Origin of the sequence: Rhizobium sp. CRRU65, assembly GCF_048551595.1 — a bacterium.
In the GTDB taxonomy this organism is placed as follows: domain Bacteria; phylum Pseudomonadota; class Alphaproteobacteria; order Rhizobiales; family Rhizobiaceae; genus Rhizobium; species Rhizobium leguminosarum_J.
The window spans coordinates 165,773-219,651 of record NZ_JBLYZH010000007.1; the positions used below are offsets into that span (position 1 = coordinate 165,773).

The following is a 53,879-nucleotide window of genomic DNA, read 5'->3' on the forward strand; positions in this document are numbered from 1 at the left end:
GTTACCACCCGGTTGAGACTTGTGAACAAACGACTGCGTGACACTCGCGTTTGCGCTGATCGTTCACACGCCACGGCAACAGGAGACATGTGAATGCGTCTGGGCGGCCGCCTCGAAGGGGCGATTTCTGTGCTCGCGGACATCGATGCCCGCAAGCGGCCTGTCGCCGACGCGCTGAAGGACTGGGGCCTTGCGCACCGCTTCGCCGGCTCCGGCGATCGTGCTGCGATCGGCAACATCGTCTATGACGCACTGCGCATGCGGCTTTCCCATGCATGGCTGATGGATGACGACAGTCCTGCTGCCATTGCCCATGCCGTCATGTTCCGCCAATGGGGTTTCACACCTGACCGTCTTGCCACTGAGCTGGCGGATGACAAATTTGCGCCGGCGCCGCTTTCAGCCGACGCTGTTGCGGCCTTTCAAAGCCGCTCGCTCGACGATGCGCCGCCGCATATCCGCGGCGATATTCCCGAATGGGTCCAACCCTCCTTCGAACAGGCCTTCGGCGCCGGATGGCTCGCCGAGGCACAGGCGCTCGCCGCCCGCCCGACGCTCGATCTGCGCGCCAACAGCCTCAAGGCGTCCCGCGACAAGGTCGTCAAGGCGCTCGAAAGAGCCAACGCGCATGCTGCGAAGATCGCCCGCTACGGCATCCGGATTGCCGCTGGCGAAGGCGCCTCGCGTCTTCCCAACGTGACAGCCGAGCTTTCGTTCCAGAAAGGCTGGTTCGAAGTTCAGGACGAGGGATCACAGATCGTCGCTGACCTGGTGCTCGCCCATGATGGCGAACAGGTTCTCGACTATTGCGCCGGCGGCGGCGGCAAGACGCTCGCCATGGCCGCGGCCATGCAGAACAAGGGACAGGTTCACGCCTATGACGCCGACCGCAAACGGCTGGCGCCGATCATCGAGCGGCTGAAGCGGGCGGGCACACGCAATGTCCAGGTGCATGACGATGCCAGGGCGCTCGCCGCCCTTGCCGGACGCTGCGACAAGGTGTTAGTCGACGCGCCCTGCACCGGCACCGGCACATGGCGCCGCCGCCCCGATACGAAATGGCGGCTGACGGCGAAGAACCTCGACGAACGCACCGCCCAGCAACAGGACGCGCTGGCGCAGGCGAGCAGCTTCGTCAAATCAGGCGGCGAACTGATCTATGTGACCTGCTCGGTCCTGCCCCAAGAGAACGAGGAACAGGCGCGCCGCTTCACGGCTGACAATCCTGATTTTCAGATCGTCAGTGCCCTGCCTGCCTGGGATCAGCTCTTCGGAAAGGACGCCCCGCGTCCGCACTCTTCCGACGGCCTGTCGGTGACTTTGACCCCCGCTTCCACCGATACAGACGGCTTCTTCTTCTGCCGCATGCAGCGGAAGGGCTGACGCGACTTAGCGGAGGCCTCAGCAACTGCCGGTTTTTCAAGCAAATGCCGTTCAAAAATGACCGGTTAGCCACGCCTGTCCGTTCTTAAAATCATTCCAAACTAGAGTGTTTGACACCAGTTTGCTTTTGCGCGAAGAGACGGAGCCCGATTACAGCGCCGCGCGTCTTATCAGACGCGCAAAGGACGCTGTAACACTTTGAATCGACGCATCGTGCTTTCCGAAAATCGATTCCGATTTTCGGGCCGATGCGGTAGACGGAAAATCCCGTCACAGGAGAGGATCATGAAGCTCAACACATTCCGCGCAGCCGTGCTGGCGATTGCCCCCGCCGCCCTGCTCGCCCTTCCTGCGCATGCCGCGACCGATGCTGCTAGCGTGGTGAAACACTATGCCGACGTGGCGCATGCAAAATACGAAGACTCGCTGACGACGGCCAAGGCGCTCGACGCCGCGATCGACGCCTTCCTGAAGGCGCCGACTGATGCGACGCTCAAGGCCGCCAGGGAGGCCTGGATCAAGGCGCGCGTCCCCTACCAGCAGACGGAAGTCTATCGCTTCGGCAATCCGATCGTCGACGACTGGGAAGGCAAGGTCAATGCGTGGCCGCTCGATGAAGGCCTGATCGACTATGTCGATGCTTCCTACGGCACCGAGAGCGACGAAAATTCTCTCTATGTGGCAAATGTCATCGCCAACAAGACGATCAAGATCGACGGCAAGGATGTCGACGCCTCCAAGCTGACGCCGGAATTCCTCTCCGGCACGCTGGCTGAGGCCGGCGGCATCGAAGCCAATGTCGCGACCGGCTATCACGCCATCGAATTCCTGCTCTGGGGTCAGGATCTGAACGGCACGGGTCCCGGCGCCGGCGACCGTCCGGCAACCGATTACGACCTCAAGAACTGCACGCACGGCAATTGCGACCGCCGCGCCGAATATCTGAAGTCCGCCTCCACGCTGCTCGTTTCCGACCTGCAGGAAATGACCGACAACTGGACGCCGGACGGCGCTGCGACGAAGAACGTCGAAGCCGATCCGAAGGCCGGCCTCGTCGCGATCCTGACGGGCATGGGTTCGCTTTCCTACGGCGAGCTTGCCGGCGAGCGCATGAAGCTCGGCCTGCTGCTGCACGATCCCGAGGAAGAGCATGATTGCTTCTCGGACAATACCTACAACTCGCATCTCAACGACGCGATCGGGATCGCTGCTGCCTATACCGGCAACTATACCCGCGTCGACGGCACCAAGCTCAGCGGCCCGTCGCTGCATGATCTGGTGGCCGCCAAGGACAAGGCGCTCGATGCCGAAGTGGAAGGCAAGCTCAACAAGACGCTCGATGCGATGAATGCCATGGCAAAGCGCGGCGAGACCGTCGAGAAGTACGACCAGATGATCGGCGAAGGCAACAAGGAAGGCAATGCCGTCGTTCAGGCCGCCATTGACGGCCTGATCGATCAGACGAAATCGGTGCAGCGCGTTATTGCCGCACTCGATCTCGGTACGGTTCAGCTTGAAGGTTCCGACAGCTTGGATAATCCTAACGCCGTCTTCAAATAAGCAAAAAGGCGGGCCGCTTCGAAAGCCGGAGCGGCCCGGACCCTGAAATGTCGCATGCCCCGGCCCGCCGATTTTTCGCCAGCGTAGCGCTCTGCGCCACGATTGCCGGTTTTTCCGTCAGCATCGCCGCCGGTTTCGATCTGCCGCGGAAACGCACCGACCTCTCCGAGGCCGATCTGAAACGCGTCGCCGCCGTCACCCGGCCGACAGCGGATTTTTCCAAGGCCGAACAATACGAAGCCATGCAGGCAGGGGCTACGACCTCGATAGACCCTGTCACCGAAGACAGCTTCTCGCATATTTCGGCCAATATCCCCTTCGAGGAAGAGCAGAATTTCAAGCTCGGCAACGCGCTCTTCCGCAAGCTCTGGGTGTCCGCTCCCTCCTCGACGCAGGCTTCCGATGGTCTCGGGCCGCTGTTCAACGCCCGCTCCTGCATGAGCTGCCATGTCAATGACGGCCGCGGCAAACCACCGGAGGGAGGCCCGAGCGCCACCTCGATGTTCCTGCGGCTTTCCCGCGCCGCCACGACGCCGGAGGAAGAAAAGGCGGTCGCAAGTGCCGATGTCGTCAATTTTCCCGATCCGGTCTACGGCCATCAGCTGCAGGACCTTGCCGTTCCCGGCCTTGCTGCAGAAGGAAAGATGGCGATCAGCTACCAGGAAGAGAGGGTGACGCTCGGCGACGGCGAGACCGTATCGCTGCGCCTGCCGAGTTATGCGGTGACGAACCTCGGTTATGGACCACTCCACCCCGCGACGACGATTTCGCCGCGTGTCGCCTCGGCGATGATCGGCCTCGGACTGATCGAGGCCATTCCCGAGGCCGATATCCTGGCCCATGCCGATCCTGATGATGCCGACGGCGACGGCATCTCCGGCAAGGCAGCAATCGTGCGCGACCACCGCAGCGGCAAGATCGCGCTCGGACGATTCGGCTGGAAGGCACAGAACGCCACGGTGCGCGACCAGAGTGCCGATGCCTTCGCCAACGATATCGGCATCTCGACGCCCGATCACCCGGATGCGCAGGGCGATTGCACCCGGGCCGAAGAGAAATGCCGTGATATGCCAACCGGCGTGCAGAAGCGGCTGGGCGCCGAAGAAGCGCCGGGGCCCATTCTCGACCTCGTCACCTTCTATTCCGGAAATCTTGCCGTTCCGGCGCGGCGCAAGGCGAGTTTCCCCGAGACGCTGCAGGGCAAGCGGATCTTCTACGAAAGCGGCTGTATTTCCTGCCATCTGCCGAAATTCGTCACCCGCCGGGATACGCCGGACAAGGCACAGTCCTTCCAGCTGATCTGGCCCTATTCCGACTTTCTTCTGCACGACATGGGCGACGGGCTTGCCGACGGGCAGCAGGTCGGCCTTGCAAGCGGACGTGAATGGCGCACGCCGCCGCTATGGGGTATAGGACTGACCCGAACTGTCAGCGGACACAGCTTTTTCCTGCATGACGGCCGTGCGCGTGATCTCACCGAAGCGATCCTCTGGCATGGCGGCGAAGCTGAAAAGGCCCGCAACGCTTTCTCCTCCCTGCCGAAAGACGACAGGGCGGCCCTGATTACATTCCTGGAGTCACTTTGATGCGCCTTTGGCACCCCCTGCTCTGCCTTACTCTGATCGGCCTCGCGACATCAGCGGTCGCCCAGACGGCCACTCCCCCGGCAGGGCTGAACGAGGATGCCGTTCCCGCCGTCATGCAGCGCGCCGTCGACGAGGTGATCCGTCCCGGCTATCGCAACATGCAACAATCGGCCGCTCGGCTGACTACGGCGATGAAGGATCTTTGCGCCGACGGCACGCAGCAGACGCTCGACAAGGCGAAGTCCACCTTCGACGACACGATCCGCTATTGGTCGATCATCGAGATCGTGCAGACCGGCCCTGTTATCCAGGACAATCTCTTCGAGCACATCCTGTTTTATCCCGACCGCAAGGGCGTCGGCCTCAAGCAGGTGCAGGCGCTGATCGCCAAGGCCGACCCGAAGGATGCGACGGTCGATGCGATCGCCGGCAAGAGTGTTGCGTTGCAAGGCCTGACGGCGCTGGAATACGTCCTTTATGGCAATGGCTCCGACGATCTCGTCGGGCAGAAGGGCAGTTTCCGCTGCCTTTACGGCGAGGCGGTCGCCGGCAATATCCAGCGTGAGGCCGGCGAAGTCGTCGCCGCCTGGGAAAAGCCCGATGGCGTGCAGGCGAGCTGGAAACATCCGGGCCCGCAGAGCAACGATTTCATGGACAACAAGGAAGCGGTGACCGCGCTGCTCGGCATTCTGGTCCATGGCGCCGAGAATGTCCGCGACCAGCGGCTGGAGCAATTCTACAAGGGCAAGGACACCGCGCCACGGCCGCGCATGGCGATCTACTGGCGCTCCAAAAATACCTGGAAATCGATGGCCGCCAATCTGGAGGGCCTGCGCACGCTCTGGCAGAAGGCCGGCATGGCCGAACTTCTGCCACCGGACAAACAGCCGATCGCCGCCGCGATCGACGAGGACTTCAAATCGCTGCTCGACAGCGTGCCGAAGCTCAATCCCGACATCGACGTCGCCACAAGCGATGCGGAGAAGGCCAAGCTCGATACGCTGCTTGCCGAAAGCCGCGACCTGATCACCCGGATCAGCGACGAATATGGCGCGGCGATTGGCCTTTCGGCCGGCTTTTCCTTTTCGGACGGAGACTGAGACGATGATGCAAAGTGCCGCGATCGACCGACGCAGCTTCGTCAAGGCGGCGGGGCTCAGCTTCCTTGCCACCTTGACGCCAAGGTCGCTGATGGCGCTGGAGAGGACCGATGCGGTCTATGCCTCGGGCATCCGGGCAGCCGACGGCTCCTTTGCCATTGCGACCGTGACCGAGCGCGGCGAGATCGTCGATCAGGTGGCGCTTCCCGCCCGCGCCCACGGCATGGCCTTCAGCGCCAGTACCGGCAAGACGGTCGCCTTCGCGCGCCGGCCCGGCACCTATGCGATGATCTTCGATCCCTGGAACAAAAGCGAGCCGATCGTCATCAACTCCAGGGAGGACCGGCATTTTTACGGTCACGGCGCCTTCTCTCCTGACGGCCGTTTGCTCTACGCCAGCGAGAACGACTTCGACGGCAATTGCGGCATGATCGGCCTCTACGACGCCACCGACCGCTTCACCCGCATCGGCGAATTCGAAACCTACGGCATCGGTCCGCACGACATGACGGTTTCCGACGACGGACGCCTGCTCATCGTTGCCAATGGCGGCATCGAGACGCATCCGGATTTCGGCCGCGCCAAGCTCAATCTCGGAGAGATGCAGCCGTCGCTTGCGCTGATCGATGCGGCAACAGGTGCGCTGGTCGAAAAACATGTGCTGCCGGCGGAATGGGCAGAACTCTCCACCCGCCATGTCGATCTCGACGGCGCGGGCCGCATCTGGTTCGCCTGCCAGTATGAAGGCCACCGCAAGGATTTGCCGCCGCTTGTCGGCCACTTCGCCAAGGGGGAGGATCTTACCTTCATCGACCTGCCGGAGGAGACCACGCGCAGGCTTGCCAATTACGTCGGGGCGATCGCCGTCAATCGCAGCGAAGGTCTCGTCGGCATCGCCTCGCCGAAGGGCGGCGCCTCGGTGACCATCGATGCAAGGACGGGCAAGATGCTGGCCGAGACTTCCGTTCCCGATGCAGCAGGCATCGCCCCGGCAAGAAGCGGCTTTGCCGTCTCCTCCTATGACGGCGATTTCCTGTCGACCCGCAGTGACGTCGCCTGGGATCAGCACATCGTGCGGATCTAATCACGGAAGCAGAGTTTTAGCTGGCACGCGAATAGGCTTTCTGCTCGGCGCTGACGCTCGATGCCGCGGCCCTTGCCGCCTCATGCAGCCATTCGTTTCCCCGCGCCGCCAAATCCTTCAGGATCGCCGCAACGGCCGCCGCATCGTCGGAATGGCAATTGGCGATCTCGAAGCCCATCAGTTCGAGCATCGTCGGCGAAAGCAGGATCTCGGGATGCCGGTCGACTTCGACCTTGCAGCTGTTCGGTGAGAGCCGGCGCACGAGGATGCGGCCGGAGACCCGGTAGTGCGGATCGGCTGAGCGCGCCCGCCCGTTGGCGATCTCTTCCGCATGGATCGCCATGTCCTGCGGGTTGTGGCGAAGCGACCAGGCGGACGGCAGCAGCGCCTTCGCCTCGCGCAGCACCGGCCCACCCTGCCATTCGGCATAGGCGACGAAACGCAGCCGACCGAGACTGCCGGTGCCGCCGCTGCGCGGCTTCGGCACGAAGGGTCCTGCCCCGGACGGCAGCGCGTCTGCGAGCGCCTTGGTGTAGGCTGATGGTGGCGGCTTGCTGCCGGGAAGCAACATCTCGTATTTCTCCCAGAATTCTCGGCGTTCGGAATTCGGCAGCAGCAGCGCCTTGCGCAGCCATTTGTGGTCGCGCTCGAGGATGACGGGCAACGGATTTTCAAGGCCCCGGCGATAGCCGCTCAAGATCAATTCGCCGATCATGCGAACCGAGGGACCGTCGTCGCCGCGGGCCAGGACAGCGCTTGCCGCAAGGCGAACGAGATCAAATGCATAGGGCATCACCGCCGCGTCGTCGAAATCATTGACACCCCAGACGAGCCGGCCCTCGATATCGCGCCAGGTACCGAAATTCTCCAGATGCGTATCGCCGATCGCCAATATCTCAGGCGCGCCTTTAAGTTCCGGGCAGATATCGAGGATGATCTCGCACCAGCGCCAGTAGGTGGCGCGCAGGAAGACGAAATCGCCACTTCGCATCTTCTCGTGCTTTTCCCGGAGATCGTCCTTGACGAGATCGTCGCCGAGTTCGACGGCCAGCCAGGTCTCGAAATTCCGGACCGATTGCGATATCGTCGTCATGCCGGCACTCCATCATTTCGCGACGCGTGCGGAGAATACGCGCGCCGCGCGAAGCTGCAATCGTCTTCGCATCGGATCGCCACGATCCAGCGGTATTGGCCAGCGGTACTGACCAGCTGTATCGGCTTGCACGGCGACGGAAAGGTGAAAGGTTGCCTCGGCGACACGGTCCCGGGTTTCCATCGCCGCCCGGACCGATTTCAGCAATGTCCAGCTTGTCGAATGCGGCGCGCCATGCCAATTTCGCGGCTGCAAGAGGGGCAGACATGAGCGAGACTGACAGGGGCGATTTCCGCGCGCGAATCCGCCGTAATTTTGCGCGGCAGGCGGCGATGGAAACGATCGGCGCGGAGCTGACGCGCGTCGAGCACGGCGTCGTGGAGATCGAGCTACCCTTCGACGTCAAACTGACACAGCAGCACGGCATCCTGCATGCGGGCATCATTTCCGCAGCGCTCGATTCGGCCTGCGGTTTTGCCGCCTATAGCGTCATCGACCCGGAAGCCTCGATCCTGACGATCGAGTTCAAGGTCAATCTCATGTCGCCGGGGCGTGGCGATCGCTTCCTGTTTCGTGGGGAAATCACCAAACCCGGCTCCACCATCATCGTCGCCGACGGGCGAGGCTATGCGATCAGCGACGGGCCGGCGAAACTCATCGCCTCCATGACCGGTACGATGATGGTGATCCGCGGTAGAGAGGGCATTACGGGATGAAGTTCGAACTGAAATCGGTCGCGGGGAAATCCATCCTTTTCGTCATGGCGGCGGAGGCCGAATACGGTCCCTTCCTGCGTTCGCGCATCGAACCTCTGATGACCGGCGTCGGCCCGGTCGAGGCGGCCATCGCGCTGAGCAAGACATTGGCGCGGCTGGATGCTGTCGACGACCTGCCCGATCTCGTCGTGTCCCTCGGCTCGGCCGGCTCCGCGAAACTGGAGCAGACCGAAATCTATCAGGTGACCTCGGTTTCCTACCGCGACATGGACGCCTCGCCGCTCGGCTTCGAAAAGGGCAAGACACCCTTTCTCGACCTGCCCGCAACGCTCGATCTGCCGCTGCGCATTCCCGGCATTGCCGAAGCAAGTCTTTCTACCGGCGGCAACATCATCTCGGGCGCCGCCTATACCGGCATCGACGCCGACATGGTCGATATGGAGACCTATGCGGTGCTGCGGGCCTGCCAGGGCTACAAGCTGCCGCTGATCGGCCTTCGCGGCATTTCCGACGGCGCCGTCGAGCTGCAGCATATTTCGGGCTGGACCGAATATCTGCACATCGTCGACCGCAAGCTCTCCTACGGCGTCGACAGCCTGTTCACGGCGCTGGAGGATGGGGTTTTCTGGTTCTGAGCCTCTGAATACGGGACAATTGGAACAATAAAAACCCGATGCCGCCGATTTCCCGGATTGCCAGGCGAGGCGCTTTTCATTAAAGCCTCGCCATGACCCAGACAGCACATCCCGACTCCGTTCTCATCGTCGATTTCGGCAGCCAGGTGACCCAGCTCATCGCACGACGAGTGCGCGAGGCCGGTGTCTATTGCGAGATCGTTCCCTTCCAATCGGCCGAAGAGGGCTTCCACCGCCTGCAGCCGAAGGCCGTGATCCTGTCCGGCAGCCCGGCTTCCACGGTGGACGAGGGATCGCCGCGAGCGCCTGACATCATCTTCGAGAGCGGCCTGCCGGTGTTCGGCATCTGCTACGGCCAGCAGACGATGTGCATGCAGCTCGGCGGCAAGGTCGAGAGCGGCCATCACCGCGAATTCGGCCGCGCCTTCCTCGAGGTCGACAGGGACTGCCAGCTGTTCGAGGGCCTCTGGTCCTCCGGCTCGCGCCACCAAGTCTGGATGAGCCATGGCGACCGCGTCACCGCGCTGCCGGATGGTTTCGAGGTGGTCGCCACCTCCTCCAACGCACCCTATGCCTTCATCGCCGACGAGAAGCGCAAATATTACGGCGTGCAGTTCCACCCCGAGGTCGTGCATACGCCTGATGGCGCCAAGCTGATCGGCAACTTCATTCACAATATTGCCGGCCTCAAGGGCGACTGGTCGATGTCAGCCTATCGCCAGAAGGCGGTCGAGCAGATCCGCGAACAGGTGGGCGACAAGCGCGTCATCTGCGCGCTTTCGGGCGGCGTCGACAGTTCCGTCGCAGCGCTGTTGATCCACGAGGCCGTCGGCGACCAGCTGACCTGCATCCTCGTCGACCACGGGCTGATGCGCAAGGACGAGGCGGCCGGCGTCGTCGCCATGTTCCGCGAGCACTACAATCTGCACCTGTTGCACGTCGATGCGGCCGATCGCTTCATCGGCGAACTCGAGGGTGTCAGCGACCCGGAAACCAAGCGCAAGATCATCGGCCGGCTGTTCATCGAGACCTTCGAGGAAGAGGCAAAGAAGCTCGGCGGCGCCGACTTCCTCGGCCAGGGCACGCTTTATCCCGACGTGATCGAGAGCGTTTCCTTCACCGGCGGCCCGTCGGTGACGATCAAGTCGCACCACAATGTCGGCGGTCTGCCGGAGCGCATGAAGATGCAGCTCGTCGAGCCGCTGCGCGAGCTCTTCAAGGACGAGGTGCGCGCACTCGGCCGCGAACTCGGCTTGCCCGACAGCTTCATCGGCCGTCACCCCTTCCCAGGCCCGGGCCTGGCGATCCGTTGCCCCGGCGGCATCACCCGCGAAAAGCTGGAGATCCTGCGCGAGGCCGATGCGATCTATCTCGACGAAATCCGTAAGGCCGGCCTCTACGACGCCATCTGGCAGGCCTTCGCCGTGCTGCTCCCCGTCCAGACCGTCGGCGTCATGGGCGATGGGCGCACCTACGAATTCGTCTGTGCGCTGCGCGCCGTCACCTCCGTCGACGGCATGACGGCGGACTTCTACCACTACGACATGGAATTCCTCGGCCGCGCCGCCACCCGCATCATCAACGAAGTGCGCGGCATCAACCGCGTGGTTTATGATGTGACGAGCAAGCCGCCCGGCACGATCGAGTGGGAGTGAGGGGAGTACCGCCGTCGGGCCCACCCCAACCTTCACGACTTTGTGGCCTTCAAATATTCGGTCGCGCGCTGCTCGAAGATGTTAGAGCGCCGTGAGTCCTTTCGGACGCACGAAGGACGCTCTAACACTTTGAATCTACGCATCGTGCTAGCGCGCGCGACCAGTTCTCGGCGTCGATCACACGATCATAGATCGATTACTGCTCCTTCTTGAACAAATCCTGGAAGATGAGCTGGCCCCAAGTGCGGCCGCGTGCGTGCACCAGCGCGCCACCCTCGTTGAGCTTTCCCAGCTCGACGGGTGCGAACCCCAGTTGTTTGGCCAAATCCGCCACGGGAGCGATCGCGTCCTCGTCGTCGCTCGACAGAAAGACGACCCGGTGCCCGCCCTCGACGATCGGATCGGCAGCCAGGGTGGCCGCAATCAGGTGATTGAACCCTTTCACGAACTTGGCGCCGGTGAACGATTTCGCGACGAAGGCGGAGGACGGGAGGCCGTCCAGCTCTTCGGGGACGGGAAATGCGTTCGTCGCATCGATGACCGTCTTGCCTTTCCAGCTCGGCAGGGCCTTCGCAACCTCGCGATGCTCGCCGAACGGGACTGCCAGGATGATCGTGTCGGCCTCGAGTGCATCCCGCAGCGACCTGGCGACGACCGTGGGTCCAATCGCCCGAGCCTGCGGCGCCAACACCTCGGACGGCCGGCGGCTCGCGACGGTCACGGCGATGTTTTTACGGGCGAAGGCGTGGGCGAGGGCCTGGCCTATCTTGCCGAATCCTACAATTGCGTAGCTCATAATGCTTCTCCGATATTGTGTTGATATTGATTTCCCGACCCTTAGCGGCGCTGGGTTATCTACCGAGCCCTACGGAGCTCCGAAAAAATCGAATGGAGCGCCTGGCCAGGTGCAGCGCGTCAGAGTTGCGCAAGGCCGCCGTCGACGGCGACCTCGCTGGCGGTCATGAAGCTGCTGTCCGACGACGCGAGAAAGGCAGCCGCCGCCCCGATCTCCGCCGGATCGGCCATACGCTGGAGCGGCGTCATCGCCCCGTAGGCCTTCTGGCCTTCCTCGCCCAGCGCCTCCTTCGCAAGTTCGGTCGCCGTCGCCCCGGGTGACAGCACGTTTACCCGGATGCCGGTGCCCTTCAGGTCCTCCGCCCAGGTCCGCGCGAGGTTGCGCACTGCCGCCTTGCTTGCGCTGTAGGCCGTAAATCCCGGTGCGCCCGTGGTGCCGGCGCTCGATCCGGTCAGGATGATCGAACCGCCCTGGCCCATCAGCGGCAGCGCCTTCTGGACCGTGAAGATCGTACCTTTCACATTGGTGTCGAAGGTTTCGTCAATGTGCTCGGCGGTGATCTTGCCGAGCGCAAGCTGGCTTCCCGCCCCGGCATTGGCGAAGACGATATCCAGGGTTCCACGCTCGGCCTTCACCGCCCCGTAAAGCCGGTCGAGGTCGGCCAGATCGGAGACCGAGCCCTTCACCGCGCGAGCATTGGGCCCGAGGTCGGCCACAGCGGCGTCGAGCGCTTCCTGCCGGCGGCCGAAGATGAAGACGAAGGCGCCCTCCTCGATGAACCGCTTTGCTGCGGCGCGGCCGATGCCGGTAGCGCCACCGGTGATCACGGCGGTCTTTCCATTCAGTCTGTTCATGTCATGCATCCTTTGATCATTCGGGGACGCCCCCGAGACCGTCGAAATGGGTCCGCCGGCATCAGTTGTTGAGTGCGGAAGTGCGCACATCGGTGGTGCAAAATCGATCCGGCTGGACGACCGACGCCAGTCGCGACGATCGGTGTCCGCCGTTCGGAATTTGGCCGCTATCGTCGACGCAAGCTGGGATGACCGCCCGTACTGCTGTACGATGCGTTCGATACGAGCTTTGGAAGACGCACCGCGCGGTGCAGGATTGCACCATGATCGACTGGGATGACATTCGCTACTTTCTTGCCGTGGCGCGCGGAGGCTCAGTGCGGGCTGCCGCCGAGGGCCTCGGGGTGTATCACTCGACCGTGCTGCGACGCATCGCACAGCTCGAGGAACGCCTCGGGGCGCAGATGTTCGAAAAGCTGCCTTCGGGCTACCGCCTGACGGCTGCGGGCGAGGAGGTCCTTGAGCTCGCGAACCAGATGGAAGCGTCGTCGCACCAGCTGGAGACGCGCGTCTTCGGGCGCGACCAGAGCGTGCGCGGGCTTCTGCGGGTGACGTTGGCTCCGACCCTCGCGACACACCTGCTCATGCCGGATTTCGCCGATTTCGCGCGTCTGCATCCTGATATCGAGATGGAAATCGTGTCGTCCGGCGAGCTGGCAAATCTGACCAACCGAGAGGCCGAGGTGGCGATCCGCGTCGTCTACGACCGTAAAACTCTGCCGCTCAATCTTCACGGCCTGAAGGGACCGGAGGTGTTCGGCGGCGTCTACATGTCCTGCGATCGACTAGCCGCTTGGCGTGCGGGTGCGCCTGATCCGATCCGGTGGATCGTCATAAGCATTCATGGAATTCCGGATTGGGCCAGCGAGGGTGAGATTCGCACCACGGGGGTTCCATTCAGGACCACGGACGGCGAGGCGCAGATCGTTGCTGTACGGCAAGGGCTCGGGATCACGACACTGCCCTGCTTCGTCGGAGATGCCGACCCCCTATTGGTGAGGGTGCCGGGCACCGACCTGCACATGTACGGAACGCTCTGGCTTCTCACACAAGGGGAGACACGCAAGACGAAGCGCGTGCGGCTCTTCACGGAGTTCGTATCCCGCAGGCTCTCCGCATACGCTCCGCTTCTCGCGGGGCTGCCCATATCCCGCGACTGACGCCCGGCAGGTCGCCGGCGACGCTTGCCGTCATCCGGTCGGAAGCCGAGCTGCGATTTCCATCTAGCGAGTCCCGAGATCAAGCCGGAACGTAGGTCAACCTGATCACATCCTCGCCAATCCGGTCATGAGCCATCAGGTGGAGCGGCGGCCGGGGTCCGGCGAAATATGGCTTGCCGTGACCGAGCACGACTGGGTGCAGGTAGATTCGATACTCATCGATCAGGCCAAGTTCGGTCAGGCTTTGCGCCAAATTGGGGCCGGCAACTTCGATCTCGCCGTCGCGTTCCGCCTTCAGTTCGCGGATCGCGGCCTCAAGATCTTCCCCAACAAGCGTGGCCTTGGGACCGACCGACGCCAATGAGCGCGAGACGACCCATTTCGGTTGGCTCCGCCACGCCGTCGCGAAAGCCTGTCGCTCTGCATCCCATTCAGGATGTTCGTCGTCCCAGTAGCGCATGACCTCATACATCTGACGACCGTACACACTACCCGCCTGCCGCTGAGCCTCTTCGATGAAGTGGCGGAAGAGTGTCGGGCTTGGCGCAAACGCCATATGATCGACGTAGCCGTCCAGGGACTGGTTCATTCCGAACACAAGCTTAGCCATCTTCACTTCCTTTCCTAAAACGGCATATCCGCGCGCAGACCTGCTTGCATTATGCAATCGGTTGGAAGTTAGCTCAACTGGTTTTATTTCGTAATTGGTTTTTGAAGTGCACAGCGATCCGCGATCCGATGGCCGCCAACCGGCCGGCCTGAGGTGGACAACGACCTGCCCACCTCAGGCTATCAGCATAGACAAGCCGCCGTCAGAGGACGCTATTTCAGCGGCAGAAACAGCTCCGCCACCGCCTCATGCTCCGCCACCTCCGGGAAGAAGCTCAGCCGTTGGCAATAGATCGGGAAGTTGCGTGCTTCCTCGCCGCTGGCCGGAAGCCATTCGCGATAAAGGTAGAGGGCGGCGGGCTCCAGATTGTCGGTGTTGCCGACGACACGCAGCACCGCGCAGCGCCCGCCGGGGATCTCGCCGGCTTTGATCTCTTCGCCGTTCGCCTCGATTGGTTGGCTGATCCCGACACAAAGGTCGACGCTATAATCGGCAGGCGACTGAGGACGCCGCTCGGAGCGCCAGACGTTGAAGGTCGGACTTGTCCTGGGGTGCAGGCCAGCGGCCTTGCGCCAGGCGATGAACCGCTGGATGGTGGCGCCGAGCGACGCAGGGTCGCCCCGATGCTCCATGATCGCCACCGGCGTGGCAGGCACATTGCGAATTATCACGTCTTCAGCGATGAAAGTCTTCTGCATGAGCTTGCTCCTTGCATTGTCGAGAGGCCCGAAGGCGGCAAGCCACGGCTCCCATTCGGGAGATTTCCGGAACGACGAAGGCGATTGCCCGAACCGTTGCCGAAAGGCGCGGGCAAAGGCATCCGGTGCGTCGTAACCGGCATCCATCGCTATATCGGTGACGCGTTCTTCGTCCCTGTAAGCCAGCCGGTATGAAGCGCGCTTCATGCGGGCAAGCTGGATATAGCGATACACTGACAATCCGAAGGTCGCCGTGAACTGCCGGTGGAAATGAAATTTCGAGAAGGCTGCGACACTGCTCAAAACGTCAAGATCGAGATCGTCATCGAGGTGCCGGTCGACATAATCCAGCACTCGCTGCATCCGCTCATGATAGTTCCGAAGCGCTGCGGTCATTCGTCTTGGTCTCCGTGGCAGCTCAAACTAGATCCCTCAGGCAACGCAGCGCTCGACCGATCTTGCGGTTAGCCGGTGCCGCCCGATCGGAGCATCTTGCGATCCTCGCCTGGCACTGTTATTCGCATTTCCGTCTTAGAGGAGAATGCCTTTGTTTGCCGTCGCAACGATCCAGAACTCACCGGCTGCGGCGGTAGGGATAGAGGCGCTCGGCATCGTGACCGAGAGCTGATCCTCGCTCTATCGCTCGGCCTTTCGCGCGCCAATGCCGGCGCATGTCTAATGTCGAGAAGACTATGATTATCGAACTAACATCTCATGATTTTGACGCGCTGCTGAAGGGCATCGCCCCTGCTCATCTGCGCCTTGTCCAAGACAGCGCCATTGCACCTCCTGAAGTCCTGGCGATGTTGAGCCGCCTCGCCGCTGACATCGGCGCGGAATTTTCACCGTCGGCCTGGATGATCGTGGAGGATGACGAGATCGTCGGCCTTTGCTCTGTCATCAAGGTTCCGCGGGATGGCAATATCCATATCGGCTATGGGGTTGCGCCTTCCCGCCAAAGCCGTGGATGCGCCACGCGGGCGATAGGGCAGTTGCTTCAGTGGGCGCGGAACGACCATCGCGTGGCCTTAGTCTCTGCGGAGACCGGGGTCGACAACATCACGTCCCGGCGCGTTCTTGGACGCAATGGCTTTATCCGTATCGGCGAGCGTGTCGATGCCGAAGACGGTCCGTTGATCTGCTGGGAAGCAATGACCGTCTAGGTTTGCAGACCAGGGAAGCCCCAGACCGGAAACGACCGGCCAAGGTTCAATTACCTCGGCCGGCCGTTGTCATGAGGGGAATGACGACTGCGGATCCGAAGCCGGCTTCAGCGGCCGTAGGTCACCTCGACGGAGGCCTTGGCGAGCGTATTGGCCCTGACATAGAAGCCAACCATGGCAGCCGGGGCGGTCTCAGGAAGCGGGAGCTTGTCCACCGAGAGCGCATAGACGGTGAACTTGTAGTGGTGCGGCTGATCGCCGGCCGGCGGGCATGCGCCGCCATATCCGGACATGCCAAAATCCGTGTGACCTTCGACGGCGCCTGCCGGAAGCTTTTTGTCACCGCTGGCGCCGGTGGCAATCTCCGAGGCATTTGCGGGAATGTTGAACACCGACCAATGCCACCAGCCCGAGCCTGTGGGAGCATCCGGATCGTAAGCCATGATGGCGAAGCTCTTGGTCGCCTCAGGCGCACCCGACCAGGTCAGCTCCGGCGAGATGTTCTTGCCGGCGCAGCCGAAGCCGTTGAAGATCTGCGCGTCGGCCATGGACTTGCTGGCGACCAGATCCTTCGAGGTGAGCTTCATTTCGGCCTGTGCGGCCGTCGCGCCGAAGACGGACGTAGCGAGAAGTACTGCTGTGATGAAACGCATGCTGTTTTCCTGCGGTTGATAATGCCGGAAAACTATCGTCACCGCGCAAGCGCATCTGCCCCGCTACGCTCAACTTCTGCCCCGATCCGCTCAAAACGCTCAGAGCCACCCCGGACATGGCGCGGATTGACGCCGAACCGCTCTTTGAAACGCGCCGCGAATTGAGAAGGAGAGTCGTAACCGACCTCAAGCGCAATCTGCGCCATCGGCAGGGTTGTGGTTTGAATGAGGCCCAAGGCGCGGTTCATTCTTGTATCGCTCAAGATCTCAGTAAAGCCGGTACTTTCGGCGGCGAGCTTCCGCCTCAGCGTCGCTTCACTCATGTTGAACGAGCGCGCCGCGTGCCCCAGCGTCCAATCAAAGGCCGTATCGCTTTCAATCATCTGCCGCAGCCGGTCCTCGAGCCGAGGACTTTGGCATTGGCCCAGCACCGCTCCGCCGAGCGCAAACCAAGTGATGAGTTCGAGCAACCGCGCCTTGGCAATGGCGCCGGGAAGCCTCGTCAGATTGCCGGGCTGACAGCAATAGTCAAACAATGCCGCAGCTTCTTCCGGCAGGTCCGAGGTGACTGCCGGGACAGGCCTTGATGGGACGGCAATCGACCCCATCCTGCTGTAGGCTTCCTCGAACAGCTGTCGCGGAACGGGAAGCGCCAGGGTCTGATACTTCTGCGGCGCCTTGGGAATGTTCTCCATCGTCAACGGTCGATAGTCGGGCAGCAAGCCATAAGCGCCGGCTTCGAGGCGCAAAGCCTTATCATCGGCCATGACGATCTTGGTTCCCGACTGCACCTGTATCAACAAGGGGCTCGTATTGACGAGACGATAAAAACAGGCCCGCCCACCCTGACGGATCAAAGCCCTGGCCGGAACAGGAAAGACGTCGTCGAGCATATGTTCTCCGCAAAAGGATGGAAGCGCGGCGAGCGGTGGCGTCTATAGAGCGCGCGCCGCCTCGCTGGCCTCTATCATCGGGAATATCAAAGCCGGATGCCAGCGGCAACATCAGCCCAAGCCGCAGGATTTGAGCCCGTGCGACTGGCCTGAAATCGCCGTCGAGACTTACCAGCGGCGGCTTAAGCCCAGACCGCATTACCGCCGGTCGGAGCTGCGGACATAATCGACCAATGCGCGCAACTTCAGCGGCTGCCTCTGGCGCCTGGGGTAGTAGAGATAGAAGCCCGGAAAGGGTGGACAGAAATCCTCCAGCAGCGGCACGAGTTCGCCGCGGTCGATATAGGACTGGAAGGTTTCCGCCATGCCGAAGGTGATGCCTGCCCCCGCGCAGGCCATACGGATCATCATTCCCATGTCGTTGGTCGTAACAGTGGGATCGACGGAGACGTCGAAGTCGCGGTCGTTTTCGGTGAACTCCCAGCGATAGGGCGCCGTATCCGGGCGTGGGCGCCATCCGATGCAGGCGTGGTTCTGCAACTCGCGGGGATGGCGGGGATGGCCGCGGCGGTCGAGATAGCTGCGGGATGCCGCCGCGCATTGTCGCTGCTCTTCGGAGACGGAGATCGCGATCATGTCCTGCTCGATCACCTCGCCCAGCCGGACGCCCGCGTCGAACCCGGCCTCGACGATATCGAATTCGTCATCGGTGATGGTGATATCGAGTTTGATGTCAGGGCAGGCTTCCATGAAGCCGGCCAGCAAGGTGCCGGACAGGAAGTTCTCGGCGATCGAGGAAACGGTGATCCTCAGCAGGCCGCTCGGGCGCGCCTGCATTTCCCGGACCGTCTGCATCGCATCATTGACCTGCCGGACCGATGGACGAACCGCCTCGAAGAACACTTCGCCGGCTTCGGTCAGGCTGACGCTGCGCGTCGTGCGCTGGACCAGGGCGACTCCGACCCGATCCTCGAGGCGCTGCAGGGCCTGGCTGACGGCGGAACGGGTGACGCCAAGCCGCTCGCCGGCAAGCCGGAAGTTCCGCGCCTCCGCCACCGCAAGAAAGACTGAAATGCCTTCGAGATCGTCGACCATTGGTTAGCACTTCTAACCAAGGCATCATGGATTGGCAACTTAATCGCCGCGGATCGGCGCGCTATCTTTCAGGTCGAGGTCAACGCCAAGACCCACTCATCGGCAAATCTTCTTCGAAAGGCAAGGCAATGCGAAAGTTTTTCAAAAGCTCGGTCCTGCCGTTTTTCACGGCGATCACCCTGGCTGGCACGGCGATCAGTTCGTCAGCCGCCGATGCCATGAACCGCCAATCTCACCAGCAACAAACAAGCGAGAACGCTATGCAGCAACATTCCTATGTCGGCATGTGGGTTACGGATGATGGCCGCGTCCGCCACGAGCTTCTGCCGAATGGCCGTTACGACGAAGCCCGTGGCAGCAGAGAAAGCGCCTATCGAGGACGCTACGACGTCACCGGAAACCACATCGAATATTGGGATGACACGGGCTTCACAGCCGACGGCGATTTCGTCGACGGCAATACCCTCCATCACGGTGGCATGGTGCTTCGGCGCAAATGACGTGCCGCCCGAAAGGCAACACCACACAAGAAGGCCGCATTTGCCGGCCGGAAAGGATGACGATCATGTCTTCCCCAACACCCATCTGGTTCATCACCGGCGCATCGTCCGGCCTCGGCCGGGCGCTCGCCGAAGCCGTGCTGGCCCGTGGCTGGCGCGCCGCTGTTACAGCGCGCAGACCCGAGACCCTGGCAGATCTCACGGCGCAACACGGCGACCCCGCGCTTGCCCTTGCACTCGATGTGACGGACAGCCGCTCCATCGCCGGCGCGGTTCGTGACGCCGAAACGCATTTCGGTGCGATCGACGTCCTCGTCAACAATGCCGGTTACGGCTACTTCTCGGCGATCGAAGAGGGCGATGATGCCGAGATACGCGCCCAGTTCGAGACCAATGTCTTCGGACTGATCGCCGTCACCAAGCAGGTTCTGCCGGGCATGCGCCGACGCCGGCAAGGGCATATCTTCAACGTCTCTTCGCTCGGCGGGCTCGTCGCTTTTGCCGCAACCGGCTATTACCATGCCACCAAGTTCGCGGTCGAAGGCTTGTCGGAATCGCTTTCGCATGAGGTCAGGCCGCTTGGCATCGATGTGACGATCCTTGAACCGGGCGCCTTCCGCACGGATTGGGCCGGCCGGTCGATGGTCGAATCCAGCACGATCATCGAAGACTACGCCGAAACGTCAGGCAAGCGGCGCCAGGCCACCCGCTCGATCTCCGGCAACCAGCCGGGCGATCCCGCGCGCGCGGCAACCGCGATCATATCGGCGTTCGAAGCGGACGTGCCGCCGCTGCGCCTGCTGCTCGGTGCACCCGCCCTGAAGATCGCCCGCGAACGGCTCGATGCGCTGCGCACAAATTTCGACGCCTGGGCGGAGACGACGCTCAGCGCCGATTTTCCAAGCTAACCGTAACGAAAATCTCACCTGCAAAAATGGAGCTTGAAATGTCTGATATCAAAGGGAAAGTCATTGCCATCACCGGCGCCAGCAGCGGCATCGGAGAGGCCGCGGCAAAGGTGCTGGCTGCCGCAGGCGCCCATATCGTCATCGGCGCCCGCCGCACCGAGCGCCTGGAGGAACTCGCCGGCGAAATCGCCGCAAAGGGCGGGTCGGTGCGCCGGCGACAGCTTGACGTCACCGACCGTTCCCAGGTGGAAGCCTTTGCAGGCTTCGCCCGCTCCGAATTCGGACGGCTGGACGTTATCGTCAACAATGCCGGCGTCATGCCGCTGTCGCTACTCGACGCCCTCAAGGTCGACGAATGGGACCGGATGGTCGACGTCAATATCAAGGGTGTTCTCTATGGCGTTGCGGCGGCGCTTCCGATCATGAAGGCGCAGGGATCAGGGCAGATCATCAACCTGTCTTCGATCGGCGGCCACAGCGTCTCTCCGACGGCGGTTGTCTATTGCGCGACGAAATTCGCGGTACGGGCGATCTCGGACGGACTGCGGCAGGAGTCCGATCGTATCCGCGTCACCGTCATCTCTCCGGGCACGACGACATCGGAACTCGCCGACACCATCACCGATCCGACGGCGCGTGATGCCATGAAGGCTTTCAGGGCGATCACCATCAGCCCCGAGGCCGTCGCCAATTCGATCCTCTACGCCGTCAGCCAGCCTGATGATGTCGATGTCAGCGAGATCATCATCCGACCGACAGCCAGCCCCTATTGATCCGCTGAGATTGCTGCCAAAGTAATTCCAGCAAAAGTGTAGAGCGGTTTTGCCAGGCAAAGCGCGAAGCGATTTTGCCGGGAATTGCGGAAAACGAAAGAGCCTCCGCCGCCTAAAAACCCAGCGACTGCTGGGCGGGCGGCGGCGGTGCAAGGTTGACGCCTTCGAGCTCCAGCATGCGGGCCTTCGATGACGAACCGCCGGGCGCGGAGAAGCCCCCGATCTTGCCGCCGGCCGCAAGCACCCGGTGGCAGGGGATGATCAGGGCGACAGGGTTCTTCGCCATCGCCTGGCCGACGTCGCGGGCGGCTTCCGGCCCGACGCCGAGCTCCTTGGCCAGCGCGCCGTAAGTGGTGGTGCGGCCCCAGCCGACACGCCTTGCCGCCGCATAAATATCCCGGAAGAAGGCATCCTGGCCGGCAAGATCGAGTTCGACGCCGGAAAAATCCGTCTCCTCGCCCTGGAAGTAGCGTTTCACGGCGGCGACCGTCTCGAGCACGCCAGGCGTCGGCGCGCCGGCTTCGGCATCCGGCAGGCGGCGCAACAGCAACCGTTCCGTCGCTTCCGCTGACTTGGTCGGCAGTTGGAAACGGATGATGCCGGCGTCGCTCCAGGCAATACCGCAGAAACCGCCCGCGGTTTCGAAGATGAGATAGTGGTGCGTTGTCTCAGCCATGACACAGCCTCCGCGTTTTCGATGACCTTCAAAATCGTATGGGACGGCCGCTGTTTCAACCCGTTTCTTGCGCGCGCCAGGCTTCCAGGAAATATTGCGATGCGCCCCTGCATTGTCGACCGACTAGCCACTTCACCCGGTCCTGAGCGACGTTTCGGATAAGTGTGGCCCCGAGCATGTCGGGAAATTATGTTCTCTTTTTGTTCTTGATGTTGTTTCCTTGCAGAGTATCTTCGTCGCGTTTTGAAAACGACGAGGCGGGTCATGACGACCTGAAACTCCATGAACCAGATGCCCTTCGACTTCGGAGACGACAAAAATGATCGCGGACGGCGGAACGAAAGCTACGTCAGCGGACACCGACTTTTCTTTGCGCTCTGCCCTCCTGATGCCGTCGAGCAGCAGGCGGCCGCAATCGCCGATGACTATCGTCGAGCCTTCTCCCTTTCCGGGATGCCGCGCCTGACGACATTGCATGTGTCGATCATCTGGGTCGGCGACTATCCGAGGCTGCCGGAGGATGTGGTCTTCGCGGCACGACAGGCCGGCGCCACAGTCGAGAGTGCCCCGATCGCAATAAGCTTCGACCGGATCATGCGATTCCCGCAGGCGCGTTCGCTTGTGCTTTGCGGCGAAGGCGGACGGAAACCACTGACACGGCTGCACGTCCAACTGGGCGTCGGCATGTACAATGCCGGCTTGCGGCACAATGTCGGCCGCGACTACAAGCCGCACATGACACTTCTCTATGACCGCAAAGCCGTGCCGCCGACGACCCTCGACACACCCGTTTCATGGACCGCGTCCGAATTCCTGCTCATCCACAGTGTTCTCGGAAAAACCGAACATCGGATCATCGATCGCTGGCCGCTGCTCGGCTGAGGCAATGATGTCTTCGGACCACGCTTGCGCTTGCCCCATTTCCGCTCATATAGCTCGGAATGCCTAACCGCGCGCTGGTTGTAAACGGGAACGAAGACAGCATGGACGTTTCAGAGATCATCATCCCTGGAGATACGCCGGGAACGGAGTGGCGGTTGCCGGTGCTGCGCTTTAAAGGCCACGATCCGAAGGCGCCGAGGGCCTATATCCAGGCGGCACTGCATGCCGGCGAGCTGCCGGGAACGGTGCTGCTGCATTTCCTCTGCGAAAGGCTGCGGCAGGCGGAAAGCCAAGGTGGGATCGCCGGCGACATCACCATCGTGCCGCAGGCCAATCCGATCGGTGCGGCGCAATCGCATTTCGGCGAGCTGCAGGGCCGTTTCGACCTGGGCTCACGCACCAATTTCAACCGGGATTTTCCGCTGATCTCGATTGTCGATCGCGCCACGCTGACCGAAGATCTCGATGATTACCCGGCTACCGACAGATTGAAGAGGCAGCTGCTGCATATGGCGCTTGGCGCCGATCTCGTGCTCGACCTGCATTGCGACGACGAATCCCTGCAATATGCCTATATCGACGAGGCCTTCTGGCCGGAGGCCGCCGATCTTGCCGCTTCACTCGGCATGGAGGCCGTGCTGCTTTCGGATGGCGAAAGCTCGGCCTTCGAGGAGGCCGTCGGCTTTGCATGGAAATATGAGGTTCCCGGCGAACGCCGGCCCCGTCTGCCCGGCAAACTCTCCGTCACCGTCGAGCTGCGCGGCAAACGCGACGTCGATCCGGTGCTGGCGAAAAAGGATGCGGATGGGCTCTGGCACTTCCTCGCGGCACGGGGGACCGTTGGCGACGAAAAGCCCGCGGCAATGCCATTTTCCGGTCCGGCCGTGCCGCTCGACAATGTCGAGATCATCCGCACGCCAGAAGGCGGAGCCGTGCTCTTCCATCGCGACATCGGCGAGAGGGTTGCCGAAGGCGACCGCCTAGTGACTATCGTCACTAGGCCGGGGCAGCCGGGCGGCAGCATCGAGCTCACCGCGCCGCAGGACGGGCTGATCCTGACCCGAACCTCCGACAGGCTGGTGCGGCGGCGCGGCGACCTGATGAAGATCGCCTGTGACGAACCCAGCAAGGCTTCCCGCAAGGCCGGCACGCTGGAGAATTGAACGGGGCCGGTTTTGTCCGGCTGCGATTGTCGACGCGCTCGGGGATAAAACGTCGGACGGCGTTTGCGCCGGCCTTCGTGCATGTTATCTCGCTGCTATCACAGGGAGATCGATCGGGCATGGCCGTCACCATCTATGGCATCAAGAATTGCGACACGATGAAAAAGGCGCGCAGCTGGCTGGAAGAACATAGCGTCGCCTATGAGTTTCACGATTACAAGGCGCTCGCTATCGACCGCGCCCATCTCGAAGCCTGGATCGACCAGGCCGGCCTCGATACTGTGCTCAACCGCGCCGGCACTACCTTCCGCAAATTGCCCGACGCCGAGCGCGAGAACCTCACCCGGGAGAAGGCAATCGCCCTGATGCTCGACCAGCCGTCGATGATCAAGCGGCCGGTGCTGGAAGTGAAGGGCAAGCTGCTGGTCGGCTTCAAGCCGGAGATTTACGCCGGTACGTTCGGAGGCTGACAGGCGGCCCGCTGAACTCACGAGGGAAAGAGATGTCCAAGACTACGCGCGCGACACAGCTTCTTTCGCAGGCAGGCGTCGCCTTCACCGTTCATGCCTATGACTACGACCCCAATGCCGAGCGCGTCGGGCTGCAGGCGGCCGAAGCGCTCGGCGAGGCGCCGCATCGGGTGCTGAAGACGCTGATGGCGGAGGTGGACGGCAATCCGGTCTGCGTCGTCGTGCCGTCGGACCGCGAGGTCAGCATGAAGAAGCTTGCCAGCGCCTTTCACGGCAAATCGGCCAATATGATGAGGCCTGCCGATGCCGAGCGACTGACGGGTTATCATGTCGGCGGCATCAGCCCGTTCGGCCAGAAAAAGACCGTGCCGACGGCGATCGAGGAAGCCGCACTTGGCGAACCGCTGGTCTATATCAATGGCGGGCAGCGCGGGCTGCAGGTGCGGCTCGATCCGAAGCATGCGTTGAAGGCACTGAAGGCTGTCGCCGCGCCGCTGATTGCCTGATCGGAGCATGATGCCGAAAAGTGTGAGCGGGTTTCGGACGACATCATGCTCTCACTATTGAATCTAGAGGAAGCGGTCGAGCAGGCCGGCGATCGCCTTCGCCTCGTTTTCGGCAAGCTTGCAGCCGATATGGGTCTCGATCGATTTGGCATAGACGATCCACATGCGCTCGCGAAGCTTTCGGCCGGCATCTGACATCACCACCCAGCGGCCGCGTCCATCCTCGGCGAAGACCTCGCGCCGGACCAAGCCCTCTCTTTCCAGCCGGTCGAGCAGGCGAGAGAGATTATACTGGGCCAGCAATGTCCGCTCTTCGATCTCGTAGGGGCGCAGTTTGCCGTCTTGCGAGCGCGCTAATTCCCACAGCACGTCATACCAGGCAAGCGGCGGCATGCCGGCCGTTTTCAGGTCGGCTTCGATGGCGCCAAGCAACCGCTCGCGGGCGCGCATGATGCTCGTCCAGGCAGAGGTAACCGCTTCGCTTGGATTCGACGGCTTTTCAGACATAAATGCAGTTACATCTATCTTGAATTCCGCCGCAAGCGTTATTAGATGCATTTACATCTATCATTGCCAAGGAGGCCCCCATGAGCAAACTTACCCTCGTCAGCCATCATCTCTGCCCCTATGTGCAGCGCGCCGCGATCGCTCTGCTCGAAAAGGGCGTGCCCTTCGAGCGCATCAACATCGATCTTGCCGACAAGCCCGACTGGTTCCTGCAGATCTCGCCGCTGGGCAAAGTGCCACTGCTGCGGATCGAGGAGGAGGACGGCAGCGAGGCGGTGCTGTTCGAAAGCAGCGTCATCTGCGAATATCTGGAGGAAACGCAGCCGGGCATCGCGCTGCATCCGAAAGACGCGCTGACGCGTGCCCGCCATCGCGGCTGGATGGAATTCGGTTCCTCCGTGCTTTCCGATCTCTGGGGTTACGAGACCGCCGAGGATGCCGCGCAGTTGGAGGCCAAGCGCAAGGCGCTCATCGCCAAATTCGCAACTGTCGAGAAGGTGTTGACGGACGGGCCGTATTTCGCCGGCAACGACTTCAGCCTCGTCGACGCCGTCTTCGCGCCGGTCTTTCGGTATTTCGATCTCTTCGAGACGCTCGGCGACAGCGGCATCTTCGAAGGGCTTGAGCGGGTGAAGCGCTGGCGCAAGGCTCTCTCCGAGCGGGCAAGCGTCAAGGCCGCCGTTGGCGAAGACTACCCGCAGCGGCTGATGGAATTCCTCGACAAGCATAACTCGATCCTGCTCAGGCAACCTGCCGCCGCCTGAAGCACGGCCGGCGGCCGGACATATATCCGGCCGCTTGCAATTCGGCGGCGATACGCTTCATTTTCGCCGCAAACGGGTCTAAGTCTTCCAGCCTCGCACCGTCGATGACAGAAGGCAGGTTGAACCATGACTTTCATGCCCCAGAGCCAGAACACAATTGATCCCGTCAAGCTGGAAAAACTTGCGGAAGTCGCCGTCAAGGTCGGGCTGCAGCTGCAAAAAGGTCAGGATCTGGTGATCACCGCGCCTGTCGTGGCGCTGCCGCTGGTTCGCCTGATCACCAAGCATGCCTATCTGGCCGGCGCCGGACTGGTCTCCGCCTTCTATTCCGACGAGGAAACGACGCTGGCGCGCTATCAATATGGCAGCGACGAGAGCTTCGACCGCGCCTCCGGCTGGCTCTACGAGGGCATGGCCAAGGCCTATGCCAACGGGGCGGCCCGTCTTGCGGTCGCCGGCGACAATCCGATGCTGCTGTCCGAGCAGGATGCCGGCAAGGTCGGCCGCGCCAATCGCGCCAACTCCACCGCCTACAAGCCGGCGCTGGAGAAGATCTCGAATTTCGACATCAACTGGAACATCGTCTCCTACCCGAACCCATCCTGGGCCAAGGTGGTCTTCCCCGACGATCCGGAACCGATTGCGATTGCCAAGCTCGCCAAGGCGATCTTTGCCGCCTCGCGCGTCGATGTCAGCGATCCCGTCGCCGCCTGGACCGAACACAATGCCAATCTTGGCAAGCGCTCCGCCTGGCTGAACGGCGAGCGTTTCGCCTCGCTGCATTTCCAGGGACCGGGCACCGACCTGACGATCGGCCTTGCCGACGGGCATGAATGGCATGGCGGCGCTTCCACCGCCAAGAACGGCATCACCTGCAATCCGAACATCCCGACCGAGGAAGTCTTCACCACGCCGCATGCGCTGCGCGTCGAAGGCCATGTGTCGAGCACCAAGCCGCTCTCGCACCAGGGCACGCTGATCGACAATATCCAGGTACGTTTCGAGGGCGGACGTATCGTCGAAGCCAAGGCCTCGCGCGGCGAAGAGGTCTTGAACAAGGTGCTCGATACCGACGAGGGCGCGCGCCGGCTCGGTGAAGTGGCGCTGGTGCCGCATTCCTCGCCGATCTCGGCCAGCGGCATCCTGTTCTACAACACGCTGTTCGACGAAAACGCCTCGTGCCACATCGCGCTCGGCCAGTGCTATTCCAAGTGCTTCCTCGATGGTGCGACACTGAGCCAGGAGCAGATCAAGGCGCAGGGCGGCAATTCCAGCCTGATCCATATCGACTGGATGATCGGCTCCGACAAGGTCGATATCGACGGCCTCAAGCCGGATGGTTCACGGGTTCCGGTGATGCGGCAGGGCGAATGGGCCTGAGCGGCATCATCGTGCGCTGACTGAGCCACACGCTGGCGCACCACAACTAGCCCTCATCCACAGGTGCGAAGGCCAAAGGCCGTAGCCTCGAAGGACGAGGGCGGGTGGCGAGGCGCTCGGCAACATCCGCGTTGCTGGAGGCGCGGCGGCCAGCCCCGTCCTTCGAGGCCCTTGCGGGGCACCTCAGGATGAGGCCGGAGAGAGGGCGTGCTAAAGGACAGCGGAAAGCTCATCAGCCTGGGATGCCTGGAGCCTTGATCAGTCCACCAGCCTCACGGCACCACGACCAGCCCTCATCCTGAGGTGCGCAGACCAGAGGCCGGAGCCTCGAAGGACGGGGGCGGGTGGTCCCGCGCCCACCGCAGCGCCGGCATTGTTGGATGAGACGGCCAGGGCCAGCTCCGTCCTCGAGGCCCCTGCGGGCACCTCAGGATAGGGCTGGAGAGAGGGCGTGCCGGCCCCACGGCATCGCGACTAGCTCTCATCCTATCTGTTTTTTCACGCAATTTCGAAACGCAAACCCGCTGCGCACTTTTGCTGGAATTGCTTTAGCGGATTGCCGATAGCAGCTTGCGCACGCGATCGAGATGCGCCCTGCGTTTTGCATCGGTGACCCGGTCCATATCGTGCAGGTTGAGCATGCGGAAACTCAATCCCTTCGAGCAGAAGGCGGCGATGCCGCGCTTCAGGAGCCGGCGCACCGGATCGCCCATATAGACACGCACCAGCCACCAGGGCGAGCCTGTCGTCGTCAGCGCATAGAGCAGCCTGATATTGGTCAGCTGCGGCACGATCCGGCCGCCGGCAGCATCATGGCTGAAGGCAACGCCGGGGCGAAGACACGGTCGAAGAAGCCCTTGAGGATGGCGGGGAAATTGAACCACCATTGCGGAAAGACGAGAATGAGGCCATCGGCAGCATTCAGGCGGGCAACGATGTCGGCTACGGCTGAGGTGTCGTAGGGCTGGTCGAAATAGCCGCCGCGCTCAGCCTTCGAAAGACGCGGATCGAAATTCTCAGCATAGAGATCGAGCAGATCGACAACATGGCCGGAGGCTTCCAGTGCTTCGCGCGCGGTCCTCGCCACGGCAGCGGCGAAACTATCCTCCAGCGGATGGGCAAGCACCAGCAGGATCCGCATCGTCAGAACAGGCTTCCCTGCTTCGGTGGGTCTGCGGGTCTTGCGCTGCGCTTCTTGGCCCCGGCCGGCGGTGCGCCGCCTTCCGTGGTCATGGCGCCGACACGGCCGTCGGCGAATTCGATGGCGATGCCCATGCCGGCGGAGAGCTGAGCAGCCTGCGAGACCGGCCTGTTATCCTCATCGCGAATGACGGCATAGCCGCGCTTCAGCACATTCTTGTAGGAGAGCGATTGCAGCACGCGGTCCTGCGAAGAAAGTTCGGCGCGCGCGCGGGTCAGCTGGTGGCGGACCGCCGTATCGGCATGGCGCGAAAGATTGCCGAGGCGTTCGCGACCGCGGTCGGTCTGGGTCTTCAGCCGGGCCGGCAGTGAGGCGAGGATGGCTTCGGCGCGGTCGACGCGCGATTTCGAACGGTCGATCAGCCGCTCAACCATGCGCTCGGCCCGGGCCATGCGCTCGTTCAGCGTCTGGCGGCGCTCGGCGATGCGGCCGGCGAGCAGATCGGGGCGTAGATGCGCGGCGACACGCTCGAAGCCGCGGCGCTTGTTGATAGTGTTGAGCTCCAGCCCGCGGCCGAGACCGGTTGCCGCCTCGTCGAAACGGCGGCGCGGCAAGGCGAGAAGCTGATCGAGCGACGGCAATGCCCGCATCAGAGCACGCACCGACTGGCGGCGCTGATCCATCTGCCTGTTCATGCAGCCCTGCAGGCGCGCGGCAAGAGCGGCGGCCTGCGCCTCGAGCTCCGCCTTGACCGGCACTGCCATTTCCGCTGCCCCCGTCGGCGTTGGAGCACGGACATCGGCGGCGTAGTCGATCAGCGTCCAGTCGGTCTCATGGCCGACGGCCGAGATCAGCGGTATCCGGCTTTCGGCCGCAGCACGCACGACGATTTCGTCGTTGAAGCTCCAGAGATCTTCCAGGCTGCCGCCGCCGCGTGCGACGATCAGCACATCCGGGCGCGGGATGGCGCCTGAAGGTTCCATCGCGTTGAAGCCGCGGATGGCGTTCGCCACCTCCTCGCCGGAGCCCTCGCCCTGGACCTTCACCGGCCAGACGAGGACATGCACGGGAAAACGATCGGATATGCGGTGAAGGATATCGCGGATGACGGCGCCGGTCGGCGAGGTGACGACGCCGATTACGCCGGGCATGAAGGGCAGCCGCTTCTTCCGCGCGGCATCGAACAGGCCCTCGGCGCCGAGCTTGCGCTTGCGCTCCTCGATCAACGCCATCAGCGCGCCGGCGCCGGCCGGCTCCAGCGTCTCGATGACGATCTGATATTTCGAGGAACCCGGAAAGGTGGTGACCTTGCCGGTGGCGATGACTTCCATGCCCTCTTCCGGACGGAACTTCAGTCGTGAGAAGGTGCCCTTCCAGATGACAGCGTCGATGCGGGCGCGATCGTCCTTCAGCGCGAAATAGGCATGGCCCGAGGAGTGCGGCCCACGATAGCCTGATATTTCGCCGCGCACGCGAACCTGGTCGAAGGCGGTTTCGACGGTGCGCTTGATCGAGCCGGAAAGTTCCGAAACCGAATATTCGGCAAGGTTGGTCGGCGAATCGCCGTCGAAGACGTTGCTCATCCCTCTTTGTATGTCGATCAGCGATAAACGGGAAGCTCGGCCTTGGCGCAGGAACCTGTTTTCCCGGCCGTCGAAATCGTTGGCGAGTGTGGTTCGTCGTTATTGCATCAAGCGCGCTCGTCTCAACGCATCCTGCACATGCACTCGTTGCGGCCAGGTGGACAAACAACAAAATCGTGTAAATCTGTTTTGTTGCGGAACGGATAGTTAGAATATGCGTTTTAGCCGAAAGGGATTGCTAACCACCGTAATACAAAGGCTTTTCGGCGAAGATCGCCGGTAAATCTTTGTTAGTTGGCGCTTCCTATGCTTCCCCTCGTTCTCTCTGGGAAGGTGCTGAAATGATTATTCTCACAGCAGCAGCATTGGGCGTCAGCGCCGGGCAGACGCGTTCGGCTGGCGTGATCGCGCTGGTCGCCGCGCTGATCGGAATCACATTCGCGCTGGCGGCGATAACCTCGCCGGGGCCGGTGTCCATTCTGGCATTCGTCTATGCCGTGCTCGGCTATAATGGCGGCCTCATGCTCTTCGTACTCGGGCTTTATGCCAGTCAGCGCCTTCGCCGCGCCATGCGCGTTTCGCACTGATAAGCGCGTTGCGATCTTTCAGATTGGTTCCCCGCGCTTGCTTTGTTTTTACGCATGTCGTTGTCGCGACATGCTTTATCCCATCCTGAAGATTACCGGGCGTCAGTTCGTCGCCGGCCGATAGCGAAAGAACTGCACGCCCACGTCCGCTGCCTTCGGAAGCGGTTCCAAATAGGGCGGGATATTGCCCTTGCCGAGCTCAGCATAGAGCCCATCCGGCTTCAGTTTGGCGATCTCGCGGGTCTGTAGGTCGCCGGGGCAGAAGGCAAGCACCGTTACGCCGGTCCCTTTCAAAAAGGCCTCCGCCTCCTGCGGCTCCGCCATACCGATATGCAGTTCCGTCAGCATGCCGCCCTGATTGCGATGATAGGGCGCGGAGAGAACCCGGTTCGCGGTGAAGCGGAGGATCGGCACGCCCATTTCCGACGGCGCGGAGACCAGTCCGGCCGGTAGCCCGGCGAGCGGCGCCAGCGCCGCTTGCGATGCGCAGGAAATCTTCTTTGCCGGCTCTGCCGCCTTCTTCTGCGCAGCATTCTCCATCTGCAGCGAGATAAACCCGCCGCCGACCGCCCAGGCGGCCGGAGCACTGGCGAGCACGGTGACGATGTAGACGAAGGCGGCGGCGACATTTTCGCCGTCGCCGTTGGAGATGCGGCGGACATCGATAATCAACAGGGCAAGCGGCAGGATGGAGATCAGGTTCGAGAACGTCGAACCGCGCACCTGGACCAGCGCGATTGCCCAGCTCGTCATCAGCAGGAAGAGCAAGACCAGGTGGATTTGCATGCGGTCACGCTGAAAGACACGGAAGATGCAGACGGCGATGCCGAACAGGCCGGCCGCATAGAAGCCACCGATCGAGAAGGGATCGGTGCGTCCGAGAGCGAAAATCGACTGCGCTTCCGAGACATTTCTGAGCCAGAGCTCGACCAGCATCGGGTCGAGACCGGCCAGCGGATCGCTCAGGCATTGCGGTGCGATCACGATCGCCGAACCGAGAACGCCGGCGCCGACGACGGCGAGTGCGGCAAAGCGCAAGGGCCGGCGCAGGTGGCTGGCAAAAACCGCCGAGAACAACAGCAACCCGCCGCCGATCGCCGCCAGGCTGTAATAGCCGAGCGAGAGATTGTCGCAGGTGACCGTCGAATAAAGCCGGGGCGGCACCGTTGCAAAGAAGAGGATGCTGATCGCAATGGCCAGCGCCAGCCCGAAGGCCTTGGCGGCGGCGGCGAAATCTTCGCCTTCCCATGCCCAGAGCAGGGCAATGGTCAGGCAGACGGCGGCGACGAAGGGGGTCGTCTCGGCGCCGATGGCGATGGCAACGGCTGCCGCGATGCCGGCAACCGCATAGCTCCAGGCTCGACGCTCTGGATCCAGAAGCATCGCGATCATCGTCGCGACCAGCCCCAGCTGCGCATTGTGGTGATCGATGGCGCCAGGCGCGAAACGGTTTCCGGTGTAGATTGCAAGACCGGTCAAGCCGAGACTGATATGCATAGCGGCAACCCCGCCGATGCGCCGGCCGGCAACCGCCATGGCGAGCATGGCGGGCAGGATGAGCGATACCGGCCAGACAGCGAGCGCCAGCGCTTCGGCCGTCTCGCGGGGCGCAAACAGGCCGAAGAACCAGATCAGCGAGGCGATCGGCAGATCGATCAGCCGCGACCAATGCATCAGCGTACCGCCGTCGAGGCCGAGACGGTATTGCATCAGATCGAACCAGCCCTGCCCGGCCAGAAAATCGCGAACCTCGACGAGACGCATTCCGTCATCATTGTCGGGGCCGACGTAATCGGTGGCGCCGGAAAGCTTGGTGATGAGGATGGCCGCAGCAAGGATGACGCTATAGGCGATGACGGTTGGCCAGAGACGCGTCAGCAGGTCGCGTACCCTGCCCCTGGGAGCGGGCAGCCCGCCCCTGGGAGCGTCGATCGCGGAGGATGCATGGGGGATCGGCTGCACAGCGTTCATTGTGGTTAGCGCTTCGTTTCGATACCCGAACTTTAGCCGCCGCCGATCAAGAAAGTGTAAAGCCGTTTGTGGGAGCCGCCGATTTTGCCTGCGTCATAGGGTCTTATTAACGGCGCATGATTTAGGCTGAGCGCGGCTTTAAGTGTAACGAGTAGAGTCATGGCCCGATCGCGCACCGATAATCTGAATATTGCCGTTCTGCTTCCCTGCTATAATGAAGCGGCGACGATCAGCGCTGTCGTGCAGGGCTTCCGGGCGACGCTGCCCGATGCTGCGATCCACGTCTACGACAACAATTCCACCGACGGCACCGCGCTGCAGGCAATGCTTGCCGGCGCGCATGTCGTGCGCGAGCGGCGTCAGGGCAAGGGCCATGTCGTGCGCCGGATGTTCGCCGATATCGACGCCGACATCTACATCATCGCCGACGGCGACGGCACCTATGCGCCTGAGGATGCCGAAGAACTGGTGCGCACGCTGCTCACCGAGCGCGCCGACATGGTGGTCGGCACCAGGCGCGGCGTGCACGCCGATGCCGGCCGTCAGGGCCATGCGCTCGGCAACCGGCTTTTCAACCTGCTCTACCGGATGATCTTCGGCCCCGACTTCACCGATATCTTCTCCGGCTACCGCGCGTTTTCGCGCCGCTTCGTCAAGAGTTTCCCGGCGGTATCCGGCGGCTTCGAGATCGAAACCGAGATGTCGGTGCATGCCTCCCGGCTGAAGCTGCCGGTCAGCGAGCTGGAGCTCGACTATGGCCGCCGGCCGGAAGGCTCGCATTCCAAGCTTTCGACATTCCGCGACGGCGCCAAGATCCTCTGGATGTTCGCGATGCTGATGAAGGAAACCCGGCCCTTCGCCTTTTTCAGCGCGATCAGCGCCACCTTCATGCTGGCGAGCCTCGGCTTCATGGCGCCGGTGCTGGCGGAATATTTCGAAACGGGTCTCGTCAGCCGCATGCCGACCTGGGTGCTGTCGACGGCGCTGCTGATGATCTCCTTCATGCTATTCACCGCCGGCGTCATTCTGGATTCCGTTGCGCGTGCCCGCGCCGAACAGCTTCGTATCCATTATATGGGCCTCGAAAGGCCGAGCGCGTTGAAGGCACCGCTCAGCGACGCAGGGCCGGTATCGCGTGCGCGTCCCGGCAAGGCGGATGCCGCATGAGAAAGCTCATCCGCTTCACGATTGCCGGCGGCATCGGCTTCCTCGTCGATGCCGGCATCCTGTCGGCGCTGCTTCATCTGACGCCGCTCGGGCCGTTTCTGGCGCGGCTCGTGGCGATCGCCTTCGCGATGGCCGCGACCTGGGCTTTCAATCGGAGCTTCACCTTCGATCGTTCCGGCCGTTCGCTTGCCGCCGAAGGCTTCCGCTACGGCTCCGTCGGGGTGACGGCAGCGCTCGTCAATTACGGGCTCTATTCCGCGCTTCTGCTGTCGCTGCCGGCGCTTCAGCCGCTGGCGGCTATGGTGATCGCCAGCATCGCCTCGATGATCTTCAGCTTCTTCGGCTATTCGCGCTTCGTCTTCCGCGCCGAGTGACTAGAGCGCCGCGCCTCCAATAGGACGCGCCAAGGACGCTCTAACCCTCTGAAGGGGCGCATAATCCTTTCCGAAAATCGATTCCGATTTTCGGGGTTATGCGCTAGACTGCCTCCCAGCCGTCCTTCTCGCTGGCCCGGTAGATCGCGTCGATCACCTTCTGGTTCAGCTTCGAATTTTCGAGCGTGACGATCTCTTCCTTGCCGTTCGTCACCGCCCGGGCGAAGGCCTCGACCTGCCGCTTGTACTGGCGGCTGTCCTGAAAGCGGAAGATGCGCGATTCACTGTGGCTGCGGTCGGCAAGCTCGATCTCTTCCGGCCCCCAGCGATTGGCGTTGAACGGCGACTTGACTTCGATGTAGCCTTCGGTGCCGTGGAAGACCATGACCTGGCGGTTGGCCATCTGCGTCGAGATATAGAAGCTCAACTCGAAATCGCCGAAATCGGCCTTGACGCTCGAATAGATATCCGTGCCGAAATCCGCATCGCGCTCGGTGATTGCCTGGATCCAGAGCGGCTCCTTGCCGGTGGAAAAACGCGTGCCCATGACGGGATAGACGCCGATATCGGGAAGGCCGCCGCCGCCGAGCTCGGGAACGTTGCGCATGTTGGCGGGGTCGCGGTTGAAATAGGTGAAGGCGCCCTGCACATGCCGGAGCGAACCGATGGCGCCCTCGTCGATCAACGAGCGCACCTTCTGCCAGACCGGCGAATAGGTGATCATATAGGCTTCGCTGACCACCACCCGGTTGCGGTCGCGGGCGGCGATCACGTCGTCGATATCGTCTGCCTTCAGCGCCAACGGCTTTTCGCAGAGCACATGCTTGCCGGCATCTGCCGCCTTGATCGACCATTCGATATGCTGCGAGGTCGGCAGCGGGATGTAGACGGCGTCGATGAGGTCGGAGGCCAGCATCTCCTCGTAGGAGCCGAAGGCATGCGGCACCGAGAAGCGGTCGGCCATCTCCCTTGCGCGCTTGAGATCACGGCTGGCAATCGCCGTGACGACACAATTCTCCGCATCCTGGATCGCCGGAACGACATTGTCGCGGCCGATCTTCGCCGTTGAAATGATACCGAAACGCAGCATGATCCAAGTCTCCCGAACTGATTTCCGCGAACCATATTCAGGCCCCAGCTGCGGCGCAATGGCGCAATCTGAAATCACGGAAGTTTGCCTTCCCGGATGCGCGGATCGCACTAAGTTGGTCAGGGCGGCGTTCTGCCGTATCCGCGATTTCAATTGCTTCACACTTCTGGAGAGCGTCATGGAAATGCGCCGGCTTGGAAAAACAGGTCTATCGGTCGCGCCGATCGTCATCGGCGGCAATGTCTTCGGCTGGACGGCCGACGAAAAAACATCCTTCGCCATTCTCGATGCCTACTTCGACGCGGGCCTGAACACGATCGATACGGCCGATGTCTATTCCTCATGGGTTCCCGGCAACAAGGGCGGCGATTCCGAGGAGATCATCGGGCGCTGGCTAAGCCAAGCCAAGGTTTCTCGCGACAAGGCCGTCATCGTCACCAAGGTCGGCTCCGACGTGGGACAGGGAAAGACGCTGAAGGAGACCTATATCCTGAAGGCGGTCGAGGATTCGCTGCGCCGGCTGCAGACCGACTATATCGACGTCTATCTCTCGCACTGGCCGGATGAAGATACGCCACACGAGGAAACGCTCGGCGCCTTTGCCAAGCTGAGGCAGCAGGGCAAGATCCGCGCCATCGGCTGCTCGAACTATGATGCGAAACTCCTCCAGGCTTCCTTCGACGCTGCTGAAAAGGCCGGATTGCCGCGGTACGATGTGTTGCAGCCGGAATATAATCTCTATGAGCGTTCGAGCTTCGAGGGGCCGCTTGCCGATCTCTGCGTCAAAGAGGACATCGGCGTCATCACCTATTTCAGTCTCGCCGCCGGCTTCCTCACCGGCAAATACCGCAGCAAATCCGATATGCAAGGCCGCGCACGCGAGGGCCGGGTTTCGAAATATCTCGACGACAAAGGCCTGCGCATCCTGGCCGCGCTCGACAGTGTTTCTGCCGAGACCGGTGCCAAGCCGGCGGAAATTTCGCTCGCCTGGCTGCTGCGCAAGAAGGGCGTGACGGCGCCGATCGCCAGCGCGACCAGCCTTTCGCAGCTTGAAAGCCTGGCGAAATCGGCGACACTTGCGCTTTCCGATGACGCGATGGCGCTGCTCGACGAAGCCGGTGCCTGAAAGAAAGCGACGCCATGACCGTGACGATACGTGATGCCCGCCCCGAGGACGAAGCCCGCTGGCGCGAGCTCTGGGCGGCCTATCTCGTCTTTTACGACGTCACGGTCGATGCCGATATCACCGATCAGACATGGCGCCGGGTCTTCGATCCGGCGTCGGCAATCGCGATGCGTGTCGCCGAAATCGATGGCAGGGTGATGGGCTTTGCGCTCTATCTCACCCATGAGGGCACATGGATCCGCGGCAGGGACTGCTATCTCGAAGACCTGTTCGTCGATGCCGATGCGCGCGGCAAAGGCGTCGGGCGGGCGCTGATGGACGATCTCGTTTCGATCTGCAAAGCCAAGGGATGGTCGCGGCTTTACTGGCATACGAACGAGCAGAACAGAACCGCGCGAGCGCTCTATGACAGCTATGTCGAGAGCGATGGCCATATCCGCTATCGCATCAGCTTCACTGCATAATTCCCCAAATCGGAACCGATTTAAGGAATTATGCAGCAATTCAAAGTGTTACAGCGTCCTTTGCTCGTCTGAAAAGAGGCGCGGCGCTGTAAGAGATGGAAAACCCGCATACCATTCGGAATGATCGCCTTCCCAATTGGCCATGCCCGGTTTGGTCAGGATGCCGCGCGGGCTGATATAACTCTGGATCACCCGTTTCGGCCGTTCGTGCCACTGGATATTGAAGGCCCAGAGCTTCGGGAAGAAGCAGAGCGAGGCATAAGGCAGGTGGTCGTGAATCCACCAGGCGAGCCGCTGCCAGTCGCTTTCGTCGCGGTAATGGTCGATCATCCATGGCACGGCAATGCAGACGGCGGCGCCCATGCAGCCGTCAAAATCCCTCATATCCCAGATGTGATGCGCCGCGGTGGACGCATTGGTCGAACAGTTCAGATTGTTCTCGTTGCCGAACCTGTTGACCGCAGGCGAACGATAGCCGGAACGGATATGCAGGCGCCCGAACGTTGCCTCTAGCGGCTCCAGCAATTCCTCGCAGAGCCTCCTGCCCGCCTCGACCGCCAGATCGGGATCCACGGGGATATTGGGGATACGGTAGAAATCGGCGATTTCGGAATGCAGGAAATCGCGGAGAAAGAAGTTTTGCGACAGCCGCACACGGCCGAGATCCTCCAGACCCTTCATCGAATTCGGCTTTCGCATGACGTCATTCTCCTCCGCATCGACGGCAGGAATCATCGCCCGGCACTGATTTCCAGTCCACCCGAAATCGATTGGGAACAATTAGCGCGATCTTCGCTTCTTAATGTGTCGCCGCATTCGCGGTTTTCCCCAGAACAAGGATCGAGAAAATGGCCAAGGAAAAGACGTTGGAAGATCTCTTCTACGACACTCTGAAGGACATCTACTTCGCCGAACGGCAGATATTGCGCGCCCTGCCGAAGATGGCGCGCGCCGCCCAATCCCCCGAATTGAAGAAGGGCTTCGAAAAACACCGCGAGGAAACCGAAGGCCAGGTCGAGCGCCTGCAGCAGGTTTTCGAGCTGATCGGCAAACGCGCCCAGGGCAAGACCTGCGAGGCGATCCAGGGCATTATCGCCGAGGGCGAGGAAATCATGGAGGAATTCAAGGGCACGGCGGCTCTCGATGCCGGCTTGATTTCGGCTGCCCAGGCCGTCGAGCATTATGAAATCGCCCGTTACGGCACGCTGAAGACCTGGGCCGCAACGCTCGGCTTCAAGGAAGCCGTCGGCCTGCTCGACCAGACGCTGCAGCAGGAAACGGCCACCGACAAGACCCTCTCCCAGCTCGCCACCACGGCGGCAAACCAGAAGGCAAAGGCTGCCTGATGGAATGACGAGAACGGGCGGTCCGGTCCCCATTCCTTACCGGCCGCCCGTATCCTGTTCACTGTATCTGAAGAAATCGATGAAGGCGCGCAGCGCCGGCCGCATCTGCCGCCGGGTGGGGTAATAGAGAAATGGCCCGGCATAGGGCGCGCACCAATCTTCCAGCACCCGCACAAGTTTGCCGCTCGCCAGTTCGTCATAGACCCGCATGTCGAAGAGATAGGCAAGGCCGGCGCCGTTCAGCGCCGCAAGCAGGGCGAGTCGGTCCTCGCTGACGATCAGCGGCCCGTCGACCGAAACGACAAGTTCCTGCCCGTCCTTTTCGAATTCCCAGCGATAGATCGAGCCGTTGGTAAACCGCCGCTTGATACAGCGGTGATGGACGAGATCGCGCGGATGCTCGGGCTTTGGATTATGCTCGAAATATTCGGACGAAGCGGCGATCACCGTCGTCAGATTAGGCGAGATCCTGACCGCGATCATATCGGCCTCCAGGCTCTCTTCCAGCCGAATACCGGCATCGAAACCCTCCTTGACGATATCGGTGAAGCCGTCCTCATTGGCGATCTCCAGGGTGATATCGGGGTAGAGGTTGAGAAAGTCGCCAAGCCGCGGAGCGAGCAGCAGATCGGAGGCGAAGCGCGGCGCGGTGATGCGCAGGTTTCCGGCCGGCTTAGCGCGCGTATCGCGGACCGCCTCCAAGGCGATATCGATCTCCTCGAGTGCTGGACGAAGTCTTTCAAGCAGCAGGCGGCCCTCTTCCGTCGGCGCAACGCTGCGGGTGGTCCGCGCCAGGAGCCGCACCCCCAGACTTTCCTCGAGGCTCGATATCGCATGGCTGATGGCCGAAGGCGCGACGAGGAGTTCCTTCGCCGCCGCCCGGAAGCTGCGATGCTCCGAGACGGCGGCGAGAACGGCGAGTTGTGAAAGCTGGGTTCTGTTCATTGATCGAAATAATAGAACAACCTGTTAGAAACTGCATGTATTTTCTGATTGATAGCGCAGCGATATGGTCTGCCGGTACCGCAACCATCCAGAACAGGATGATTTCAGGCCGGGCGGCCTAAAATCTGAATCCTGTTCTGAATTAAATAGTTAGAGCATGATGATGCTCTGGCGGCTCAAAATCAGCTCAGAGGAGCACATCATGAAAACCCGGAAACTCGGAAACGATCTGACCGTCTCTGCCGTCGGCCTTGGCTGCATGGGCATGAGCTTTGCCTATGGCGCCAGCGACGATGCGGAATCGATCAAGACACTGCATCGCGCCATCGATCTCGGCGTCACTTTCTTCGACACCGCCGAAGTCTATGGTCCCTTCACCAACGAGGTTCTGCTCGGCAAAGCGCTGAAGCCGTTCCGCGACCGCGTGGTGATCGCTACCAAATTCGGCTTCAAGATCGATGCCAGCAAGCCGGGTACTGCCACCATCGCCGGCGTCGACAGCCGCCCCGAGAATGTACGCGCGGTCGCCGAGGCTTCGCTGAAACGCCTCGGCATCGAGACCATCGACCTCTTCTACCAGCATCGGGTCGATCCCAACGTGCCGATCGAGGAGACCGTTGGCGTCATGGCGGAACTGGTGAAGGAAGGCAAAGCCCGGGCGCTCGGGCTTTCGGAAGCCGGCAGCGCCACCATTCGCCGCGCCCATGCGGTTCATCCGATCGCTGCCCTGCAGAGTGAATATTCGCTGTGGACGCGCGACCCGGAAGAGGAGGTGCTTGCCACCTGCCGCGAACTCGGCATCGGCTTCGTGCCCTACAGCCCGCTCGGCCGCGGCTTCCTGACCGGAGCGATCCGCAAAGTGGAAGATCTCGACGCGGACGATTTCCGCCGGCAGGTGCCGCGTTTCCAGGCGGAAAACTTCGATGCCAATGCCGCCCTCGTCGCGACGCTCGAGCGGCTTGCCGCCGAGAAGGGCGTGACGGCGGCGCAGCTGGCGCTGGCCTGGGTGTTGAGCCAGGGCGACGACATCGTGCCGATCCCCGGCGCCCGCAAGCTTCACCACCTCGAACAGAATGCGGCCGCTGCCGATATCGTGCTGAGCCCGGCGGAACTCGAGCAGCTCAGCGACGCGATCCCCGCCGGACAGGTGGCCGGCAAACGCTATTCGGACGCCTCGCTTGCCATGACGAACATCTGAACCCCTACCGAAACAAAGAGCGAAAGCCCGGTCGGCCACAACCGGCCGGGCTTGCCTTCGGGCCCGGCGAAACTATCTAACGCCATCTCTGAGAACGGGATGACAAAATGTCGGACAGGCAGGCAGTCGAACAGACGGTTCATCTCTATGTCGAAGGCATGGCCTTCGCCAATGAGGCAGCCTTGAAAAAAGCCTTTCATCCGAAAAGCTCGATCATCGGCCATTACGAAAATGCCGTCGAATGGCTGACGCGGGACGAATTCATTGCCGCGATCCTGCAAGAGGAGCCGGCGCCGCCCGGCACGCAGCCCTACATGGACATCCAGAGCGTCGACGTCGAGGGCGATGCGGCGAGCGTCAAGGTCACCGACGACTTTGCCGGCATGCGCTTTACCGATTATCTCTCGCTGCTGAAGATCGACGGTCGCTGGACGATCGTCAGCAAACTCTTCCATCTGCATCGCTGAAAAGACCGGCCGCTATTCGCGACCGGTCCATTATCTGGCGACGTTGGGTAAACTCAGCTTCTGAGGACACCGCCGGTGAATTTCGCAACACTGGCGACGATCTTCTGCGTCAGCGCTTCGAAATCCTCATCCGTCAGCGTGCGCTCGACCGGCTGGATCTGAACCTCGATCGCCACCGACTTTTTGCCGTCGCCAAGCGATGCGCCCTCGAAAATGTCGAAGACATTGACGCCGGTCACCAGCTTGCGGTCCGCGCCCGTGGCGGCCTTGACGATGGCGCCGGCTTCGACCGTCTTATCGACGACGAAGGCGAAGTCGCGCCGCACCACCTGGAACGGCGACAGTTCGAGTGCCGGCTTGGTGCGCGTCGCCTTGCGCTTGGCCTCCGGCATGGCGTCGACATAGACCTCGAAACCGCAGAGCGCGCCGGAGACATCGAGCGCTTCCAGTGTCAGCGGATGGAATTCGCCGAAATAGCCGAGCACGACCTTCGGCCCCATCTTGATCGTGCCGGAGCGGCCGGGATGATACCATGCCGGCCCCCCCTGCTCGATCTGGATATTGCCCATCGGCAGGCCGCAGGCTTCGATGACGGCGAGCGCGTCGGCCTTGGCGTCGAAGACGTCGACCGGCTTGCCGCCGCCCTTGGCGGTGTTCGACCAGGCGCGACCAGCGCCGGCAAGTGAGGCTGTGCCGCGGCGGATGCCGCCGGCAACGCGGCGCTGACCCTCCGGCCTGTCGTTCTCATAAGTGCCGGAGACCTCGAAGAGGGCGACGTCGCCGTAACCCTTGTCGGCATTGCGCTGGGCGGCTGACAGCAGGCCCGGCAGCAGTGAGGGGCGCATATCCGACATTTCGGCGGCGATCGGATTGGCAAGCTTGAGGGTCGGCGAACCGCCGCCGAAGAGCTTTGCCTGGTCTTCAGGAATGAACGACCAGGTGACGGCTTCGAGCATGCCGCGCGCGGCGAGCCCCCGCTTGGCGAGGCGGGTGCGGATCTGCAGCGTCGTCAGGATCTTGCCGTTGACGGCCGCATGGCTTTCAAGCGGCGCCGGCTTGATATTGTCGACGCCGTGAATGCGCATGACCTCCTCGACGAGATCGGCCTTGCCGTCGACATCGGGACGCCAGGAGGGGACGGCGACGGAGACGCGCTCGCCGGAACCGGAGACGGTGAAGCCGAGGCGCGTCAGAATCGTGTTGCTTTCCTCATTCGAGACGTCGAGGCCTGTCAGGCGCTTGACCTCCGAATAGGGGAAATCGACGATCTTCGGTTCGTAACCCTGGTAGCCGACGATCTCGGCCCTGGCGGCCTTGCCACCGCAAAGCTCCAGCACCAGTTCCGTCGTGCGTTCGAGACCGGGGGCCATATAGTCCGGATCAACGCCGCGTTCGAAGCGGTAGCGTGCATCGGTGATGATGCCGAGGCTGCGGCCCGATTTGGCGATGTTCATCGGGTCCCACAGGGCGGATTCGATCAGCACGTCGACGGTATTCTCGTCGCAGCCGGAATGTTCGCCGCCCATGATGCCGCCGATCGATTCGATACCGTTTTCATCGGAGATGACGACGTTGTTCGGCGACAGCTTGTACTCGCGCTGGTCGAGCGCCAGCACCGTCTCGCCTTCGGCGGCACGGCGGACGGTCAGGTTGCCGTTGATCTTGGCGGCATCGAAGACGTGGATCGGCCGCCCCTGATCGAAGGTCATGTAGTTAGTGACATCGACAAGCGCGTTGATGGGGCGCAGGCCGATGGCGGTCAGCCGCTGCTGCATCCAGCGGGGGCTCGGGCCGTTCCTGACGCCGCGCACGAGGCGCAGCGCAAAGCCCGGGCAGAGCTTCGGATCGTCGAGATCGAGCGTCAGCTTCACCGGCGTCTCGCCTTCGACGGCGAAGGACGGTGCAGGCCGCGTCTTCAGCGTGCCGAGGCCGGAGGCGGCGAGATCGCGGGCGATGCCGTGGATCGAGGTGCAGTCCGGCCGGTTGGGCGTCAGATTGATCTCGATGAGGGGATCGTCGAGATGAGCATAGGCGGCATAACTCTGGCCGACAGGCGCATCGTCCGGCAGGTCGATAATGCCGTCGTGACTGTCGGAGATCTGCAGCTCCTTTTCGGAGCACATCATGCCATGGCTTTCGACGCCGCGGATATTGCCGACGGCGAGCGTCACGTCGATGCCGGGAACATAGGTTCCGGGCGCTGCGAAGGCGCCGATAAGGCCGGCGCGCGCATTCGGGGCGCCGCAGACGACCTGGACCGGCGCGCCGGAACCGGTATCGACCATCAGCACCTTCAGGCGATCGGCCTGCGGATGTTTTTCGGCCGAGACGACCCTGGCGATGACGAAGGGCTTGAAGGCCGCCTTGTCGTCGACATCCTCGACCTCCAGTCCGATCTCGGTGAGGCGCGTGCAGATTTCATCGAGGCCGGCATCCGTTTCCAAATGCTCTTTCAGCCAGGAGAGCGTGAATTTCATCGTCCCAATTCTCCGTTCAAGCGCTGAGGCCGCCGAACAGCGTCGGCATGTCGAGCGGGCGGAAGCCGTAATGCGTCATCCAGCGGACGTCGGCGTTGAAGAAGTCGCGCAGGTCGGGCATGCCGTATTTCAGCATGGCAATGCGATCGAGGCCCATGCCCCAGGCAAAGCCCTGATATTCGTCCGGATCGAGCCCGCCGTGACGCAGCACGTTCGGGTGGACCATGCCGCAACCGAGGATTTCCATCCAGTCGGTCCCCTCGCCGAACTTGACGATCGGGCCGGAGCGGTCGCACTGGATATCGACCTCGAAAGAGGGCTCGGTGAAGGGGAAGAAGGACGGGCGAAAACGCATCGTCACGCTGTCGACCTCGAAGAAGGTCTTGCAGAATTCTTCCAGCACCCAGCGGAGGTTGGCGACATTGGCCTTCTTGTCGACGACCAGGCCTTCGACCTGATGGAACATCGGCGAATGGGTGGCGTCCGAGTCCTGGCGGTAGGTCTTGCCGGGAATGATGATGCGGATCGGCGGTGTCTGCGCCTCCATGGTGCGCACCTGCACCGGCGAGGTGTGGGTGCGCAGGACCTTGCGCTCGCCATTCTCATCCGGGTTGAAGAAGAAGGTGTCGTGCATCTCGCGGGCCGGATGGCCTTCGGGGAAATTCAACGCGGTGAAATTGTAATAATCAGTCTCGATGTCGGGACCTTCGGCGATCGAGAAGCCCATGTCGGCGAAGATCGCGGTGATTTCGTCGACGATCTGGCTGATCGGATGGATACGGCCGCGCTCGGCCGGCGAAGAGCGCACCGGCAGGCTGACATCGACCGTCTCGGCCTTCAGCCGCGCATCAATCGCCGCTTGCCGCAGCGTCGTCTTGCGGGTGGTGAGCGCCTCGGTCACCGCGTTCTTCAGAACGTTGATCGCCGCGCCCTTGCTTTGACGCTCTTCCGGCGTCATGGCGCCGAGCGTCTTCAACAATTCGGAGACGGAGCCCTTCTTGCCGAGGGCGGAAACGCGCACGGCTTCGAGCCCCGTCTCGTCATCGGCGGCAGCGATTTCGGCGAGCAGCGATGTGTTGAGCTGGTCGATATCTGACATTGTCACTTCTTTCCGTCCAGTATCAGGCGGGCGATCGGGAGGCAGGCGGCGCCAGCCGGCGCCAGGAATATAAAGAAAGAAAAACCCGCGCTAGCCCAAACCAGCGCGGGTTTCCCAAAATCATAAATTCAAAAGCTTGGGAAGCGCTGGTTACTTGACCGCGCCTTCAAACTCGTTCGTCGTGCCGGCTTCCTTGAGGTATTCAAGAGCCTTCTTGGCAGCGCTGACCAGCGCGCCGAATGCTTCCGGCTCGTGGATCGCCATGTCGGAGAGAACCTTGCGGTCGACTTCGATGCCAGCCTTGTTCAGGCCGTCGATGAAGCGGCCGTAGGTCAGGCCGAATTCACGCACAGCGGCGTTGATACGCTGGATCCAAAGCGCACGGAAGTTGCGCTTGTTGACCTTGCGGTCGCGGTAGGCGTACTGCTTCGAACGATCGACTGCAGCCTTGGCGGTACGGATGGTGTTCTTGCGGCGGCCGTAAAAGCCCTTTGCGGCCTTCAGAACCTTCTTGTGCTTGGCGTGAGAGGTGACGCCTCTTTTTACACGTGCCATATCATGATCTCCTTAAATCTAGCGTTCGCGGACGAGTCTCAGAGACCGTTCGGCAGGTAATTCTTGATAACCTTGCGGCCATCCGGTTCTGCGAGAACCATGGTGCCACGTGCATCGCGAATGAACTTGTTGGAACGCTTGATCATGCCATGGCGCTTGCCGGCAGCGGCAGCCTTGACCTTGCCTGACGCGGTGATCTTGAACCGCTTCTTGGCAGAGGACTTCGTCTTCATCTTGGGCATTTTGCTACTCCTTCTGTCCTCCCTGCGCGCTTCATCAAAAAAGCCCTTCCCGCGAAGTCCGGTTCTCCGGCCGTCGCAACAAGGTGCGGGAGCGTTTGTTGTTGATCTGCGGCATCGGCGACGAACCGTTCCGCAAGCATTCGAAACTGCCACGGCATGCCCTGCCGGTCAGTTCGGACGCGCGCTTATAACCGCAGCGTCATGAAAGTGCAACGGGGCCGCGGAGGAATCTTCGCGCCTCCCAAAATACACCGGCCCAAAGCAGAATGGCAGAAAGCACAAAAGCCGCCCTTGCGGACGGCCTTGGGCGAAAAACTGCCTGGCGCTTATTTCGGCGCCAGCACCATCATCATCTGGCGGCCTTCAAGCTTGGGTTCGGCTTCGACCTTGGCGAACTCGATCGTATCGGCCTTGACCTGCTGCAGAAGCTTCATGCCGAGTTCCTGGTGGGCCATTTCGCGGCCGCGGAACTTCAGCGTCACCTTGACCTTGTCGCCTTCGTCGAAGAAGCGACCCATCGCCTTCATCTTCACCTCATAATCATGGGTGTCGATGTTCGGGCGCATCTTGATTTCTTTGACTTCGACGATCTTCTGCTTCTTGCGCGCCTCGGCAGCCTTCTTCTGGTTGGCATATTTCAGCTTGCCCAGATCGAGGATCTTGCACACCGGCGGTTCGACATTGGGGGAAATTTCGACGAGATCGAGGCCGGCTTCTTCCGCCATTTTCAAAGCCTGGTCGGTGGGCACGATGCCGACATTCTGTCCATCAGCCCCGATCAGCTGAACTTTGGGAATGCGGATTTCACGGTTCGAGCGCGGTCCGTCCTTCACGGGCGCATCGGTTTTAAAAGGTCTGCGAATGGTCGTATTCTCCTCGCGTTGTTTTCGGAACGTTGCAGCATCGCGCTCCCGATCAGGGGCACAAACGTGTCGCGTCATCGCTGCAACGGAGTCAATATCATCCTTTAACGGAAAAATCACCCGCTGTCAGCCTGCCAAGAATCTGTTTTATAGGCCAAAACAACAGGAGTTTCGCCGATGTCCGATCAGATGCCCGATTCCGCGCCGCAGTTCCTGACGGTTGGCGAGGGCGAGGCGGCGCGTCAGATCGCCATGCTCGTCCGCCCGGCGCAGGCCGGCAATGGCGCGCCGGCGCTGGTCTGGCTGTCCGGCTACCGCTCCGACATGAGCGGCACCAAGGCGGTGGAACTCGACGGGCTGGCGGCGGAACTTGGGCTCGCCTGCATCCGCCTCGACTATTCCGGCCACGGACTTTCCGGCGGCAATTTCGGCGAGGGCACGATCTCGCGCTGGCTGGAGGAGGCGCTTGCCGTCATCCGTCATGTCGCGCCCGATCGGGTGATCCTCGTCGGCTCGTCGATGGGCGGCTGGATCGCGCTCAGGCTGGCGCAGGAGCTTGCGCGGCAGGGCGGCGTGACGCTCCCAAAGCTCGCAGGCATGGTGCTGATTGCGCCGGCGCCCGATTTCACCTCGGAGCTGATCGAGCCGAACCTCAAGGCGAAAGAGCGCAAATCGCTGGCCGAGCGCGGCTATTTCGAAGAGCGTTCTCAATACAGCCCGGAACCCAACATCTATACGCGGGCGCTGATCGAGGACGGCCGAAAGAACCGGGTGCTCGACGGCATCATCGAAACCGGCTGCCCGGTGCACATTCTCCAGGGCATGAAAGACGCCGACGTGCCGCATGCGCATGCGATGAAACTGGTCGAACATCTTCCCGCCGACGACGTGGTGCTGACCTTCGTCCGCGACGGCGACCATCGCCTTTCACGCCCCGGCGATATCGCGCTTCTCCTGAGTGCCGTCAAAGGCATCATCCGTTCATCAACAAATAGGCAGATGCCCGCCTGAATGGCAGAGGCGGATAAATTCGCCTGCTGCAGGTCCCCAAGCCGTTGCATTTTAACCATGTCGGCGAGTCGCAAGGTCCTCCCAAGAAGTAACGATTGACTCTTTTGGCCCCTCTCCATTAACACTTTGTTAATAAATAAGGGGCGATGCAAGGAAAGAGCGGGCGTGCGGATCAAGGGTATCTTTGTGGCCATGATGGCCGTGTTTGCGATGGCGACGGCCGCCATACCGGCCCCAAGCAGAAATGCTTCAATGGTAACGGGCAATGCCACCTCACAGCCGATCGGCCACTACGATTTCTGTCAGATCCACCGCAGTGAATGCGGCGCAAACCGCAACGCAGGCCCGGTCGCCATGAACCCGGGGAAGTGGTCGCTCGTGCGTTCGGTCAACGCCACGGTCAATCGCACGATCACGCCGATGACCGACAAGGAAATCTACGGCAAGGATGAGGTCTGGGCCTATCCGACCACCGCCGGCGACTGCGAAGATTTCGCGCTCTTGAAGCGCCGCATGCTGATCCAGCGCGGCTTTTCGGCTGCCGACCTGCTGATGACCGTCGTGCGCAAGCCGGACGGCGAAGGCCATGCCGTGCTGACGCTGCGCACCGCCGAGGGCGATTTCGTGCTCGACAACCTCGCTTCCGACGTCAAGCCGTGGTTTGGGACGCCCTATTCCTTCGTCAAGCGCCAGTCGAGCTACAATGCCGGCCGCTGGGTCACCATCGAGAACGGCCGCGACGTCCTGGTCGGCGCGCTGCGGTAAGGGTTGCAATAGAGAATGTGGAAAGGCCGGCGGTTTGCCGGCCTTTTTGTTTTGTTGGTTTGGGATGCCGCACCGTCTCCCGGCCCTTCGCTTTGGGCTCAGGGCGTTCGTCGCTGCAATCGATTCGCTGGATCGATTGCTCGGGCTGCGCCCGACCGCTCCTCACCCATTCCCGATCAGGATACCCGCCCCGAGCACCAGGCCGCCCCCGAGCACCACCTGGAAGGCGGCGCGCAGGAAAGGGGTTTCCATGTAGCGGTTCTGGATGAAGGCGATGGCCCAGAGTTCGAAGAAGACGACGATGGCGGCGGTGATCGTTGCCGTCCAGAAATGCGGGATCAGATAGGGCAGCGCGTGGCCGAGACCGCCGAGCGCCGTCATGATGCCGCAGGCAAGGCCGCGTTTGACCGGCGAGCCTCTGCCGGAGATCTTGCCGTCGTCATGGGCGGCCTCGGTGAAGCCCATCGAGATGCCGGCGCCGACGGAGGCCGAAAGACCGACGAGAAAGGTCTGCCAGGTATCCTGGGTGGCAAAGGCGGCGGCGAAGATCGGCGCCAGCGTCGAGACCGAGCCGTCCATCAGCCCGGCAAGGCCTGGCTGCACGTAGGTCAGTACGAATTGCCGATGCACCGTCGCGTCCTCGTCATGCTTGACGTCTTCGGGCGTATGTTTGTCGCCCAGCATACGGGCGATATCCTCATGCCCCTGTTCGGCGAGGGCGAGGTCGCCGAGAAGCTCACGCGTCGAGGCATCCGAGGTCCGTTTTGCCGCCTCGACATAGAAACGATAGGCCTGCTCCTCCATCGCCTCGGTTTCCTGCCGCATCGCATCCAGCGAAAGGTTTGCCCTGAGCCAGTCGGGCTTGCGCTCGTAAAAACCCTGCACATGCTCGCGCCGGATCAACGGAATGCGCTCGCCGAAACGCTGGCGATGGATTTCGATCAACGATTTTCGGTGCGTATCCTCAACCTCGGCCATATCCTCGAAGACCTTGGCCGAGGCCGGAAAATCGCGGCGCAGCCTGTCAGCATAGGCAAGATAGATGCGGGCATCGTCTTCCTCCGAGGCGATCCCAAGGGCAAGGATCTCCTGCTCGGACAGCGACTCGAAAGATCGTTTCGAGGATCTGAAAAACCGCGCCAGCATGATCTTCTCCATTCTTTAGAATTATTCTAAATCTAAAGAACGCGGCGATGGCGGTCAAGTGCGTGAGGCAATTCAAAGTGCTACAGCGTCCTTTGCGCGCCTCGAAAAGACGCGCGGCGCCGCAGGCTGCTGACAGATTGCCGCAAGCGGCGCGGACGACTTTGGCGCGCTGCCATAAATACCTATATGAGAGGGCGCCGCATCACGCGGCGCCGGGGTTTTGGAATGGACAATGACATTCAGGGCCGCCCTGCCCATGTCGCGGCGATCCGCGAAAGGGCGGAGGCGGAGATGCGGGAAATGGGCGTCGACGCGGCCTTCATCGACAGGCTGGTCGAGACCTTTTACGGGCGCGTGCTCGCGCATCCCGATCTCGGCCCGGTGTTCGACGCCAGGCTATCCGGGCGCTGGCCGGAGCATATGGCGAAAATGAAGAGCTTCTGGTCGGCCGTTGCCTTCCGCAGCGGCGCCTATGGTGGCAAGCCGGTGCAGGCGCATACGGGTGTCCAGAACCTGACACCCGATCTCTTTCCGAAGTGGCTGTCGCTGTTTGCCGCAACGCTTGACGATATCGCGCCAACGCCGGAGGCCAAGGCCTGGTTCATGGCAACGGCGGAGCGGATCGCCAAGAGCCTGATACTGTCGCTGTTCTACAATCCGGCGCTCGACGATCCCGCCCGCAAACCCGCCTGATCCATCTTATAGAGACGGCGTTCCCCAAAGAACGCTGACACTTTTCTAGGTCTTCGCCGCCGAGGCGGTGGCGCCGGCGCTGGCCGCCACGACGAGCGCCGTACCCAGCATCTGCAGCGCGGTCATCGGCTGGGCGAGGATGAGAAAGCCGGCGAGAGCGCCGAGCGCCGGTTCGAGGCTCATCAGGATGCCGAAGGATGCCGACGGCATGCGCCGCAGCGCCACCATCTCCAGCGCATAGGGCAAGAGCGGCACGAGAATGGCAAGGCCGAGAACCTCGACCAGTCCCTTCACTGTGAAGGCGGCCCCTGTCTCAGCCAGACCGAAGGGTGTTGCGACGAGGCCGGCGACGAGCAGCGACATGGAGAGGCCTTCCAGCCCCTTGAAGGCAGCGCCGACCTTCTTCGTCAGCAGGATATAGACCGCCCATCCGACAGCCGAGCCGAGGGCAAAGAGGACGCCTGAGGAATTGCCGACCCAGCCTTCGCCGTCATGGGCGAGGAAGAGAATACCGGCCGCAGCGATCAACGGCCAGGTAAGCCGCCAGCTCAGGCCATAGCCGAAGACGGCGACCGAGAGCGGCCCGAGGAAATCGATGGCGATCGCCAGGCCGAGCGGCAGCCGCTGGATCGCAGCGAAGAAGCACAGCGTCATGGCAGCCGTCGTCGTGCCGAGCAGCAATGTCGCCCGCCATTGGGCGCCGCTATAACGCAGCACCGAAGGCCTGACGACGGCGGCAAGGATGATCGCCGCGAAAGCAAGCCGCAGCCAAGTGGCGCCGGCAACGCCATAGGTCGCAATGGCTGACGAAGACAGTGCCGCGCCGAACTGGATCGATGACATCGACATCAGGCACATCGCGACACCGGCCGCCAAGCCGCCAGAAGCCGACGATACGCCCGGCTGCGCAATCAAGGCTGCGCCATCCGTGCCGGTCTCGATATTCTTGATGTCCATGTGGCCCCCGATCCTGGCGCGGTTCTAAGCCGAAGACGGGGGAGAACCAAATTCAATCTTTTCATGCCGGGATCAAGAGCGCTGATGCTGAGGCACCAAAGATCGGCCGGCGAGGATGACCTCTTCCGCGTCTTCGAAGCTCATGTCGAAGATCTTCCTGCCGATATCGAAGCTGAAGCCGTTGCGGGCGAAAGCCGAAAGCTCTTTGGCCTTTCGCTTTTCGTCAAGCTCGACCCGGCGGAAGGGGCCGAAGGCGCGCTTGCGGGCAAATATCGCTGCGGCATAGAGATCGTCAGCCTCTTCAAGTGCAGCCTCGACCTTGTCGCTGGAGACGCCCTTGGCAGCTAGCTTCTGGGCGATCGCGCGCTTCGATTTACCGCCGCGCACGGCAGAGCGCGTGCTGATCTCCGCATAGGCGCTGTCGTCGAGCACCTTGTTGTCATAGGCAAATTTGACCGCGAAATCGGCGATGGCCTTGAGTTGCGCCGCGCTGATATCCTCGAATTTCTCCTTCGCCTTGCGGCTGATGGCGTCAAACAGCTGCTTTTCCGTCATCATCCGTCGCTCCAGGCGATAGATAGCGGAGTTGCGCGCCCAACTCAGCATGCGGGATGTCGGGATATCGGATGGAACGGTCTCGTCGGTCATCGGCGGTGATCAGGCTTCCAGACCCTTGAGGACGTTGGCGACGTTAAGGCCAATCTCCGGCACGCCGTAACCGCCCTCCATGCAGGCGAGCACCGGCAAGCCGGTGGCTGATATCATCGCGCCCATGCGGGTGAAATCGTCCGAGGTGAGGCTGAAGAAGGAGATCGGATCGCGCTCGAAGGTATCGACGCCGAGCGCCACGACGACCGCCTCGGCGCCGAATGTCTTGATGCGGGTGAGCGCATCGGCAAGGGCCGAAGACCAGATATCCCAAGGCGTGCCCGGCGGCATCGGATAGTTGCGGTTGGCGCCGGCACCCTCCCCCTCGCCTTCCTCGTCGGCATGGCCGAGGAAATAGGGAAAGGCCTGCATGGGATCGCCATGCAGCGAGGCGGTGAAGACATCGCCGCGGCAATAGAACAGATCCTGGGTGCCGTTGCCATGATGGAAATCGACATCCAGCACCGCGACCTTCCTCGCACCGCTATCGAGCAGCCGCTGCGCTGCGACACCTGAATTATTGATGAAGCAATAGCCGCCGAAGAGATCGATGCCGGCATGGTGCCCGGGCGGGCGGCAGAGCGCGAAGGCGAAGCGATTGCCCTGCGTCAGCCAGTCGGCGCCTGATATAGCACAGCGCATGGAAGCGATCGCCGCCTCGTAGGAGCCCTTGGTGATCGAGGTATCGGCGGCATTGGCGTAGTGGCCGATCGCGCCGACGATATTGTCGGGTACACGCTGGCTGGTGCGGCGAACGGCAAAGGAATTGGCGATCGCCTCGCCGGTGAAACCAGCCGCCATCCAGCGGTCCCAGACCGTGGCGAGAAAATCCAGATAGGCGGGATCATGTACTTTTCGAGCCGTTTCCAACCCGTGCGGATCGGGCGCCACGACGTCGGTGAAGCCCGCCTGCTTGACCGCCGCCAGGATCCATTCGGCACGAAACGGCGCCTCGAAGGGCGTCACCAGTTGGCCTGCGTGCAGCTCCGTCCTGGCATCGCGCAGCTTGTGATCCTCGGAATAGATGACGCGCATTTCAGATCCTGCCCTTGATTGACAATGGAGATTTACACGGCTCGGCCCTGACAAAAAAGCGGCGCGGGGCCTTGATCGTCTGGAATAATGACGCCACCTTCGCCGGTGTTTTGAGAACGAGGAAATTTTTCGCATGAAAGTGCTAATGGTCGATGTCGACGGCGTGCTCATTCATGGTCGCCCGATCGATGGCCTGCCTCACTTCACCTATCTCGAGCGCGATCTCGGCCTGCGCCTCGACCTGCTGCAGCAGGAATTCTTTCAGACCCACTGGGGCGATATCATCATCGGCCGCGAGGCGCTGGAGCCGCGGCTCGCCGGCGTACTCGCAAAGATCGCGCCCCATCTCAGCGCCGCGACGCTGATCGATTACTGGTTCGAAAACGATTCCCGCCTCGATCGCAATCTCCTCGAAGACCTTACCGCTCTCAGGCAAAGCGGCATCACTCTCCTGCTGGCGACCAACCAGGAGCATAGGCGGGCACGCTACTTGATGGAGCAGATCGGCCTTAACGCACATTTCGACGACATCATCTATTCCGCAGCACTCGGACACAGCAAACCTTCCCCGGATTTCTTCCGGCTGGCGACCGAGCGGGCCGGCGTGCTGCCCGGCGAAATCGCCTTCATCGACGATATGGCAGTGAATATCGAAGCAGCTCGGCAATTCGGCTGGAATGCGGCGCAATGGACGGCGGGCGCGACGCTCGGCAGCGCGCTTCCTGTCTTCGCCAGGCCGGCTTGAGCGGGGCCGGCGCAATCAGGCGAGCCGCTTATAGAACAGCGTGGTGTCGCAGAAGCCGCCTTCTGGCCACAGCGCATAATCGGGGATGACGCCGACGCGCTGCCAGCCCAGGCGCGGATAGATCGCCTCGGCATCGCTGCCGGTTGCCGTGTCGAGCACGAGCAGGGTCTTGCCGCTGCTTGCCGCCTCACGCTCGGCGGCATCCATCAGCAGCCGCGCGAGACCCTTGCCGCGAGCGGAGCGGTGCACCAGCAGCTTCTTCAGGTCGCCGCGATGCGGCTGGTTCGGCATCTGCGCCGCCCCCACCTGCACCGTGCCGACGATCCTGCCGTCGAGTTCGGCGACCAGCAGCAGGTTGGCGCCCGCGGCGACGGCATCGGCGACATCGCGCCAGTAGGGCTCGGCATCTTCAGGCCCATAGGGCTGCATGAAGCCGACGGAGGCGCCACCCGCGACGCAATCGACAAGCACTTGCGAAAGAGCCGGAATGGCGGCGCGGGCCTCCTCGGCGGAAAGGATACGAATAGCAGGCATGCTGTTCTCCTGAAATGAAAGCTGTTATCGGCCGCCGCGATCGAGCACGACGCAATAGCGCGCCGGTGCGTTGCCGGGATTGTGGAAGACGTGGCCCTCGCCGACCGGCATGAAGAGGCAATCGCCCGGCCGCAGCCGGTAGACGGTTTCACCCGCCGTCATCTCTAGCTCGCCGTCGAACAGCCAGATATGCTGCGTCATGCCATGGGCGCTCGCATGCGGGGGGAAGCTGACGCGGGCGCCGGCCGGGAATTCGACCTCGACGATATCGACATCGGAAGCCGTGCCCGCGGGCGAAACAGACCGTCTGATATAACCGGTCTCCGGATCGCGCCAGACCTGTTGTTCCTGCCTGCGAGCGAGCGGCGAGGCCTGCCCGTCTTCCGC

At 62.1% G+C, this 53,879-nt stretch carries 57 protein-coding genes and 1 pseudogene (1 of these 58 cut by a window edge); 31 read left to right on the top strand and 27 right to left on the bottom strand.

Annotated features, from left to right (window positions below; translation table 11 throughout):
* Positions 1-93 precede the first annotated feature (93 nt).
* The 5 genes from ACM5SV_RS16720 to ACM5SV_RS16740 all read left to right on the top strand — a co-directional run bounded on the left by ACM5SV_RS16720 (position 94) and on the right by ACM5SV_RS16740 (position 6,713).
* Complete coding sequence (locus ACM5SV_RS16720; protein ID WP_012759826.1) at positions 94-1,383, top strand: RsmB/NOP family class I SAM-dependent RNA methyltransferase; 1,290 nt, start codon at positions 94-96, stop codon at positions 1,381-1,383.
* Positions 1,384-1,668: 285 nt separating this feature from the next.
* Positions 1,669-2,943, top strand: a complete 1,275-nt coding sequence (locus tag ACM5SV_RS16725) for an imelysin family protein (RefSeq protein ID WP_113546527.1) — start codon at positions 1,669-1,671, stop codon at positions 2,941-2,943.
* 47 nt (positions 2,944-2,990) lie between these two features.
* Positions 2,991-4,529: a di-heme oxidoredictase family protein gene (locus tag ACM5SV_RS16730; RefSeq protein ID WP_012759824.1), complete on the top strand. Its 1,539-nt coding sequence runs from the start codon at positions 2,991-2,993 to the stop codon at positions 4,527-4,529.
* Complete coding sequence (locus ACM5SV_RS16735; RefSeq protein WP_012759823.1) at positions 4,529-5,629, top strand: imelysin family protein; 1,101 nt, start codon at positions 4,529-4,531, stop codon at positions 5,627-5,629. Before ACM5SV_RS16730 ends, ACM5SV_RS16735 begins: the two co-directional genes overlap by 1 nt.
* 4 nt (positions 5,630-5,633) lie before the next feature.
* Positions 5,634-6,713, top strand: a complete 1,080-nt coding sequence (locus tag ACM5SV_RS16740; protein ID WP_419425336.1) for a DUF1513 domain-containing protein — start codon at positions 5,634-5,636, stop codon at positions 6,711-6,713.
* A 16-nt stretch (positions 6,714-6,729) separates the two neighbouring features.
* Here ACM5SV_RS16740 and ACM5SV_RS16745 read toward each other — a convergent pair whose 3' ends face one another.
* Positions 6,730-7,806, bottom strand: coding sequence for a DUF2252 family protein (locus tag ACM5SV_RS16745; RefSeq protein WP_012759821.1), 1,077 nt, complete (start codon positions 7,804-7,806; stop codon positions 6,730-6,732).
* Positions 7,807-8,072: 266 nt separating this feature from the next.
* Between ACM5SV_RS16745 and ACM5SV_RS16750 the strand changes: the two genes are divergently transcribed.
* From ACM5SV_RS16750 to guaA, 3 genes are all read left to right on the top strand, one after another.
* A complete protein-coding gene (locus tag ACM5SV_RS16750; protein WP_003544704.1) occupies positions 8,073-8,522 on the top strand; it encodes a PaaI family thioesterase in 450 nt (149 codons plus the stop codon).
* Positions 8,519-9,157: a 5'-methylthioadenosine/S-adenosylhomocysteine nucleosidase gene (locus tag ACM5SV_RS16755; protein WP_012759820.1), complete on the top strand. Its 639-nt coding sequence runs from the start codon at positions 8,519-8,521 to the stop codon at positions 9,155-9,157. Before ACM5SV_RS16750 ends, ACM5SV_RS16755 begins: the two co-directional genes overlap by 4 nt.
* Before the next feature lie 92 nt (positions 9,158-9,249).
* The gene (gene guaA / locus ACM5SV_RS16760; protein WP_222015133.1) at positions 9,250-10,812 is read left to right on the top strand and encodes a glutamine-hydrolyzing GMP synthase; all 1,563 of its coding nucleotides are present in this window, start codon (positions 9,250-9,252) and stop codon (positions 10,810-10,812) included.
* 196 nt (positions 10,813-11,008) lie between these two features.
* Here guaA and ACM5SV_RS16765 read toward each other — a convergent pair whose 3' ends face one another.
* Together ACM5SV_RS16765 and ACM5SV_RS16770 are read right to left on the bottom strand one after the other, a co-directional pair.
* Entirely contained in the window at positions 11,009-11,635 is a 627-nt protein-coding gene (locus tag ACM5SV_RS16765; RefSeq protein ID WP_409565776.1) for an NADPH-dependent F420 reductase, read from the bottom strand.
* A gap of 92 nt (positions 11,636-11,727) precedes the next feature.
* Entirely contained in the window at positions 11,728-12,462 is a 735-nt protein-coding gene (locus ACM5SV_RS16770) for an SDR family NAD(P)-dependent oxidoreductase (RefSeq protein WP_003544700.1), read from the bottom strand.
* Positions 12,463-12,725: 263 nt separating this feature from the next.
* Between ACM5SV_RS16770 and ACM5SV_RS16775 the strand changes: the two genes are divergently transcribed.
* Positions 12,726-13,622 carry a LysR family transcriptional regulator gene (locus ACM5SV_RS16775; RefSeq protein ID WP_222015132.1) on the top strand — a complete coding sequence of 299 codons (897 nt, stop codon included), beginning with the start codon at positions 12,726-12,728 and terminating at the stop codon, positions 13,620-13,622.
* 79 nt (positions 13,623-13,701) lie between these two features.
* On the opposite strand, the gene ACM5SV_RS16780 is transcribed toward ACM5SV_RS16775, so the two are convergent.
* Both ACM5SV_RS16780 and ACM5SV_RS16785 read right to left on the bottom strand, forming a co-directional pair.
* Positions 13,702-14,232, bottom strand: coding sequence for a dihydrofolate reductase family protein (locus tag ACM5SV_RS16780; RefSeq protein ID WP_012759815.1), 531 nt, complete (start codon positions 14,230-14,232; stop codon positions 13,702-13,704).
* 212 nt (positions 14,233-14,444) lie between these two features.
* A complete protein-coding gene (locus tag ACM5SV_RS16785; protein WP_012759814.1) occupies positions 14,445-15,326 on the bottom strand; it encodes an AraC family transcriptional regulator in 882 nt (293 codons plus the stop codon).
* A gap of 275 nt (positions 15,327-15,601) precedes the next feature.
* Here ACM5SV_RS16785 and ACM5SV_RS16790 point away from each other — a divergent pair, with 275 nt between their 5' ends.
* Entirely contained in the window at positions 15,602-16,093 is a 492-nt protein-coding gene (locus ACM5SV_RS16790) for a GNAT family N-acetyltransferase (protein ID WP_041935616.1), read from the top strand.
* 107 nt (positions 16,094-16,200) lie between these two features.
* On the opposite strand, the gene ACM5SV_RS16795 is transcribed toward ACM5SV_RS16790, so the two are convergent.
* The 3 genes from ACM5SV_RS16795 to ACM5SV_RS16805 form a co-directional block, all read right to left on the bottom strand.
* Complete coding sequence (locus ACM5SV_RS16795; protein ID WP_012759812.1) at positions 16,201-16,746, bottom strand: YbhB/YbcL family Raf kinase inhibitor-like protein; 546 nt, start codon at positions 16,744-16,746, stop codon at positions 16,201-16,203.
* 38 nt (positions 16,747-16,784) lie between these two features.
* Positions 16,785-17,639, bottom strand: a complete 855-nt coding sequence (locus ACM5SV_RS16800) for a helix-turn-helix domain-containing protein (protein ID WP_128438475.1) — start codon at positions 17,637-17,639, stop codon at positions 16,785-16,787.
* A 198-nt stretch (positions 17,640-17,837) separates the two neighbouring features.
* Positions 17,838-18,734, bottom strand: coding sequence for a LysR family transcriptional regulator (locus ACM5SV_RS16805; protein WP_012759810.1), 897 nt, complete (start codon positions 18,732-18,734; stop codon positions 17,838-17,840).
* 128 nt (positions 18,735-18,862) lie between these two features.
* Here ACM5SV_RS16805 and ACM5SV_RS16810 point away from each other — a divergent pair, with 128 nt between their 5' ends.
* Genes ACM5SV_RS16810 through ACM5SV_RS16820 form a run of 3 tightly spaced genes read left to right on the top strand, consistent with a single transcriptional unit; the run spans position 18,863 to position 20,915 of the window.
* The gene (locus tag ACM5SV_RS16810) at positions 18,863-19,234 is read left to right on the top strand and encodes an Atu4866 domain-containing protein (protein WP_012759809.1); all 372 of its coding nucleotides are present in this window, start codon (positions 18,863-18,865) and stop codon (positions 19,232-19,234) included.
* 56 nt (positions 19,235-19,290) lie between these two features.
* A complete protein-coding gene (locus ACM5SV_RS16815) occupies positions 19,291-20,142 on the top strand; it encodes an oxidoreductase (RefSeq protein ID WP_171815708.1) in 852 nt (283 codons plus the stop codon).
* Positions 20,143-20,180: 38 nt separating this feature from the next.
* Positions 20,181-20,915: an SDR family oxidoreductase gene (locus ACM5SV_RS16820; protein WP_012759807.1), complete on the top strand. Its 735-nt coding sequence runs from the start codon at positions 20,181-20,183 to the stop codon at positions 20,913-20,915.
* A 112-nt stretch (positions 20,916-21,027) separates the two neighbouring features.
* Here ACM5SV_RS16820 and ACM5SV_RS16825 read toward each other — a convergent pair whose 3' ends face one another.
* Positions 21,028-21,591 carry a methylated-DNA--[protein]-cysteine S-methyltransferase gene (locus tag ACM5SV_RS16825; RefSeq protein WP_012759806.1) on the bottom strand — a complete coding sequence of 188 codons (564 nt, stop codon included), beginning with the start codon at positions 21,589-21,591 and terminating at the stop codon, positions 21,028-21,030.
* A 282-nt stretch (positions 21,592-21,873) separates the two neighbouring features.
* Between ACM5SV_RS16825 and ACM5SV_RS16830 the strand changes: the two genes are divergently transcribed.
* The 4 genes from ACM5SV_RS16830 to ybaK all read left to right on the top strand — a co-directional run bounded on the left by ACM5SV_RS16830 (position 21,874) and on the right by ybaK (position 24,612).
* Complete coding sequence (locus tag ACM5SV_RS16830; protein WP_222015131.1) at positions 21,874-22,473, top strand: 2'-5' RNA ligase family protein; 600 nt, start codon at positions 21,874-21,876, stop codon at positions 22,471-22,473.
* A 101-nt stretch (positions 22,474-22,574) separates the two neighbouring features.
* Positions 22,575-23,636 carry a succinylglutamate desuccinylase/aspartoacylase family protein gene (locus ACM5SV_RS16835; protein WP_222015130.1) on the top strand — a complete coding sequence of 354 codons (1,062 nt, stop codon included), beginning with the start codon at positions 22,575-22,577 and terminating at the stop codon, positions 23,634-23,636.
* Between the two features lie 119 nt (positions 23,637-23,755).
* Positions 23,756-24,106, top strand: coding sequence for an ArsC family reductase (locus ACM5SV_RS16840; RefSeq protein ID WP_222015129.1), 351 nt, complete (start codon positions 23,756-23,758; stop codon positions 24,104-24,106).
* Positions 24,107-24,138: 32 nt separating this feature from the next.
* Positions 24,139-24,612 (top strand): Cys-tRNA(Pro) deacylase, encoded by a 474-nt coding sequence (gene ybaK / locus ACM5SV_RS16845; protein WP_012759802.1) that lies wholly within the window; start codon positions 24,139-24,141, stop codon positions 24,610-24,612.
* Positions 24,613-24,675: 63 nt separating this feature from the next.
* On the opposite strand, the gene ACM5SV_RS16850 is transcribed toward ybaK, so the two are convergent.
* The gene (locus ACM5SV_RS16850; protein WP_012759801.1) at positions 24,676-25,119 is read right to left on the bottom strand and encodes a MarR family winged helix-turn-helix transcriptional regulator; all 444 of its coding nucleotides are present in this window, start codon (positions 25,117-25,119) and stop codon (positions 24,676-24,678) included.
* Positions 25,120-25,199: 80 nt separating this feature from the next.
* Between ACM5SV_RS16850 and ACM5SV_RS16855 the strand changes: the two genes are divergently transcribed.
* Positions 25,200-25,883: a glutathione S-transferase family protein gene (locus ACM5SV_RS16855; RefSeq protein ID WP_113546540.1), complete on the top strand. Its 684-nt coding sequence runs from the start codon at positions 25,200-25,202 to the stop codon at positions 25,881-25,883.
* Between the two features lie 126 nt (positions 25,884-26,009).
* Positions 26,010-27,263: an aminopeptidase gene (locus tag ACM5SV_RS16860; RefSeq protein WP_222015128.1), complete on the top strand. Its 1,254-nt coding sequence runs from the start codon at positions 26,010-26,012 to the stop codon at positions 27,261-27,263.
* A gap of 548 nt (positions 27,264-27,811) precedes the next feature.
* Here ACM5SV_RS16860 and ACM5SV_RS16865 read toward each other — a convergent pair.
* Together ACM5SV_RS16865 and xseA are read right to left on the bottom strand one after the other, a co-directional pair.
* Positions 27,812-28,404 (bottom strand): annotated as a pseudogene (locus ACM5SV_RS16865) (NAD(P)H-dependent oxidoreductase).
* A 2-nt stretch (positions 28,405-28,406) separates the two neighbouring features.
* On the bottom strand, positions 28,407-29,987 hold the full coding sequence (gene xseA / locus ACM5SV_RS16870; protein WP_222015127.1) for an exodeoxyribonuclease VII large subunit: 1,581 nt from the start codon (positions 29,985-29,987) through the stop codon (positions 28,407-28,409).
* 341 nt (positions 29,988-30,328) lie between these two features.
* Between xseA and ACM5SV_RS16875 the strand changes: the two genes are divergently transcribed.
* Positions 30,329-30,574 carry a hypothetical protein gene (locus ACM5SV_RS16875; RefSeq protein ID WP_012759796.1) on the top strand — a complete coding sequence of 82 codons (246 nt, stop codon included), beginning with the start codon at positions 30,329-30,331 and terminating at the stop codon, positions 30,572-30,574.
* Between the two features lie 102 nt (positions 30,575-30,676).
* On the opposite strand, the gene ACM5SV_RS16880 is transcribed toward ACM5SV_RS16875, so the two are convergent.
* Positions 30,677-32,545, bottom strand: a complete 1,869-nt coding sequence (locus tag ACM5SV_RS16880; RefSeq protein ID WP_222015126.1) for a hypothetical protein — start codon at positions 32,543-32,545, stop codon at positions 30,677-30,679.
* Between the two features lie 159 nt (positions 32,546-32,704).
* Between ACM5SV_RS16880 and ACM5SV_RS16885 the strand changes: the two genes are divergently transcribed.
* Positions 32,705-33,712 carry a glycosyltransferase gene (locus tag ACM5SV_RS16885; protein WP_012759794.1) on the top strand — a complete coding sequence of 336 codons (1,008 nt, stop codon included), beginning with the start codon at positions 32,705-32,707 and terminating at the stop codon, positions 33,710-33,712.
* Positions 33,709-34,086, top strand: coding sequence for a GtrA family protein (locus tag ACM5SV_RS16890; RefSeq protein WP_113546544.1), 378 nt, complete (start codon positions 33,709-33,711; stop codon positions 34,084-34,086). Before ACM5SV_RS16885 ends, ACM5SV_RS16890 begins: the two co-directional genes overlap by 4 nt.
* A gap of 103 nt (positions 34,087-34,189) precedes the next feature.
* Here ACM5SV_RS16890 and ACM5SV_RS16895 read toward each other — a convergent pair whose 3' ends face one another.
* On the bottom strand, positions 34,190-35,176 hold the full coding sequence (locus tag ACM5SV_RS16895) for a Gfo/Idh/MocA family protein (RefSeq protein WP_012759792.1): 987 nt from the start codon (positions 35,174-35,176) through the stop codon (positions 34,190-34,192).
* Between the two features lie 178 nt (positions 35,177-35,354).
* Here ACM5SV_RS16895 and ACM5SV_RS16900 point away from each other — a divergent pair, with 178 nt between their 5' ends.
* Both ACM5SV_RS16900 and ACM5SV_RS16905 read left to right on the top strand, forming a co-directional pair.
* On the top strand, positions 35,355-36,302 hold the full coding sequence (locus ACM5SV_RS16900; RefSeq protein WP_222015125.1) for an aldo/keto reductase: 948 nt from the start codon (positions 35,355-35,357) through the stop codon (positions 36,300-36,302).
* A gap of 14 nt (positions 36,303-36,316) precedes the next feature.
* Positions 36,317-36,766: a GNAT family N-acetyltransferase gene (locus ACM5SV_RS16905; RefSeq protein ID WP_222015123.1), complete on the top strand. Its 450-nt coding sequence runs from the start codon at positions 36,317-36,319 to the stop codon at positions 36,764-36,766.
* A 48-nt stretch (positions 36,767-36,814) separates the two neighbouring features.
* Here ACM5SV_RS16905 and ACM5SV_RS16910 read toward each other — a convergent pair whose 3' ends face one another.
* Positions 36,815-37,501: a hypothetical protein gene (locus ACM5SV_RS16910; RefSeq protein WP_222015121.1), complete on the bottom strand. Its 687-nt coding sequence runs from the start codon at positions 37,499-37,501 to the stop codon at positions 36,815-36,817.
* Positions 37,502-37,614: 113 nt separating this feature from the next.
* Between ACM5SV_RS16910 and ACM5SV_RS16915 the strand changes: the two genes are divergently transcribed.
* Positions 37,615-38,112, top strand: a complete 498-nt coding sequence (locus tag ACM5SV_RS16915; protein WP_222015119.1) for a ferritin-like domain-containing protein — start codon at positions 37,615-37,617, stop codon at positions 38,110-38,112.
* A 36-nt stretch (positions 38,113-38,148) separates the two neighbouring features.
* On the opposite strand, the gene ACM5SV_RS16920 is transcribed toward ACM5SV_RS16915, so the two are convergent.
* Positions 38,149-39,057, bottom strand: coding sequence for a LysR family transcriptional regulator (locus ACM5SV_RS16920; protein ID WP_222015117.1), 909 nt, complete (start codon positions 39,055-39,057; stop codon positions 38,149-38,151).
* Positions 39,058-39,259: 202 nt separating this feature from the next.
* Here ACM5SV_RS16920 and ACM5SV_RS16925 point away from each other — a divergent pair, with 202 nt between their 5' ends.
* Positions 39,260-40,255, top strand: coding sequence for an aldo/keto reductase (locus tag ACM5SV_RS16925; protein WP_222015116.1), 996 nt, complete (start codon positions 39,260-39,262; stop codon positions 40,253-40,255).
* 107 nt (positions 40,256-40,362) lie between these two features.
* Positions 40,363-40,722 carry a nuclear transport factor 2 family protein gene (locus ACM5SV_RS16930; RefSeq protein WP_003544625.1) on the top strand — a complete coding sequence of 120 codons (360 nt, stop codon included), beginning with the start codon at positions 40,363-40,365 and terminating at the stop codon, positions 40,720-40,722.
* Between the two features lie 53 nt (positions 40,723-40,775).
* On the opposite strand, the gene pheT is transcribed toward ACM5SV_RS16930, so the two are convergent.
* From pheT to infC, 5 genes are all read right to left on the bottom strand, one after another.
* Positions 40,776-43,199, bottom strand: coding sequence for a phenylalanine--tRNA ligase subunit beta (pheT, locus tag ACM5SV_RS16935; protein ID WP_222015113.1), 2,424 nt, complete (start codon positions 43,197-43,199; stop codon positions 40,776-40,778).
* Positions 43,200-43,215: 16 nt separating this feature from the next.
* Complete coding sequence (gene pheS / locus ACM5SV_RS16940) at positions 43,216-44,298, bottom strand: phenylalanine--tRNA ligase subunit alpha (protein ID WP_222015111.1); 1,083 nt, start codon at positions 44,296-44,298, stop codon at positions 43,216-43,218.
* A 150-nt stretch (positions 44,299-44,448) separates the two neighbouring features.
* Positions 44,449-44,853 (bottom strand): 50S ribosomal protein L20, encoded by a 405-nt coding sequence (gene rplT / locus ACM5SV_RS16945; protein WP_012759783.1) that lies wholly within the window; start codon positions 44,851-44,853, stop codon positions 44,449-44,451.
* Between the two features lie 38 nt (positions 44,854-44,891).
* On the bottom strand, positions 44,892-45,095 hold the full coding sequence (gene rpmI / locus ACM5SV_RS16950) for a 50S ribosomal protein L35 (protein ID WP_012759782.1): 204 nt from the start codon (positions 45,093-45,095) through the stop codon (positions 44,892-44,894).
* A gap of 326 nt (positions 45,096-45,421) precedes the next feature.
* The gene (gene infC / locus ACM5SV_RS16955) at positions 45,422-45,958 is read right to left on the bottom strand and encodes a translation initiation factor IF-3 (RefSeq protein ID WP_072640862.1); all 537 of its coding nucleotides are present in this window, start codon (positions 45,956-45,958) and stop codon (positions 45,422-45,424) included.
* Positions 45,959-46,135: 177 nt separating this feature from the next.
* Here infC and ACM5SV_RS16960 point away from each other — a divergent pair, with 177 nt between their 5' ends.
* The gene (locus tag ACM5SV_RS16960) at positions 46,136-46,969 is read left to right on the top strand and encodes an alpha/beta hydrolase (protein ID WP_128406994.1); all 834 of its coding nucleotides are present in this window, start codon (positions 46,136-46,138) and stop codon (positions 46,967-46,969) included.
* A 165-nt stretch (positions 46,970-47,134) separates the two neighbouring features.
* Entirely contained in the window at positions 47,135-47,734 is a 600-nt protein-coding gene (locus tag ACM5SV_RS16965) for a transglutaminase-like cysteine peptidase (RefSeq protein WP_012759779.1), read from the top strand.
* 162 nt (positions 47,735-47,896) lie between these two features.
* Here the strand turns inward: ACM5SV_RS16965 and mbfA are convergent, their stop codons facing one another.
* Complete coding sequence (gene mbfA, locus ACM5SV_RS16970) at positions 47,897-48,880, bottom strand: iron exporter MbfA (RefSeq protein ID WP_128406995.1); 984 nt, start codon at positions 48,878-48,880, stop codon at positions 47,897-47,899.
* A 225-nt stretch (positions 48,881-49,105) separates the two neighbouring features.
* Here mbfA and ACM5SV_RS16975 point away from each other — a divergent pair, with 225 nt between their 5' ends.
* A complete protein-coding gene (locus tag ACM5SV_RS16975; protein ID WP_003544609.1) occupies positions 49,106-49,573 on the top strand; it encodes a group III truncated hemoglobin in 468 nt (155 codons plus the stop codon).
* 45 nt (positions 49,574-49,618) lie between these two features.
* Here the strand turns inward: ACM5SV_RS16975 and ACM5SV_RS16980 are convergent, their stop codons facing one another.
* The 3 genes from ACM5SV_RS16980 to ACM5SV_RS16990 form a co-directional block, all read right to left on the bottom strand.
* Complete coding sequence (locus tag ACM5SV_RS16980) at positions 49,619-50,530, bottom strand: EamA family transporter (RefSeq protein WP_017995749.1); 912 nt, start codon at positions 50,528-50,530, stop codon at positions 49,619-49,621.
* A 72-nt stretch (positions 50,531-50,602) separates the two neighbouring features.
* Complete coding sequence (gene recX / locus ACM5SV_RS16985) at positions 50,603-51,178, bottom strand: recombination regulator RecX (protein ID WP_017995748.1); 576 nt, start codon at positions 51,176-51,178, stop codon at positions 50,603-50,605.
* 9 nt (positions 51,179-51,187) lie between these two features.
* Positions 51,188-52,213 (bottom strand): histone deacetylase family protein, encoded by a 1,026-nt coding sequence (locus tag ACM5SV_RS16990; protein ID WP_222015109.1) that lies wholly within the window; start codon positions 52,211-52,213, stop codon positions 51,188-51,190.
* A gap of 133 nt (positions 52,214-52,346) precedes the next feature.
* Between ACM5SV_RS16990 and ACM5SV_RS16995 the strand changes: the two genes are divergently transcribed.
* The gene (locus ACM5SV_RS16995) at positions 52,347-52,958 is read left to right on the top strand and encodes an HAD-IA family hydrolase (RefSeq protein ID WP_222015107.1); all 612 of its coding nucleotides are present in this window, start codon (positions 52,347-52,349) and stop codon (positions 52,956-52,958) included.
* Between the two features lie 15 nt (positions 52,959-52,973).
* On the opposite strand, the gene ACM5SV_RS17000 is transcribed toward ACM5SV_RS16995, so the two are convergent.
* Positions 52,974-53,492 (bottom strand): GNAT family N-acetyltransferase, encoded by a 519-nt coding sequence (locus ACM5SV_RS17000; protein ID WP_222015105.1) that lies wholly within the window; start codon positions 53,490-53,492, stop codon positions 52,974-52,976.
* Positions 53,493-53,516: 24 nt separating this feature from the next.
* Positions 53,517-53,879, bottom strand: the 3' portion of a protein-coding gene (locus tag ACM5SV_RS17005) for a helix-turn-helix domain-containing protein (protein WP_026157537.1). Its footprint extends 204 nt past the window's final position; only the last 363 of its 567 coding nucleotides appear in the window; its start codon lies beyond the right edge, outside the window — the gene reads right to left on this strand; the stop codon is at positions 53,517-53,519.

Excerpts from the sequence above, each read along its gene's own strand:
- ACM5SV_RS16720 (WP_012759826.1), top strand. The coding sequence starts at position 94 with ATGCGTCTGGGCGGCCGCCTCGAAGGGGCGATTTCTGTGCTCGCGGAC.
- ACM5SV_RS16725 (WP_113546527.1), top strand. The coding sequence starts at position 1,669 with ATGAAGCTCAACACATTCCGCGCAGCCGTGCTGGCGATTGCCCCCGCC.
- ACM5SV_RS16730 (WP_012759824.1), top strand. The coding sequence starts at position 2,991 with ATGTCGCATGCCCCGGCCCGCCGATTTTTCGCCAGCGTAGCGCTCTGC.
- ACM5SV_RS16735 (WP_012759823.1), top strand. The coding sequence starts at position 4,529 with ATGCGCCTTTGGCACCCCCTGCTCTGCCTTACTCTGATCGGCCTCGCG.
- ACM5SV_RS16740 (WP_419425336.1), top strand. The coding sequence starts at position 5,634 with ATGATGCAAAGTGCCGCGATCGACCGACGCAGCTTCGTCAAGGCGGCG.
- ACM5SV_RS16745 (WP_012759821.1), bottom strand. The coding sequence starts at position 7,806 with ATGACGACGATATCGCAATCGGTCCGGAATTTCGAGACCTGGCTGGCC.
- ACM5SV_RS16750 (WP_003544704.1), top strand. The coding sequence starts at position 8,073 with ATGAGCGAGACTGACAGGGGCGATTTCCGCGCGCGAATCCGCCGTAAT.
- ACM5SV_RS16755 (WP_012759820.1), top strand. The coding sequence starts at position 8,519 with ATGAAGTTCGAACTGAAATCGGTCGCGGGGAAATCCATCCTTTTCGTC.
- guaA (WP_222015133.1), top strand. The coding sequence starts at position 9,250 with ATGACCCAGACAGCACATCCCGACTCCGTTCTCATCGTCGATTTCGGC.
- ACM5SV_RS16770 (WP_003544700.1), bottom strand. The coding sequence starts at position 12,462 with ATGAACAGACTGAATGGAAAGACCGCCGTGATCACCGGTGGCGCTACC.
- ACM5SV_RS16775 (WP_222015132.1), top strand. The coding sequence starts at position 12,726 with ATGATCGACTGGGATGACATTCGCTACTTTCTTGCCGTGGCGCGCGGA.
- ACM5SV_RS16780 (WP_012759815.1), bottom strand. The coding sequence starts at position 14,232 with ATGGCTAAGCTTGTGTTCGGAATGAACCAGTCCCTGGACGGCTACGTC.
- ACM5SV_RS16785 (WP_012759814.1), bottom strand. The coding sequence starts at position 15,326 with ATGACCGCAGCGCTTCGGAACTATCATGAGCGGATGCAGCGAGTGCTG.
- ACM5SV_RS16790 (WP_041935616.1), top strand. The coding sequence starts at position 15,602 with ATGTCTAATGTCGAGAAGACTATGATTATCGAACTAACATCTCATGAT.
- ACM5SV_RS16795 (WP_012759812.1), bottom strand. The coding sequence starts at position 16,746 with ATGCGTTTCATCACAGCAGTACTTCTCGCTACGTCCGTCTTCGGCGCG.
- ACM5SV_RS16800 (WP_128438475.1), bottom strand. The coding sequence starts at position 17,639 with ATGCTCGACGACGTCTTTCCTGTTCCGGCCAGGGCTTTGATCCGTCAG.
- ACM5SV_RS16805 (WP_012759810.1), bottom strand. The coding sequence starts at position 18,734 with ATGGTCGACGATCTCGAAGGCATTTCAGTCTTTCTTGCGGTGGCGGAG.
- ACM5SV_RS16810 (WP_012759809.1), top strand. The coding sequence starts at position 18,863 with ATGCGAAAGTTTTTCAAAAGCTCGGTCCTGCCGTTTTTCACGGCGATC.
- ACM5SV_RS16815 (WP_171815708.1), top strand. The coding sequence starts at position 19,291 with ATGACGATCATGTCTTCCCCAACACCCATCTGGTTCATCACCGGCGCA.
- ACM5SV_RS16820 (WP_012759807.1), top strand. The coding sequence starts at position 20,181 with ATGTCTGATATCAAAGGGAAAGTCATTGCCATCACCGGCGCCAGCAGC.
- ACM5SV_RS16825 (WP_012759806.1), bottom strand. The coding sequence starts at position 21,591 with ATGGCTGAGACAACGCACCACTATCTCATCTTCGAAACCGCGGGCGGT.
- ACM5SV_RS16830 (WP_222015131.1), top strand. The coding sequence starts at position 21,874 with ATGAACCAGATGCCCTTCGACTTCGGAGACGACAAAAATGATCGCGGA.
- ACM5SV_RS16835 (WP_222015130.1), top strand. The coding sequence starts at position 22,575 with ATGGACGTTTCAGAGATCATCATCCCTGGAGATACGCCGGGAACGGAG.
- ACM5SV_RS16840 (WP_222015129.1), top strand. The coding sequence starts at position 23,756 with ATGGCCGTCACCATCTATGGCATCAAGAATTGCGACACGATGAAAAAG.
- ybaK (WP_012759802.1), top strand. The coding sequence starts at position 24,139 with ATGTCCAAGACTACGCGCGCGACACAGCTTCTTTCGCAGGCAGGCGTC.
- ACM5SV_RS16850 (WP_012759801.1), bottom strand. The coding sequence starts at position 25,119 with ATGTCTGAAAAGCCGTCGAATCCAAGCGAAGCGGTTACCTCTGCCTGG.
- ACM5SV_RS16855 (WP_113546540.1), top strand. The coding sequence starts at position 25,200 with ATGAGCAAACTTACCCTCGTCAGCCATCATCTCTGCCCCTATGTGCAG.
- ACM5SV_RS16860 (WP_222015128.1), top strand. The coding sequence starts at position 26,010 with ATGACTTTCATGCCCCAGAGCCAGAACACAATTGATCCCGTCAAGCTG.
- xseA (WP_222015127.1), bottom strand. The coding sequence starts at position 29,987 with ATGAGCAACGTCTTCGACGGCGATTCGCCGACCAACCTTGCCGAATAT.
- ACM5SV_RS16875 (WP_012759796.1), top strand. The coding sequence starts at position 30,329 with ATGATTATTCTCACAGCAGCAGCATTGGGCGTCAGCGCCGGGCAGACG.
- ACM5SV_RS16880 (WP_222015126.1), bottom strand. The coding sequence starts at position 32,545 with ATGAACGCTGTGCAGCCGATCCCCCATGCATCCTCCGCGATCGACGCT.
- ACM5SV_RS16885 (WP_012759794.1), top strand. The coding sequence starts at position 32,705 with ATGGCCCGATCGCGCACCGATAATCTGAATATTGCCGTTCTGCTTCCC.
- ACM5SV_RS16890 (WP_113546544.1), top strand. The coding sequence starts at position 33,709 with ATGAGAAAGCTCATCCGCTTCACGATTGCCGGCGGCATCGGCTTCCTC.
- ACM5SV_RS16895 (WP_012759792.1), bottom strand. The coding sequence starts at position 35,176 with ATGCTGCGTTTCGGTATCATTTCAACGGCGAAGATCGGCCGCGACAAT.
- ACM5SV_RS16900 (WP_222015125.1), top strand. The coding sequence starts at position 35,355 with ATGGAAATGCGCCGGCTTGGAAAAACAGGTCTATCGGTCGCGCCGATC.
- ACM5SV_RS16905 (WP_222015123.1), top strand. The coding sequence starts at position 36,317 with ATGACCGTGACGATACGTGATGCCCGCCCCGAGGACGAAGCCCGCTGG.
- ACM5SV_RS16910 (WP_222015121.1), bottom strand. The coding sequence starts at position 37,501 with ATGATTCCTGCCGTCGATGCGGAGGAGAATGACGTCATGCGAAAGCCG.
- ACM5SV_RS16915 (WP_222015119.1), top strand. The coding sequence starts at position 37,615 with ATGGCCAAGGAAAAGACGTTGGAAGATCTCTTCTACGACACTCTGAAG.
- ACM5SV_RS16920 (WP_222015117.1), bottom strand. The coding sequence starts at position 39,057 with ATGAACAGAACCCAGCTTTCACAACTCGCCGTTCTCGCCGCCGTCTCG.
- ACM5SV_RS16925 (WP_222015116.1), top strand. The coding sequence starts at position 39,260 with ATGAAAACCCGGAAACTCGGAAACGATCTGACCGTCTCTGCCGTCGGC.
- ACM5SV_RS16930 (WP_003544625.1), top strand. The coding sequence starts at position 40,363 with ATGTCGGACAGGCAGGCAGTCGAACAGACGGTTCATCTCTATGTCGAA.
- pheT (WP_222015113.1), bottom strand. The coding sequence starts at position 43,199 with ATGAAATTCACGCTCTCCTGGCTGAAAGAGCATTTGGAAACGGATGCC.
- pheS (WP_222015111.1), bottom strand. The coding sequence starts at position 44,298 with ATGTCAGATATCGACCAGCTCAACACATCGCTGCTCGCCGAAATCGCT.
- rplT (WP_012759783.1), bottom strand. The coding sequence starts at position 44,853 with ATGGCACGTGTAAAAAGAGGCGTCACCTCTCACGCCAAGCACAAGAAG.
- rpmI (WP_012759782.1), bottom strand. The coding sequence starts at position 45,095 with ATGCCCAAGATGAAGACGAAGTCCTCTGCCAAGAAGCGGTTCAAGATC.
- ACM5SV_RS16960 (WP_128406994.1), top strand. The coding sequence starts at position 46,136 with ATGTCCGATCAGATGCCCGATTCCGCGCCGCAGTTCCTGACGGTTGGC.
- mbfA (WP_128406995.1), bottom strand. The coding sequence starts at position 48,880 with ATGCTGGCGCGGTTTTTCAGATCCTCGAAACGATCTTTCGAGTCGCTG.
- ACM5SV_RS16975 (WP_003544609.1), top strand. The coding sequence starts at position 49,106 with ATGGACAATGACATTCAGGGCCGCCCTGCCCATGTCGCGGCGATCCGC.
- ACM5SV_RS16980 (WP_017995749.1), bottom strand. The coding sequence starts at position 50,530 with ATGGACATCAAGAATATCGAGACCGGCACGGATGGCGCAGCCTTGATT.
- recX (WP_017995748.1), bottom strand. The coding sequence starts at position 51,178 with ATGACCGACGAGACCGTTCCATCCGATATCCCGACATCCCGCATGCTG.
- ACM5SV_RS16990 (WP_222015109.1), bottom strand. The coding sequence starts at position 52,213 with ATGCGCGTCATCTATTCCGAGGATCACAAGCTGCGCGATGCCAGGACG.
- ACM5SV_RS16995 (WP_222015107.1), top strand. The coding sequence starts at position 52,347 with ATGAAAGTGCTAATGGTCGATGTCGACGGCGTGCTCATTCATGGTCGC.
- ACM5SV_RS17000 (WP_222015105.1), bottom strand. The coding sequence starts at position 53,492 with ATGCCTGCTATTCGTATCCTTTCCGCCGAGGAGGCCCGCGCCGCCATT.